The sequence below is a fragment of the Sphingorhabdus sp. EL138 genome (assembly GCF_900258045.1).
GTDB lineage: Bacteria > Pseudomonadota > Alphaproteobacteria > Sphingomonadales > Sphingomonadaceae > Parasphingorhabdus.
Window position 1 is genome coordinate 1,543,753 of sequence record NZ_OGVD01000004.1, and the last position, 57,671, is coordinate 1,601,423.

55 protein-coding genes and 1 riboswitch (2 of these 56 only partly in view) are annotated in these 57,671 nt (G+C 54.9%); of the genes, 9 read left to right on the plus strand and 46 right to left on the minus strand.

The genetic code is table 11. From position 1 onward, the window contains the following. Positions 1–132, plus strand: the 3' portion of a protein-coding gene (locus DK507_RS17370; protein WP_108810671.1) for an ATP synthase F1 subunit epsilon. 126 nt of this gene lie to the left of the window's left edge; the window shows 132 of its 258 coding nt (coding positions 127–258); the start codon falls outside the window, past its left edge; it ends in the stop codon at positions 130–132. Here DK507_RS17370 and DK507_RS17375 read toward each other — a convergent pair. Continuing rightward, positions 129–1,049 carry a DMT family transporter gene (locus tag DK507_RS17375; RefSeq protein ID WP_162559117.1) on the minus strand — a complete coding sequence of 307 codons (921 nt, stop codon included), beginning with the start codon at positions 1,047–1,049 and terminating at the stop codon, positions 129–131. The genes DK507_RS17370 and DK507_RS17375 overlap by 4 nt on opposite strands. A 189-nt stretch (positions 1,050–1,238) precedes the next feature. Between DK507_RS17375 and DK507_RS17380 the strand changes: the two genes are divergently transcribed. Further along, entirely contained in the window at positions 1,239–2,774 is a 1,536-nt protein-coding gene (locus tag DK507_RS17380) for a CpaF family protein (protein ID WP_109357539.1), read from the plus strand. Here the strand turns inward: DK507_RS17380 and DK507_RS17385 are convergent. Further along, positions 2,771–3,310 (minus strand): helix-turn-helix domain-containing protein, encoded by a 540-nt coding sequence (locus DK507_RS17385; protein WP_109357540.1) that lies wholly within the window; start codon positions 3,308–3,310, stop codon positions 2,771–2,773. The genes DK507_RS17380 and DK507_RS17385 overlap by 4 nt on opposite strands. Positions 3,311–3,374: 64 nt before the next feature. Here DK507_RS17385 and DK507_RS17390 point away from each other — a divergent pair, with 64 nt between their 5' ends. Then, positions 3,375–3,746 carry a VOC family protein gene (locus tag DK507_RS17390; protein ID WP_109357541.1) on the plus strand — a complete coding sequence of 124 codons (372 nt, stop codon included), beginning with the start codon at positions 3,375–3,377 and terminating at the stop codon, positions 3,744–3,746. Further along, a complete protein-coding gene (locus DK507_RS17395) occupies positions 3,743–4,258 on the plus strand; it encodes a hypothetical protein (protein ID WP_109357542.1) in 516 nt (171 codons plus the stop codon). Before DK507_RS17390 ends, DK507_RS17395 begins: the two co-directional genes overlap by 4 nt. On the opposite strand, the gene DK507_RS17400 is transcribed toward DK507_RS17395, so the two are convergent. The 6 genes from DK507_RS17400 to DK507_RS17425 all read right to left on the minus strand — a co-directional run bounded on the left by DK507_RS17400 (position 4,252) and on the right by DK507_RS17425 (position 9,829). Continuing rightward, positions 4,252–4,443 carry a hypothetical protein gene (locus DK507_RS17400; protein ID WP_109357543.1) on the minus strand — a complete coding sequence of 64 codons (192 nt, stop codon included), beginning with the start codon at positions 4,441–4,443 and terminating at the stop codon, positions 4,252–4,254. The two genes, DK507_RS17395 and DK507_RS17400, sit on opposite strands and share 7 nt — an antisense overlap. An 18-nt stretch (positions 4,444–4,461) precedes the next feature. After that, a complete protein-coding gene (gene mmsB, locus DK507_RS17405; RefSeq protein ID WP_109357544.1) occupies positions 4,462–5,340 on the minus strand; it encodes a 3-hydroxyisobutyrate dehydrogenase in 879 nt (292 codons plus the stop codon). Positions 5,341–5,342: 2 nt separating this feature from the next. Beyond that, a complete protein-coding gene (locus DK507_RS17410) occupies positions 5,343–6,125 on the minus strand; it encodes an enoyl-CoA hydratase-related protein (RefSeq protein WP_109357545.1) in 783 nt (260 codons plus the stop codon). After that, entirely contained in the window at positions 6,122–7,165 is a 1,044-nt protein-coding gene (locus DK507_RS17415) for an enoyl-CoA hydratase/isomerase family protein (protein WP_109357546.1), read from the minus strand. The genes DK507_RS17410 and DK507_RS17415 overlap by 4 nt, the downstream gene beginning before the upstream one ends. Positions 7,166–7,201: 36 nt before the next feature. Next, on the minus strand, positions 7,202–8,347 hold the full coding sequence (locus DK507_RS17420) for an acyl-CoA dehydrogenase family protein (RefSeq protein WP_109357547.1): 1,146 nt from the start codon (positions 8,345–8,347) through the stop codon (positions 7,202–7,204). A gap of 63 nt (positions 8,348–8,410) precedes the next feature. Further along, a complete protein-coding gene (locus tag DK507_RS17425; RefSeq protein ID WP_109357548.1) occupies positions 8,411–9,829 on the minus strand; it encodes an aldehyde dehydrogenase family protein in 1,419 nt (472 codons plus the stop codon). Positions 9,830–10,055: 226 nt separating this feature from the next. On the opposite strand from DK507_RS17425, the gene DK507_RS17430 reads away from it, so the two are divergent. Together DK507_RS17430 and DK507_RS17435 are read left to right on the plus strand one after the other, a co-directional pair. Then, on the plus strand, positions 10,056–11,009 hold the full coding sequence (locus tag DK507_RS17430) for a DMT family transporter (protein WP_109357549.1): 954 nt from the start codon (positions 10,056–10,058) through the stop codon (positions 11,007–11,009). Positions 11,010–11,063: 54 nt separating this feature from the next. Next, entirely contained in the window at positions 11,064–12,806 is a 1,743-nt protein-coding gene (locus DK507_RS17435; protein ID WP_109357550.1) for an amidohydrolase, read from the plus strand. A 20-nt stretch (positions 12,807–12,826) separates the two neighbouring features. On the opposite strand, the gene DK507_RS17440 is transcribed toward DK507_RS17435, so the two are convergent. Genes DK507_RS17440 through DK507_RS17450 form a run of 3 tightly spaced genes read right to left on the minus strand, consistent with a single transcriptional unit; the run spans position 12,827 to position 14,115 of the window. Further along, a complete protein-coding gene (locus tag DK507_RS17440; RefSeq protein WP_109357551.1) occupies positions 12,827–13,384 on the minus strand; it encodes a dihydrofolate reductase family protein in 558 nt (185 codons plus the stop codon). Next, positions 13,381–13,788 (minus strand): hypothetical protein, encoded by a 408-nt coding sequence (locus DK507_RS17445; protein ID WP_109357552.1) that lies wholly within the window; start codon positions 13,786–13,788, stop codon positions 13,381–13,383. The genes DK507_RS17440 and DK507_RS17445 overlap by 4 nt, the downstream gene beginning before the upstream one ends. Positions 13,789–13,797: 9 nt before the next feature. Then, on the minus strand, positions 13,798–14,115 hold the full coding sequence (locus DK507_RS17450; RefSeq protein ID WP_109357553.1) for a YciI family protein: 318 nt from the start codon (positions 14,113–14,115) through the stop codon (positions 13,798–13,800). 117 nt (positions 14,116–14,232) lie between these two features. Between DK507_RS17450 and DK507_RS17455 the strand changes: the two genes are divergently transcribed. Next, complete coding sequence (locus tag DK507_RS17455; RefSeq protein ID WP_109357554.1) at positions 14,233–14,820, plus strand: TetR/AcrR family transcriptional regulator; 588 nt, start codon at positions 14,233–14,235, stop codon at positions 14,818–14,820. 20 nt (positions 14,821–14,840) lie between these two features. Here DK507_RS17455 and DK507_RS17460 read toward each other — a convergent pair whose 3' ends face one another. The 29 genes from DK507_RS17460 to DK507_RS17600 all read right to left on the minus strand — a co-directional run bounded on the left by DK507_RS17460 (position 14,841) and on the right by DK507_RS17600 (position 47,794). Continuing rightward, positions 14,841–16,427: a long-chain-fatty-acid--CoA ligase gene (locus DK507_RS17460; RefSeq protein WP_109357555.1), complete on the minus strand. Its 1,587-nt coding sequence runs from the start codon at positions 16,425–16,427 to the stop codon at positions 14,841–14,843. A gap of 80 nt (positions 16,428–16,507) precedes the next feature. Next, positions 16,508–17,155, minus strand: a complete 648-nt coding sequence (locus DK507_RS17465; RefSeq protein WP_109357556.1) for a DUF938 domain-containing protein — start codon at positions 17,153–17,155, stop codon at positions 16,508–16,510. After that, a complete protein-coding gene (locus tag DK507_RS17470) occupies positions 17,145–18,071 on the minus strand; it encodes a bile acid:sodium symporter family protein (protein WP_254054459.1) in 927 nt (308 codons plus the stop codon). Before DK507_RS17470 ends, DK507_RS17465 begins: the two co-directional genes overlap by 11 nt. A gap of 91 nt (positions 18,072–18,162) precedes the next feature. Next, positions 18,163–19,746 (minus strand): aminomethyl-transferring glycine dehydrogenase subunit GcvPB, encoded by a 1,584-nt coding sequence (gene gcvPB / locus DK507_RS17475; RefSeq protein WP_109357557.1) that lies wholly within the window; start codon positions 19,744–19,746, stop codon positions 18,163–18,165. Beyond that, positions 19,743–21,101, minus strand: coding sequence for an aminomethyl-transferring glycine dehydrogenase subunit GcvPA (gcvPA, locus tag DK507_RS17480; RefSeq protein ID WP_109357558.1), 1,359 nt, complete (start codon positions 21,099–21,101; stop codon positions 19,743–19,745). Before gcvPA ends, gcvPB begins: the two co-directional genes overlap by 4 nt. 17 nt (positions 21,102–21,118) lie before the next feature. Next, positions 21,119–21,490 (minus strand): glycine cleavage system protein GcvH, encoded by a 372-nt coding sequence (gcvH, locus tag DK507_RS17485; RefSeq protein ID WP_109357559.1) that lies wholly within the window; start codon positions 21,488–21,490, stop codon positions 21,119–21,121. Positions 21,491–21,519: 29 nt separating this feature from the next. Next, positions 21,520–22,665: a glycine cleavage system aminomethyltransferase GcvT gene (gene gcvT / locus DK507_RS17490; RefSeq protein WP_109357560.1), complete on the minus strand. Its 1,146-nt coding sequence runs from the start codon at positions 22,663–22,665 to the stop codon at positions 21,520–21,522. Positions 22,666–22,830: 165 nt separating this feature from the next. After that, a riboswitch (glycine riboswitch) is annotated at positions 22,831–22,928 on the minus strand. A 99-nt stretch (positions 22,929–23,027) separates the two neighbouring features. Then, positions 23,028–23,705 (minus strand): NAD(P)H-binding protein, encoded by a 678-nt coding sequence (locus DK507_RS17495; RefSeq protein WP_254054435.1) that lies wholly within the window; start codon positions 23,703–23,705, stop codon positions 23,028–23,030. Continuing rightward, entirely contained in the window at positions 23,702–24,862 is a 1,161-nt protein-coding gene (locus DK507_RS17500) for a deoxyguanosinetriphosphate triphosphohydrolase (RefSeq protein ID WP_109357562.1), read from the minus strand. The genes DK507_RS17495 and DK507_RS17500 overlap by 4 nt, the downstream gene beginning before the upstream one ends. Continuing rightward, positions 24,862–26,649, minus strand: a complete 1,788-nt coding sequence (locus tag DK507_RS17505; RefSeq protein ID WP_109357563.1) for an SPOR domain-containing protein — start codon at positions 26,647–26,649, stop codon at positions 24,862–24,864. Before DK507_RS17505 ends, DK507_RS17500 begins: the two co-directional genes overlap by 1 nt. A gap of 120 nt (positions 26,650–26,769) precedes the next feature. After that, the gene (gene ftsZ / locus DK507_RS17510) at positions 26,770–28,314 is read right to left on the minus strand and encodes a cell division protein FtsZ (RefSeq protein ID WP_109357564.1); all 1,545 of its coding nucleotides are present in this window, start codon (positions 28,312–28,314) and stop codon (positions 26,770–26,772) included. 104 nt (positions 28,315–28,418) lie between these two features. Next, positions 28,419–29,678, minus strand: coding sequence for a cell division protein FtsA (gene ftsA, locus DK507_RS17515; RefSeq protein WP_109357565.1), 1,260 nt, complete (start codon positions 29,676–29,678; stop codon positions 28,419–28,421). 72 nt (positions 29,679–29,750) lie between these two features. Then, complete coding sequence (locus tag DK507_RS17520; protein WP_109357566.1) at positions 29,751–30,638, minus strand: cell division protein FtsQ/DivIB; 888 nt, start codon at positions 30,636–30,638, stop codon at positions 29,751–29,753. Then, positions 30,635–31,555, minus strand: a complete 921-nt coding sequence (locus DK507_RS17525; protein ID WP_109357567.1) for a D-alanine--D-alanine ligase — start codon at positions 31,553–31,555, stop codon at positions 30,635–30,637. Before DK507_RS17525 ends, DK507_RS17520 begins: the two co-directional genes overlap by 4 nt. Further along, positions 31,552–32,469: a UDP-N-acetylmuramate dehydrogenase gene (gene murB, locus DK507_RS17530; RefSeq protein ID WP_109357765.1), complete on the minus strand. Its 918-nt coding sequence runs from the start codon at positions 32,467–32,469 to the stop codon at positions 31,552–31,554. Before murB ends, DK507_RS17525 begins: the two co-directional genes overlap by 4 nt. Beyond that, on the minus strand, positions 32,466–33,872 hold the full coding sequence (gene murC, locus DK507_RS17535; RefSeq protein ID WP_109357568.1) for a UDP-N-acetylmuramate--L-alanine ligase: 1,407 nt from the start codon (positions 33,870–33,872) through the stop codon (positions 32,466–32,468). Before murC ends, murB begins: the two co-directional genes overlap by 4 nt. Next, entirely contained in the window at positions 33,869–35,068 is a 1,200-nt protein-coding gene (murG, locus tag DK507_RS17540; protein ID WP_109357569.1) for an undecaprenyldiphospho-muramoylpentapeptide beta-N-acetylglucosaminyltransferase, read from the minus strand. The genes murC and murG overlap by 4 nt, the downstream gene beginning before the upstream one ends. Next, positions 35,065–36,303 (minus strand): FtsW/RodA/SpoVE family cell cycle protein, encoded by a 1,239-nt coding sequence (locus tag DK507_RS17545; protein ID WP_109357570.1) that lies wholly within the window; start codon positions 36,301–36,303, stop codon positions 35,065–35,067. Before DK507_RS17545 ends, murG begins: the two co-directional genes overlap by 4 nt. Next, positions 36,300–37,634, minus strand: coding sequence for a UDP-N-acetylmuramoyl-L-alanine--D-glutamate ligase (gene murD / locus DK507_RS17550; RefSeq protein ID WP_109357571.1), 1,335 nt, complete (start codon positions 37,632–37,634; stop codon positions 36,300–36,302). The genes DK507_RS17545 and murD overlap by 4 nt, the downstream gene beginning before the upstream one ends. After that, positions 37,631–38,701: a phospho-N-acetylmuramoyl-pentapeptide-transferase gene (mraY, locus tag DK507_RS17555; RefSeq protein WP_109357572.1), complete on the minus strand. Its 1,071-nt coding sequence runs from the start codon at positions 38,699–38,701 to the stop codon at positions 37,631–37,633. Before mraY ends, murD begins: the two co-directional genes overlap by 4 nt. Next, entirely contained in the window at positions 38,701–40,122 is a 1,422-nt protein-coding gene (gene murF, locus DK507_RS17560; protein ID WP_109357573.1) for a UDP-N-acetylmuramoyl-tripeptide--D-alanyl-D-alanine ligase, read from the minus strand. The genes mraY and murF overlap by 1 nt, the downstream gene beginning before the upstream one ends. Beyond that, the gene (locus tag DK507_RS17565) at positions 40,119–41,597 is read right to left on the minus strand and encodes a UDP-N-acetylmuramoyl-L-alanyl-D-glutamate--2,6-diaminopimelate ligase (protein WP_109357574.1); all 1,479 of its coding nucleotides are present in this window, start codon (positions 41,595–41,597) and stop codon (positions 40,119–40,121) included. Before DK507_RS17565 ends, murF begins: the two co-directional genes overlap by 4 nt. Positions 41,598–41,600: 3 nt before the next feature. After that, positions 41,601–43,289 carry a penicillin-binding protein 2 gene (locus DK507_RS17570; RefSeq protein WP_109357575.1) on the minus strand — a complete coding sequence of 563 codons (1,689 nt, stop codon included), beginning with the start codon at positions 43,287–43,289 and terminating at the stop codon, positions 41,601–41,603. Beyond that, positions 43,286–43,888 (minus strand): hypothetical protein, encoded by a 603-nt coding sequence (locus DK507_RS17575; RefSeq protein ID WP_109357576.1) that lies wholly within the window; start codon positions 43,886–43,888, stop codon positions 43,286–43,288. The genes DK507_RS17570 and DK507_RS17575 overlap by 4 nt, the downstream gene beginning before the upstream one ends. Next, positions 43,885–44,850 carry a 16S rRNA (cytosine(1402)-N(4))-methyltransferase RsmH gene (gene rsmH / locus DK507_RS17580; protein ID WP_109357577.1) on the minus strand — a complete coding sequence of 322 codons (966 nt, stop codon included), beginning with the start codon at positions 44,848–44,850 and terminating at the stop codon, positions 43,885–43,887. The genes DK507_RS17575 and rsmH overlap by 4 nt, the downstream gene beginning before the upstream one ends. Beyond that, positions 44,847–45,335, minus strand: a complete 489-nt coding sequence (locus tag DK507_RS17585) for a division/cell wall cluster transcriptional repressor MraZ (protein ID WP_109357578.1) — start codon at positions 45,333–45,335, stop codon at positions 44,847–44,849. Before DK507_RS17585 ends, rsmH begins: the two co-directional genes overlap by 4 nt. Before the next feature lie 316 nt (positions 45,336–45,651). Further along, complete coding sequence (locus tag DK507_RS17590) at positions 45,652–46,302, minus strand: hypothetical protein (RefSeq protein ID WP_162559118.1); 651 nt, start codon at positions 46,300–46,302, stop codon at positions 45,652–45,654. Between the two features lie 123 nt (positions 46,303–46,425). After that, a complete protein-coding gene (locus DK507_RS17595; RefSeq protein ID WP_162559119.1) occupies positions 46,426–46,809 on the minus strand; it encodes a hypothetical protein in 384 nt (127 codons plus the stop codon). After that, positions 46,799–47,794 (minus strand): cysteine synthase A, encoded by a 996-nt coding sequence (locus tag DK507_RS17600; protein ID WP_109357581.1) that lies wholly within the window; start codon positions 47,792–47,794, stop codon positions 46,799–46,801. Before DK507_RS17600 ends, DK507_RS17595 begins: the two co-directional genes overlap by 11 nt. Positions 47,795–47,951: 157 nt before the next feature. Between DK507_RS17600 and DK507_RS17605 the strand changes: the two genes are divergently transcribed. After that, the gene (locus DK507_RS17605) at positions 47,952–48,350 is read left to right on the plus strand and encodes an NUDIX domain-containing protein (RefSeq protein WP_109357582.1); all 399 of its coding nucleotides are present in this window, start codon (positions 47,952–47,954) and stop codon (positions 48,348–48,350) included. 83 nt (positions 48,351–48,433) lie between these two features. Here the strand turns inward: DK507_RS17605 and DK507_RS17610 are convergent, their stop codons facing one another. Genes DK507_RS17610 through DK507_RS17625 form a run of 4 tightly spaced genes read right to left on the minus strand, consistent with a single transcriptional unit; the run spans position 48,434 to position 54,528 of the window. After that, entirely contained in the window at positions 48,434–49,282 is an 849-nt protein-coding gene (locus DK507_RS17610) for a phosphodiesterase (RefSeq protein WP_109357583.1), read from the minus strand. Positions 49,283–49,309: 27 nt separating this feature from the next. After that, positions 49,310–51,181 carry a cytochrome c3 family protein gene (locus DK507_RS17615; RefSeq protein WP_109357584.1) on the minus strand — a complete coding sequence of 624 codons (1,872 nt, stop codon included), beginning with the start codon at positions 51,179–51,181 and terminating at the stop codon, positions 49,310–49,312. 15 nt (positions 51,182–51,196) lie between these two features. Beyond that, the gene (locus DK507_RS17620) at positions 51,197–52,078 is read right to left on the minus strand and encodes a hypothetical protein (RefSeq protein ID WP_109357585.1); all 882 of its coding nucleotides are present in this window, start codon (positions 52,076–52,078) and stop codon (positions 51,197–51,199) included. After that, positions 52,078–54,528, minus strand: coding sequence for an NAD(P)-binding domain-containing protein (locus DK507_RS17625; protein ID WP_301950673.1), 2,451 nt, complete (start codon positions 54,526–54,528; stop codon positions 52,078–52,080). The genes DK507_RS17620 and DK507_RS17625 overlap by 1 nt, the downstream gene beginning before the upstream one ends. A gap of 274 nt (positions 54,529–54,802) precedes the next feature. On the opposite strand from DK507_RS17625, the gene DK507_RS17630 reads away from it, so the two are divergent. After that, complete coding sequence (locus tag DK507_RS17630) at positions 54,803–55,798, plus strand: tetratricopeptide repeat protein (RefSeq protein WP_109357587.1); 996 nt, start codon at positions 54,803–54,805, stop codon at positions 55,796–55,798. A gap of 135 nt (positions 55,799–55,933) precedes the next feature. Here DK507_RS17630 and DK507_RS17635 read toward each other — a convergent pair whose 3' ends face one another. Next, positions 55,934–56,602 (minus strand): OmpW family protein, encoded by a 669-nt coding sequence (locus DK507_RS17635; protein ID WP_109357588.1) that lies wholly within the window; start codon positions 56,600–56,602, stop codon positions 55,934–55,936. A 433-nt stretch (positions 56,603–57,035) separates the two neighbouring features. Further along, positions 57,036–57,671: the end of an AMP nucleosidase gene (locus tag DK507_RS17640; protein ID WP_109357589.1), read on the minus strand. Its footprint extends 822 nt past the window's final position; 636 of the gene's 1,458 nt are visible here — the last part of the coding sequence; its start codon lies beyond the right edge, outside the window; the stop codon is at positions 57,036–57,038.

Genomic DNA, 57,671 nt, shown 5'->3' on the forward strand with positions numbered 1-57,671 from the left:
TCCACCATCCGGGATGCAGAGCTTTCCATCTACGCCAGCGAAGGCGCAGAAGCTGAAGTGATCACCGTTCAGGGCGGTTTTGCCGAAGTGAACGAAAAAGGCTTGACCGTATTGGCTGAGGCGGTTTCCTAAGCCTCGACAACCGGTGCCGTCCGGCGTTCACTGCGCCAGAGGAATAATCCACTTAGCAAGATCAGGCTGCCTCCCAGCAACGCGAGTTCGTCAATCGCGTCTCCAAAGATGAATACGCTGATCAAAGATGCGACGATCAACTGGATATAGACAATCGGCGCGATTGCTGCCGCTGTCGTGCGCATAGTAGCCATATAGAGCAGGAAATGGCAGCTCGTGGCCGTGACAGCCACAACTGCACAGCGCAGGATGACATCCCAATCCGGTGCGCCGGGAACATGCATCACCGGCACCCAGAAATGGCCGATTACAGAGGCAACCGACAAAAATATGGCGGCCCAGAAGGCAATGTAAAACTGCGCTGCAAATATGGATCGCTGGCTGGACACCATACGATTTAGAATCAACATAGCCGCCATCGCAACCGCCGAGAATAGAGGCAGGACAGCTACCCAGCCAAAGGCTGCCACATTGGGACGGAGCATAATCAAAACACCGCCAAAAGCTACAATTGTCGCTATCCAGGTCGTAGGCCGCATTCTCTCCTTCAAGAACCAGCCTGAAAACAGGGCTGTAAGGATCGGATTGACGAAAGATATCGCCACGGCATCCGCCAATGGCATGATATAAATAGCTGAAAAGAAAGTAATTGTTCCAATCGCCAGCGTCATACCGCGTGCAGCGTGCAGCCAAGGCCGGTTGATCTGAAAACCGGCCCTGCCCTCTCGCCATGCAAGAATGGCAGCCAAAGCTGTAGCTCCGATGGTAAAACGCAGCGCCGCAACCGCTGGCGCCGGCCAATCGCCAGCCATGGATTTGATAAACGCATCACCAATGGGGAAACCGGAAAAAGCAATCAGGGCCAACAAGATACCACTGCCCGCTACTGTTTTTCCGATATTTTTATCCGCCTGCAAAATCCGTCCAATCCAAAAAGGTCTGCAGCCTCCGATTGCAGGCTATTCGGCAACACACAACCATCTTTTGCCCACTGGAACAAATCGCATAAAACCAAAACTGTCCCATTACCATTATCCAAACATTAACCATTTTCCCCGAAAGAGATGTCTGATGACTTGGGAACAAACTATTTCCGGCGGAGAGACATGAGCGCATTTGGTAAGAAAAATGGATTAGGTGGCGGCAGACCGTCATTTGGCGTCGCAAAACCTATGTCTGGTGGTGGGGGAAAGAAACCTACCGATCCGGAAGATCTGGAAAAACCAGCAGGTGGCAGCCAGTTTCCACCCATAGATGCTGTCCCGCTTCCTGGCGAACAGCAATCCTCTGAAGCGCCTGCTCCAGATAAAGACGATGCAATGTCGCGCCTTGCCGAGCGGTCCAATCCACTACCGGAAGAAGGCGACAAGGATGAGGGCTTTGGCGCATCCGTCCACAAGATTAAAGAGCAGGTGCTTCCGCGTTTGCTGGAACGGGTTGACCCAGAAGCTGCGGCAACCCTCAACAAGGAAGAGCTGACCGAGGAATTCCGCCCGATCATCATGGAAGTGCTGACCGAGCTAAAACTGACATTGAACCGGCGCGAGCAATTTGCGCTGGAGAAAGTGCTAGTTGATGAACTGCTTGGCTTTGGACCTCTTGAAGAGCTGCTCCAGGATCCGGACATTTCCGATATCATGGTGAACGGTCCTGAACAGACCTACATCGAGAAAAAGGGTAAGCTGGAAATCGCGCCGATTCAGTTCCGCGATGAAGAACATCTCTTCCAGATCGCACAGCGTATCGTGAACCAGGTTGGCCGCCGCGTCGACCAGACCACGCCGCTTGCCGATGCGCGCTTGGCCGATGGTTCTCGTGTGAACGTCATTGTGCCGCCGCTTAGCCTTAAAGGCACGGCCATCTCCATTCGTAAATTCTCCGACAAACCGATTACCCTCGATATGATGCAAGGCTTTGGTTCTATGTCCACGGCCATGTGTACCGCACTGAAAATTGCCGGTGCCTGCCGATTCAATGTCGTTATCTCTGGCGGTACGGGTTCTGGTAAAACGACCATGCTCAACGCCATGTCGAAAATGATCGATCCCGGCGAGCGCGTACTTACCATCGAGGATGCTGCCGAGCTTCGCCTGCAACAACCGCACTGGTTGCCGCTAGAAACCCGCCCGCCAAATCTTGAAGGCGAAGGCGCTATTACCATTGGTGACCTTGTGAAAAACGCCCTGCGTATGCGTCCCGACCGGATCATCCTGGGTGAGATTCGTGGCGCGGAATGTTTTGACCTTCTCGCCGCCATGAACACCGGCCATGATGGCTCCATGTGTACGCTTCACGCCAACTCTCCGCGCGAGTGTCTTGGCCGTATGGAAAACATGATTTTGATGGGTGATATCAAGATCCCCAAAGAGGCGATTTCACGCCAGATTGCAGAATCCGTTGACCTGATTGTACAGGTGAAGCGTCTGCGCGACGGTTCACGCCGTACCACCAACATTACCGAAGTTATCGGGATGGAAGGGGACGTGATCGTGACACAGGAATTGTTCAAATATCAATATCTGGACGAGGATGCCGACGGCAAGATCATTGGTGAATATCAGTCATCAGGCCTGCGCCCCTATACGCTTGAAAAAGCGCGGCAATATGGCTTTGAACAGCCCCTGCTTGAGGCTTGTCTCTAAGACATCTCTAACGCTTCGGCGAGATATTTGCCGTTTTTCGCGAGAAGATATTCCGTTGTCGGCGGGAAACCATCCAATACATTCCTTTGCACAAGCTGCTGCGCCGTTGTCGTCTTCAGACTGAGCGAAACTGCGCGTGGTGATGCCTCGGGCAAAGCCCGTTCTATCGCACTGAAACGGTTCCGCCCTGCGGCCAGGACGTGAACCAGCGGTAAGGTCCAGCGAGTCATATCCTGCACAGGAATTTCCAGGCGGTCCTGCGTCTTGATGACAGAACTGGCAACCTTCGCCAGTGCCTCGCCGCTTTCGGTCAGTAGATATTCGGGACGTAGCGGATGACCATGACCCGGATTGCGTATCACCCAACCGGCCTCGATCAGCTGTTCAAGAGCACGGGACAGGCTGTCACGCGACAGACCAACGCGATTCAATATCTCCACGAACCGAGCGCCCTTACCAGAAAGCACTGCCAATATCGCAATCGTCCAGCGATAGCGACTGAGCGCAAGAACCGTGGATAAAGGCAAAATTGACATAATATTTAATCTACTATACTTTTCTGACTATAAATCAAGCACGAGTCGAAAGGAAATTTTCCACATGGCAATGAATTATGACGGCGATTTAACCGTTTCAGTGGGCGTTAGCGACATTGATACGGCCATCGAATGGTATTCAAAAATCCTCGATTTCGAGCTGTTATATAAAAATGCTGAAATTGCTTGGGGAGAAATGTCCACGGGATTGGCAAACGTCAATCTCGGCCTCAGCCAGGTCGAAACAGTCCAACATGGCGGCGGTGCCACTCCTGTCTGGGGTGTGAAGGACATAGTTGAGGCAAAAGCCAGTTTGGACGCGGCGAAAGTGAAACAAGACGGCGAAATTCAGCATATTCCCGGTTTAGTGAAACTTCTCACTTTCTACGATCCCGACGGCAATGCGATGATGCTGTTCGAGAATGACAGCCAATGACATCAGCGTTGTTGTGGCTACCGGTGATGTTGGCGATACAGACGTCAACGCCTGCGACTGGCAGAGACTTGTCCGATTGGCTACTTGGAAACTGGACTGGCAAGGGCGCATTGTTCGAGCAGCCAGCCAGCATGTCTCTTTCCGTTTGCCCCTTGGCCGGAGACCGTGGACTGATGCTCGACTATCAGGTCACGGGAGAAGGCAGTCCCCCAATCCGTTTTGCGGGTCATGCAGATTATATTCCGGATGGCCAAAATCGATGGCGCGGCCGCTGGACGGGCACTAATGGTGTGGACCACGATTTGACTGCTCTCGCATCCTATGACTCATTCGTTGCCACTTGGAAAAATGCTGCGGTTGAGACAGGTAGAACGCACTATGAACGCATTGCGCCCAGACAGCTCAGAGTGACGGATTATGTCTTGCGAGACGGTGGACGGTTTGAGCAATTTGCCAGTGCTGACTATGTTCGCAATTCAGCTTGTCCAGTATTGACCAAAAAGGGTCAGTGACCCTTAAACGCCAAACCGATGCTGATGGCGGCAAAGAGCAAAGACATGAGCATGACAAAGGGCCAAGGCATAAAGCCGACTTTTTCAATATTCTTGCGATTGTTTCGGCGGCGTTCGGCGACTGCAGCAATTGCAGCAATCACAACGGCAACGCTGCCAGCAATCGCCCATCCACTTAAATCCATCAACAAGGCCAAGATCGGTCAGTCATCCAGCATGTTGATAATGCCGGAAAAATCCATGCCGCCTTGCCCATTTGCTTCAGCATATTGCTCATAAAGCGTGCGTGCTTTTTCGCCCATCGGAACCTTTGCACCAGCACTTTCCGCCGCTTCCATCGCAAGACGCAGATCTTTTAACATCAATGCAGCAGCAAAACCGCCCTCATAGTCGTTATCCGCCGGGCTTTGCGGTCCAACACCTGGCACTGGGCAATAGCTTGTCATCGACCAGTTCTGGCCTGATGCCTTCGATGAAATATCATAGAAATTCTGAAGGTCGAGGCCCAGCTTTTCGGCCATCTTGAATGTCTCGCAGGTCGCAATCATCGAAGCACCGAGAAGCATGTTGTTGCAGATCTTAGCTGCCTGCCCTGCGCCATTGTCACCGGCGTGTATGACGGCCTTGCCCATATCCGACAAAATAGGTTCGGCCCGTTTAAAGGCCTCTTCGCTGCCACCGACCATGAAGGTCAGGGTACCGCCATTGGCCGCTGCAATGCCGCCGGATACAGGAGCATCGACTGGTACGATATTCTTGGCCTTGGCCATGTCAGCTACATCCCGTGCGCTATCGACGTCGATGGTCGAGCAATCCAGTACCAACGTGCCGGGTCCGGCATTGATGATCACATCATTGGCATAAACAGACCGGACATGTTTGCCCGCCGGCAGCATTGTTACCACGGCTTCCATGTGGCGGACAGCATCGGCGGCATCACTGACAGGATGACAACCCGCTTCCCCAGCCTTGGCGAGCGCTTCGCCAGACAAGTCAAAGGCATGCACTTCATGCCCCGCCTTCGCCAGATTGGCGGCCATCCCGCCGCCCATATTGCCGAGACCGATAAATCCGATTTTCATGTTTAGCGCCCCTTCCATTTGCCTTCACGCTTCTCGATAAACGCAGCCATGCCTTCAGCCTTGTCTTCGGTAGCGGTCAGTATCTGGAACAGGCGGCGCTCGTGCAGCAGGCCCTGATCAAGCATGGTTTCAAATGCGGCATTGACCATTTCCTTGTTCACCTGGATGGCCATCGGCGGCATCGAGGCAATTGTTCCAGCGGCTTTGATAGCTTCGTCAACAAGTTGATCGTGAGGCACGACCCGCGCCACGAGACCTGATCGTTCCGCTTCTTCTGCGTCCATCATCCGGCCCGTCAAACACAAGTCCATCGATTTGGACTTGCCCACCGCGCGGGTCAGGCGCTGTGACCCTCCCATGCCCGGTGCAACACCCAGTTTGATTTCCGGCTGACCAAATTTGGCGTTTTCACTGGCAATGATGAAATCCGCCATCATCGCCAATTCACAGCCACCCCCCAGTGCGAAGCCGTTCACCGCCGCTATCCACGGTTTGCGTGTTGTCTTGACAATCTGACTGGTCCACTTGGAGAAAAAATCCTCCAGATAGAAATCAGCCGCAGACTTCTCGAACATTTCCTTGATGTCGGCGCCTGCTGCAAAGGCCTTGTCACCCGACCCCGTCAGAACCGCGCAAAGCTGCGTTTCGTCCGCTTCAAAGGCTGCAAAGGCACTGATCAATTCATCCAGAACCTCACTATTCAACGCATTGAGTGACTTGGGCCGATTCAGCGTAATCAGCGTTACTTGCCCTTTTTGTTCGGTCAGAATTGTTTCGTAAGTCATAGCGGTTTCCATTCCTCATCTGCGGGTAACGGCGCAAAAATACTGTCGATCAATGCGTCACTTGTATCTTCCGGTGTTGCGGGATCCCATTTGGGATTGTTATCCTTGTCGACAATCAACGCGCGAACGCCCTCGATAAAGTCGTGCCGAACCAACACGCGTGCCCCAATGCGATATTCATTGCGCATTTCGTCGGCAAATGTTTCCATCGCCGCCCCTTCTTTCAGTTGACGCAGCGCTACTTTGCAGGTTTGCGGGCTTTTCGTGCCTAGCGTATCCCGTTCTTTCGCGGCCCAATCACTGTCGTCTGCGTCCAAGGCCGCGAGTATCTCTTCATACACATCCGAAGCAAAGAGTTTGTCGATCTTGCCTAGATTGTCAGTAATGCGTGCCGCTGGCACAACGTCAGACAATTGACCCAATATCCCGTCTATCCGATCTGGGTTTTCGCTGATCCGTTCTTTCGCTTCTGCAAGTTTCTCGGATTGCAAATAATGCGTCGCCAAACCCACTTCCCTACATTCCGCACCATCAAGCCGCGCACCGGTAAGCGCGAGAAACTGGCCTAAACGCCCTGCGAGCCGCGACAGGAACCAACCGCCACCAACATCTGGAAACAGACCAATACCGGTTTCCGGCATGGCAAAGCGGGTATTTTCTGTCGCAATCCGGTATTTGGCTGGCTGTGAAATACCAACACCACCGCCCATGGTAATACCGTCCATGAAGGCGATCACGGGTTTTGGATATTCGAACAACAGATGGTTGAGCTGATACTCGGTATAGAAAAATTCCCTGCCCTCTTTTCCGTCTTTTTTACCGGACGCTTGCAACATAGCGATGTCACCGCCTGCACAAAATCCGCGACCCTCGCTATGATCAATCAACACGGCTTCAACGCTATCGTCATCGCGCCATTCAATCAGCGTATCACGCATAGCTTCACACATGGCGAGATTCAGCGAATGTATAACTTTAGGGCGGTTCAGGCTGATATGCCCGACACGGCCGGTTTTCCTGATGATGAGATCTTCGGTCATTTTATCTTTCTAGTTTTGGCCAATCTTGCGATGCGCTTATTGCCTGAGCATTTCACGTGATACAATCATCCGCATGACTTGGTTGGTGCCTTCAAGGATCGAGTGGACACGCAGATCGCGCCAGAAGCGCTCGATCGGATAGTCCTGCAAATAGCCATATCCGCCAAAAAGCTGCAACGCATCGTTGACGATCTTTGATCCGTTGTCAGTCGCCAGGCGTTTTGCCATCGCGGCAAATTTGGTTTTGTCGGGGGCACCCTGCGTCACTTTTACCGCCGCCATGTAAAGCAGAGCACGTGAGGATTCCAGATCAGTAGCCATGTCGGCCAGCATGAACTGGGTGTTCTGGAAGTCGCTGATGCTCTTCCCAAATTGCTTGCGCTCCTTGGTATAGGCAACAGCCTCATCGAGACAACGCTGAGCTCCGCCTAGTGAACAGGCACCAATATTCAGCCGACCACCGTCAAGGCCTGCCATGGCGATGCGAAAGCCCTCACCTTCGCCGCCGACACGGTTTTCAATCGGCACGCGCACATTGTCGAAATTGACCTGAGCGGTTGGTTGCGAATGCCAACCGAGCTTCTTTTCATTCGCGCCGAAGCTGACGCCTTCCATATCCTTTTCGATGACCAGACAAGTTACGCCACTGGCGCCATCATCCGAGGTCCGCGTCATCGTGACGTAAAGCTCATTCTCTCCGCCACCGGAAATAAACGCCTTTGATCCGCTTACGACATAGTGATCGCCATCTCTGACCGCTTTGGTCTTCAGCGATGCTGCATCCGAACCGGCACCCGGTTCGGTCAGGCAATAGCTGGAGATTTTCTCCATGCTGATCAGGTCGGGCAGATATTTGTCCTTCACCGCCTGCGCGCCGAATGTATCGATCATCCAGGCCGCCATATTGTGGATGGAGATAAACGCACTGGTTGAAGGACAGCCATAGGCCATGGCTTCCATAATGATCGCGCTTTCCAGCCGGCCGAGGCCAATGCCGCCGGACTCCTCGGACACATAAATTCCGCCGAAACCCAGTTCTGCGCTTTGTTTGATGACATCGCGCGGAAAGATATGCTCTTCGTCCCATTTCCCGGCATGCGGAGTAATCGCATCTGCGGTAAATTTCTGGGCCATGTCCTGAATGGCCAACTGGTCTTCGGTTAGGGAAAATTGATCCGTCATTGTGACTCCATTGAAAAGGGCGGCGGATTATGTTCCGCCGCCCGCCATCTCATATCGTATGTGTTACGCCAATTTCCGCATCACATCGCCAAACAGGTCTTCATCCGAGGGCAACTCCTTGAACACTGCGAGTGGTTTGGAGACCCACGTTTCGTTGATCAAGTCACGCCACGTGATATTGTTGTTGGTGCCATTGCCGCCCCAGCTACCACAGCCGAGCGAGAAAGTCTGGCGCATGCCGTTCCACAAATTGCCGCTGTTCGAGGCCGATTGTGGCTGATTGACCATCACACGGGATGTACGGGTTGCATTGGCGAGCTTCATGATATTCTCGTCTGACTGCGAGTAGAGACCACAGCTATGCCCCTGCCCCTGATAGGCCTGAATATTATTGGTCAGCTCAATCGCTTCTTCAATATCGGTTGCACGATATAGCGCCATGATTACTGTCAGTTTTTCTCCGGAGAATGGAAAGTCCGGGCCGAAACCGGTTTCCGGTACCATGAAGAATGTCCGCCCTTCCGGTAAATTGAAACCAGCCATACCGGCGATCTTCTCTGCTGGTTGTGCAACAATTGATGTGTTGAATTTACCATCAGGCCACAGCGCATCCTGCAGCTTCTGCTTTTCTTCTTCATTCACCAGATAACCGCCCTGATGTTTCAGCTTTTCAACCATCTCGTCGTAAATGGCATCGACCAGAATCACGCTATTATCTGAGGAACAGCTTGCGGCCAGATCCAAAGTTTTGGAGATGCGGATTTTTTCAGCTGCGTCTTCCAGATCGGCGCTTTCATCCACTGTGATAACCGCATTGCCGACACCAACGCCCAAAGCAGGTGTCCCGCTGGAATAAGCTGCGGTAACCATTGCGCCGCCGCCAGTGGCGAGCACGCGATCACATTGCCGCATCAGTTCATTGGTTTTCTCGACCGATGGCACATCAATGCTGATCACCAGATCTGCCGGTGCGCCCATCTTTACGATGGCATCACGCATCAAGTCGCAAATCATTTTGTTGGTCAGTTTCGCCCGGGGGTGCGGTGCAACGATGATCGAGTTGCGGCCTTTGACTGCCGAGATCGCCTTGATCACCGGTGTGGCTTCCGGATTGGTCGATGGCGACAAGGCACCGATCACGCCGACCGGTTTGGCAATTTTCACGATATTGCGCTCGTGATCTTCCTCGATGATACCAACCGACTTGTCGTCGATAATATCGAACAAGGTCGCCCGCGTCTTGCGGAAAATCTTCAGATATTTGCCGTCATAATTACCCAACTGCGTTTCATCGACTGTATGTTGCGCAATTTTCTCGGCCACGGACTCCTCCGCGACTGCCCACACCATCGCACGGATGAGCTCATCAACCTGTTCCTGTGTGTAATTTTCAATCTGCTGCTGTGCTGCACGCGACCGCGCAACCAGTTCAGCGACTTCTTCCGCAATCGGATCCTGCGGGTTGGTGGTTGTGTCCAGCATTTTAAGCTCCTGAAATTATTTGTGCTCGAATATCAACGGAAAAGGACTCGTCAACACGGCTTTTTCTTTACCGTTACATATAATTCACCACCGATAAGCATGCAACGCCGCGCGCAATTAAATTACAAAAGCAACAGAGCGCTGCTGCGATACGCAATTGCATTAACAATCCGATTGCGCCTATCGTCAGCGAAATGAACCGTTTCACCACCACTCTATCGGCCCTATGACAACTGATGTTTTAGATAAAGCGCCGGTGGAGCCAGCACCCGTTCAACCATCCGTAGCCGGCCAAAACCGGCCGATGGCGGGTATAATCACCCGTCTGGCCGCCATGCTTTCGCTTGCGATTATGTTCGCGTTTGTGAAACTGGCCGGGCAACAGGGCGTCCACGTCACCGAAAGCCTGTTCTATCGGCAGCTAACCGCCATGCCTTTAATTTGTTTCCTGATCTGGCGCAGCGAAGCCGGTTGGCCGGCTATAAAATCTGACAAACACGGATTGCATATCCTGCGTTCGACGCTCGGTATCTTTGCCATGGGACTAAATTTCTGGGCCATGACCCTGCTACCGCTGGCCGATGCCACTACAATCAGTTTTACCGTACCGATTTTTGCGACGCTGTTCGCAGCGCTCATCCTCCGTGAAAAGGTCGGTATCCGGCGCTGGTCCGCCATCCTGATCGGTTTCATCGGCGTTTTGGTGGTTATCCAGCCAGGCGGCAACCTGATCCCCGCCTTTGGTGCAACCGTAGCGTTGATCGGCGCATTGGTTACGGCGTCGGTTACGCTTGTCATCCGGATGCTGGGTCGCACGGAAACCAGCATCGTCACCATATTCTGGTTTTCGGTTTACACTCTCCCCGCACTCGCTATTTGCGCTTATATCTATGGCGGTGGGCATGATGCCAAGACCTGGGCCTATTTGTTCGGCGTAGGTATTTTTGGTGCGATTGGCCAACTTACCATCACCCAGTCGTTGCGCTTTGCACCAGTGTCTACAATCATGCCGATGGATTATAGCGCGTTACTCTGGGCGACGATTATTGGCATCATTGTCTTCGGCCAGTGGCCCGGATTCTCCATTTTAATGGGTGCACCAATCATCATCGGGTCCGGCCTGTTTATCGCCTGGCGGGAGCATGTTCGGGCATCACGAGAAGCAAACAGCGAAAACTGATAGCTTGGCAAGTATGTCCAAAGCGCATAGCCTCCTGATTAAAGGGAGAGGGACATGTATAAATTTTGGCATCATTTGGCTGCGCTATTCGCAATATTCACATTTTCAAATATCGCGGCGGCCAATGAACCGCCCCCCGCCGTTCCCTACCCCAAAGTTACCGTGTACGAAGCGGCCAAAATCATCACCATGGAACCAGGTTTCCCCGATGCCCGCTATGTCGCAACGGCTGACGGTATTGTCCTGGGCTTGGGGAAAACCCTTGATGACCTGAACGCCTGGACAGAGGGCCGCGATGTCACGGTGGACCGGCAATTTGCCAAAAATATCCTGATGCCCGGATTTGTCGAACCGCATATCCATCCGATGCAGACGATCATGATGCTGCCTATCCCCTTCATCAGCCCGGAAAGCTGGGACTTGCCCGGTAAATCCTATCCCGCAGTGCGCGGCAAGGGGGATTACGAACGCCGTCTGCGCGCGGTTCTTGCGAAAAGCACGGATGAGCTTTTCATCACTTGGGGCCATCACAAGCTGTTCCACGGTGATATGGATCGCGCGTTGCTCGATCGCATTGCACCTGACCGGGCGGTGGTGATCTGGCAGCGCAGTTTCCACGAAATTATCGTCAACACACCAGCGATGGAATTGCTGGGCATCGGTACGAAAGATGCCTTTGCCGCCGCCTTCACCAAACCCGGTATCGACCCCAGCCATGCCGATTATGACAGCGGCATCATTCATGAAACAGCCCTTTTCAACGGGATTGAAAAGCTACGTCCCTATCTTTTCTCCCCCGAAAAAGTGCAGCAGGGACTAGCTGATATGCGTCAGATGATGCTCGAAAACGGAGTCACCACAAGCGCCGACTTGGCCTTTGGCGGCTTTGGTGGGCCGGAGATGGAATCAAAACTGTTCAAGAGCCTTTATGATCAACCGACAATGCCATCGCGTATCCTTGCTATTCCGGTCGCTCCGCTGATCACCGGCGATCCCAATGTCTGGCTGAAGGATATGAAGGCTAAATATGACAGCGATAAATTCTTCTTTTCCAACCGGGTAAAGCTGTTCGCCGATGGCGCGTTTTTCGCGCAATATATGCAGATGAACCCTCCAGGCTATAGCGACGGCCATGAAGGAAAATGGCTGACCGAACCAGACGAATTGCTGAAACAGACCGAGCGGTTCTGGGATGCCGGCTGGAACCTCCACACCCATGTCAATGGCGACAAAGGCCTGGATGTGGTGCTTGATATCACAGAGAGGCTATCGGTCAAAAATGGTCAGGATATTGTAATGGAGCATCTCGGCTATTCAACAGAGGCGCAGAACCGGCGAATTGGCGAAATGGGTCTCTATGTCTCTGCCCAGCCCAATTATATCCGCATCCTCGGCGATACTTATGCCAAGACCGGGATGGGCCCCGACCGCGCAGCGCAGATGAGCCGGCTCGGCTCTCTCGAACGCAAAGGCGTCCCGCTCGGTCTGCACAGCGACTTTAACATGGCGCCAATTAATCCGCTCTACCTCGCCTGGGTAGCAAGCAACCGGATCACGCTGGACGGCAACACCAAGGCTCCTGCCGAACGTCTATCGCTTGACAAGGCTTTGCGTGCCATCACGATTGAGGCAGCTCAAGTCATCGGGCTTGATGCGATGGTCGGCAGCATTACCACCGGCAAGAAAGCCGATTTCACAGTGCTTGATCGTGACCCTTATGAAGGCGGCGCGACGAAATTACAGGAGGTACAGGTCGAAGGCGTGGTGTTTGAGGGCCGCTGGTTCCCGGCGCGATAGGTTTTTTTGTTGACCGCAATCTAGTCCGGTTTTCGGTAAACGCTCATGATGGCGCCATTTCCTGTCGGCCCTGTCTTGACCAGTTTAAGCGTCCCTGTTTCGACATTGCAGTCAAATAGCCGTTTGCCTGCCCCGACAATCACGGGAAATGTCCACAGACGAAATTCATCGATCAGGTCCGCCAGCAGCAGGGTTTGGATCAATTGCCAGCTGCCATGAATTTGCAATAAGGGGCCATCCCGGTTTTTGAGCTTGGTAATCTCCGAAACAGCATCATCCGACAGGAACGTCGTTTTCGGCCATACAGGCTCCGGATTTCCAGATGACATAACATAGACATGTCCACCATTCGTGCTCGCATCCTGATGGCTAGAAAACATCTCATAGGTTTTACGGCCCAGCAGCATATCATAAGGTTCGGCCATCGCCTCCTTTTGCACCTGCTCCATAACCGGATCCCAATATTCTGCGGCCCAGCCGCCCGATGTAAAACCGCCAGAGCGATCTTCATCGGGCAGCCGCACAGCTTGCATAACGCCGTCAAGAGTAACGAACGTCAGTGCTGCGATATTTCTCATGCGGGTACTTTCGTAAAACGTCGATGAATCAAGCCTAACACATAGCCAAACAGGGTAAATTGGATTGTGCTCGCCAATCCCTCTGTGAATATCCATCCAGGGACAGATGGGGCTGCATATTTGGCCGGTTCCGTTACTGCAATATAGAAACCAAGAAACAAACCGAAGCTGAGCGACACGATCATAGCATCCTTTATCCTTGCCCCCATCGGAGCAATGTAACCCAGCGCCAAGGTCAAAATACTGCCCTGTACGATCATAGTCAGAAAACCGAGAGCCATTACAGGTTCCGGTCGCGCAAACTCAACATTCGCGTAATGCTCTGCATTGATCACAAAGTGGTTCAATCCCTGAACAGCGAAGGTGATCAATATAAAAGCAACGATCGACAATGAGTGCTTCATGGTCGCCCCCTACATCGGCATGTCCATGGCCGGAGCCAGTTCAATAGTGCCGCCAATGTCGAGGTGGGGCGATTTTTGCGTCATAGCAATGGCGTCATCCTGGTTTTCGGCCTGAATGATTGTGATGCCGGACAACGGGTTTGCGCCACCATCTTCCGTCACGCCGTCAGAGCTGACGGTAATCGATTGACCAACAGGGAGGCCGCGATCTACGACCGCATCACCCAAGCCATCCATCCACGCCATCCATTTCTGCATGTGTTGTTGTCCTTCTTCCGGTGTCATTGAAGTTTTGCCGCCATGATAAGCCAGGATGAATTTCTGCATTTTTGTTCTCCTCTGAAGGTTTGCTGTTTTTCAAACCATCTTTATTGCGCCAATCTAAATATGTTAAAGAACATTTTTAGAAGTCTTCTATGGTCTTGTGAAACGGAGAGAAATTCAATGCCTTACAGCGCAGAACATAAGCGGCAGACACGGGCCAAGATCGTTGAGTCCGCGCGGATCCTGTTCAACCGACACGGCTTTCAGGACGTTACGATCGACATGGTGATGGAAAATGCAGGGCTTACGCGTGGTGGTTTCTACAATCATTTCAAGACGAAAGAACAGCTCCATCACGCTGCGGTATCCAGCTTTCTTCATGGCCGCGGCGCTGAATGGAGAAAAGACGCGGGCGTTGATCCAGGTTCACCAGGAGAAGGCATGGTCCGCCAGATGATATCCGGATATCTGTCGTCGGAACATTTGGGCGATATCGATGGACAATGCCCGATGATCGCCTTGCCGTCGGATATCGCACGCTCCAATCCGCAAGTTCAGACGTCCTATCTGCAACTTCTGGAGGCGATGGTTGGACTGTTTGAAAAGGGTCTTGGTGACAAAGGTGATCAAGGACGGCAACGGGCGTTATCGCTCGCCGCGTTGTGTGTAGGCGGCATGGTTATTGCCAAATCGCTGCCCGATTCAGAACTGGCGGAAGAGGTTCGTGCGGCGGCGCAGGACTTTGCGTTAGGTCAGTTGACCAACTAGGATATCAGGATCGCACATGCCTAATTCACGCCCCGGTCTTTTCCCTCCCAATAGGGTACACGCAACTCTCTTCTCAAAATCTTGCCGCTAGCGTTGCGCGGTAACTCCGGAATCACATCAACCGATTTCGGTACCTTGAAACCGGCAATCCGCTCGCGTGCCCAGCTTATTACGCTATCCGCGTCAATCTCGCCTGCATCGGGCTTGGGCGAGACAACCGCCTTGACCGCTTCTCCCCATTTTTCGTCGGGGATACCGATGACCGCGACTTCGTTCACCTGCGGGTGACCGAAAATCGCGTTTTCGACTTCTGCCGGATAAACATTTTCGCCGCCGGAGATGATCATATCCTTCACCCGGTCTTTTATGTAAAAATAGCCGTCTTCGTCCATGATCGCAGCATCGCCGGTATAGAGCCAGCTATCACTGTCCACTGTCTCGGCAGTCTTTTCAGGATTATTGAAATAATGCAGCATGTTAAGACCAGATCGTGTCGCGATTTCTCCGATTGTACCGGGCGGCACTTCCTGACGCTGCTCATCGACAATTTTCATTTCCACTCCGGGCAGCGGCACGCCGATACCGCGCATCCGCTCGTTGCCATCCGGATCATGATCCTCGGGCGGCAGGATGCATACTGTGCCGGTGGTTTCGGTCATGCCATATTGCTGACAGAATAAAGCCTGTGGCATCGTCTGGATACACTGGCGCAGCAGCTCCAACGGAATCGGCGCCGCACCATAGGTGACCGAACGAACTGTAGAAAAATCCGTTGCCTTTGCCCGCGGCCAGTTGACCAGCATTTGCAACGCCGTCGGTACAAGGAAAAACTGGTTGAGCCCCTTGTCCACGCAATCCAGCACGCTGTCAGGGTGGAATTCGGGAATGACCATCATGGTGGCGCCATTGTAAAAGGCAATCGGTCCAATGCCCGACCCGGCAATATGCGCGCAAGGCATCACTGCAAGCGTGCTGTCGTCAGGGCCAATGTCAATCCAGGCATGTTCCGGCTTGTTCTCGACCAGCGGACGCATCTTGAACAGATTGTCGTTGGTCAGCACCGCACCCTTGGGATTGCCGGTGGTGCCAGAGGTGTAGAGTTGCAGTACGCCCTTTGCCGGATCGGTCTCGGGGAGCTCGCCGGGCTGGGTTTTGACCAGCCACTCATCCAATGCTTGCAGACCATCTGCCTCTCCCGCAACAAGAATGGTTTTCACCGTGCCCGCCTGTGCAGCCGCCTGTTTGGCGACCTCGGCAAATTCCGGCTCACAGATCAGCAGCGGTGCCTGCGTGTCTTTAAGCACATAAGCGACTTCGGGCGCAGCAAGGCGCCAGCCGATCGGGGCGATCACGGCGCCTGCGCGGCTCGCAGCTGCAAAGAGGGTGAAATAAAGCGCGCTGTTCTTGCCCAGCCAGCAGACCCGGTCACCTTCTTTCAAACCGGAGCCTGTAAAGGCCCGCGCATAGTCAGTGACGATCCGGTCGAGTTCCGCATAGGTCACCACCCCCGCGGCATCATCCAGCGCGATATTATCTGGCAGGCGCTCTGCCCAATAGGCGATGGATGATCCCATGCACCGGCGAATTTCTGGCGTTTCGTTTGACATGCCCACTCCTCAATCTATTTTTCACGACGTTAAGCGGTCGCTTAAATCAAGGCAAGAGCATTGACGCTACGGCAACAGGGTCAGTCGCGCCGATAAATTAGCGACAGGTTATTGGCTGGCATTTCAACAAGGTCGGTACGCGTAAACCCGTTTTTCGTGGCCAGCGCATTCATGTCAGCGACTTCGCGGATACCCCAGCGCAAATTGCGGCTTTTGAGACTGCGGTCAAAGTCGAGATTGCCTTGCGCCGTTGGCGCATCACCGCGAAAATAAGGCCCATAGAGATAGAAACTGCTGCCTGACTCCAGCAGGAGGGCTGCCTTCTCAAACAGCCCGATAGACGCCTCCCACGGAGCGATATGAACCATGTTGATGCACAAGATCGCAGAAGGTTTTTCAATATCCCAACGGAGAGCCAGCGCGTCGAGTTGCAGTGGTGGCAGGACATTGCCCACCCCTGCCCGCTTCGTCCAGGCGGCAATGGAACGGCAACCATCCGGATCGGGATCGCTAGGCTGCCATGTCAGGTCCGGGAATTTCTCACCGAAATAGACCGCATGCTCGCCCGTACCGCTGGCAATTTCCAGCACGGTGCCACTATCCGGCAAGACTTCCTGCAGCACTGCAATGATCGCATCGCGGTTGCGCAGAGTGGCGGGGGCGTGCTTTTCATCCTCCGGGCCAGCCTGATCGCGGAACCATGGGGTGGAATCGCCCTCATTTGTCATCAAGGCGCTCCTCGACAGGTTGCCGCCGCCAGATCGCGGCAAGAAAACTGCCAATAACCACATGATAGACCGCTGAGATCGCGCTGGGAACCGGCGCGAGAGCCGCTTGCATAGGATTTGCAAATTGCGCGGCGAAGGCGGGCGTCGATGCAAGACTGGAACCCAGACCGCTATTTTGCATACCGACCTCAATACTGATTGTCCGTCGTTCTCCCACACCAAAGCCCAAAGCCCGGGTCAGCATATAACCCAGACCGAACCCGAAAACATGAAGCAGCAGCACCGCCAGCATCAATATACCAAAATGTTCCTGTATCAAGGCTTTAGAATTGGCGATAATGGCACCGACGATCAACACAATCACGATCACTGATGCGAGCGGAGAAACTGTTGCGATTTTTGCCGTCGCTTTGGAAAAATAACGGTTGAGCAGCACGCCGGCGATCACCGGCAACAGCACGATCGAGACCATGTTGATGAACAGGTTCCACTGATCAATCTCGACAAATTTTCCAGCCAACCAGCCGGTAAGCAATGGCGTAGCGACAACAGCGATCAGGGTAGAAGCCATAGTCATCGTTACGGAGAGCGCGAGATTAGCGTTGGCGAGATAGGCAACGACATTGGACGCGGTGCCGCCCGGACAACAGGACACTAGGATCAACCCAACCGCCAAACCCGTCTCCAGACCCGCCAGTATCGCTATGGCAATCCCGGCGAGCGGCATCACGGTGAATTGCAAGACAACGCCTACCCCCACGCATTTCGGAATACGGGCAATGCGTTTGAAGTCTTCAAAGGACAGCGTCAGGCCCATACCCAGCATGATAAACCCCAACATGACGCTGATCAGCGGTTGGCCCAGTGGCCGGAAACGCCCGTCAACCACCCAGAGAAAATGCTCCGGTAGGACCACGCCCAAGCGGTGCCTATGACAGTCCACAGCGCAAACAGGTTAGTTAAGCGCTGTATCATATTGCCCCCAAAAACCGGCTGTCAGTCAGCCTTTACTCGGCTGCTTCAGCATATTCCTCCGGTTCTTTCCAGACCAAAATCGGTTTGCGGGCAGCTTGCGTCTCGTCCAGCCGTCGGCGCGGAGCAAAATGCGGCGCGGATTTCAGCAGCTCATCACCAGCCTTGGCCCGCTCTGCCACCGACCGCAGAGCGCCGATAAACTGGTCAATCGCCGCCTTGCTTTCCGTTTCCGTCGGCTCGACCAGCATCGCGCCATGAACCACCAACGGGAAATACATGGTCATCGGATGATAGCCCTCGTCAATCAGGCCCTTGGCGAGATCTAGCGTGGTCAGGCCGTTGGCGAAACCATTGTCCGAGAACAAGGCCTCATGCATGCATGGCCCTGAATTGGCGAATGGGGCTTCGAGCACGGCCTCCAGGCTGCGCAGAACATAGTTTGCATTGAGCACCGCATCCTCGGCAACCTGTTTCAGGCCATCGGCACCATGGCTCAGCATGTAAGTGAGGGCACGCGTGAACATACCCATCTGGCCATGAAAGGCGACCATCCGACCAAAGCTGCTCTCATGATGGTCTTCTGCAGTTTCCTCTTCGACGAGATGGAAATGGCCCTTTTCGGTTTTTTCAACGAATGGCAGAGGCGCGAAAGGTTCCAGCGCTTCGGAGAATACCACCGGACCGGAACCTGGTCCACCACCGCCATGCGGGGTGGAGAAGGTCTTGTGCAAGTTGATATGCATCGCATCAATGCCAAGATCACCGGGCCGTACCCGACCCACAATCGCATTGAAATTGGCGCCGTCACAATAAACCAGACCGCCGGCCGCATGCACCGCATCGGAAATGGCCTTCATATCCGGTTCGAACAGACCGCAAGTATTGGGATTGGTGATCATCACACCGGCCACATCAGGACCGAGGCGTGCCTTTAGGGCGTCAAGATCGACACGGCCATCGGCATTGGCGGGAATATCCTCCACCTTATAACCTGCAAATGCGGCCGTGGCGGGATTGGTGCCATGGGCGCTTTCTGGAACTAATATGACTTCCCGAGCATCACCGCGTGCTTCAAGAGCCGAACGGATGGCCAGGATGCCGCACAGCTCACCATGCGCACCGGCTTTCGGGCTCATCGCCACTGCTGGCATGCCGGTTAGTTTCTTGAGCCACTCGGCGAGCTGGTAAATGGTTTCGAGCGCACCCTGCACACTGTCTACCGGCTGTAGCGGGTGGATATCCGAAAAGCCCTTGAGCCGTGCCATTTTCTCATTGAGGCGCGGATTATGCTTCATCGTGCAGCTACCCAGCGGGAACAGACCGACATCAATGGCATAGTTCTGACGACTAAGTCGCGTATAATGGCGCACAGCCTCCGCTTCGGACAGCCCGGGAATGCTGATGGGTTCGTCCCGGTCGAGACCGCCCAGACGACTCTCAGCCGCTGGCGCTGCTGGCAAGTCAACGCCACTGCGGTCGGGCGATCCGGTCTCGAAAATCAATGGCTCATCAACCATTAGCGCACGATTGCCGGTATGGGTCTTCAGCGCACCTGAATCTGGCGCGATGATATTCTCTTCCTGTTTCGTCGGACGACCTTCGGTGAGCATGCTCATGCCAATTCTCCTTCCAGCGCAGTCGCCAGCGTTTCGACATCCTCGTCGCTGGTCGTCTCTGTCACAGCGACAACAAGCCCGTGGGCCAATCCACTTTCATCCGGATAGAGACGGCCGAGAGACACACCGGCCAGAATTTTTTGATCCGCCAGCTTGCGGACAATTGGCCGTGTATCTTTATCAAGAACCAATGTGAACTCATTGAAAAAGCTATCATTCAAAAGCGACACACCCTTGATCTGCGTCAGGCGATCGGCGGCGACAACCGCTTTTTTGTGATTGAGCATCGCGAGGTCACGTAAACCTTTTTCGCCAAGCAATGTCATGTGTGCCGTAAAGGCCAGCGCACAAAGCCCGCTATTGGTGCAGATGTTAGATGTCGCTTTCTCACGGCGAATATGCTGCTCGCGCGTGGACAAGGTCAGCACAAAACCGCGCTTGCCTTCTGCATCGACCGTTTCGCCGCACAGACGTCCCGGCATCTGCCGCACATATTTCTGTTTGCAGCCAAACAGACCCACATAAGGTCCTCCAAATTGCAGGCCGACGCCAAGCGACTGACCTTCGCCAACGACGATATCCGCGTCCATCTGACCTGGCGCCTTGATCGCGCCTAGTGCGACAGGTTCTGTCACAACAGCAATCAGCAACGCCTTGTGACTATGGACTTTTTCCGCAAGGGCAGACATGTCAGATATGCGTCCCAAAATATCAGGATATTGGACAACAACACAGCTGGTATCGTCATCAATCTGGTCGAGCAGATCGACGCCATCGGTCGCCGCGTCTAACGTTGGCGCTTCGCTAACCAGTTGGTCTTTCGTAAAGCGCGCCATGGTCTTAGCCACCGACACATAATGTGGATGCAGGCCGGAAGAGAGAACCGCCTTGCCGCGTTTTGTGATCCGTCGCGCCATGACAATCGCTTCCCAGCAAGCAGTGGAACCATCATACATAGACGCATTGGCGACATCGACGCCGAATAACCGCGCAACCTGTGTCTGGAACTCGAAAAGGGTCTGCAACGTCCCCTGCGCAATTTCAGGCTGATAGGGCGTATAAGCCGTCAGAAACTCGCCACGCTGGATGATGTGATCAACGCTAGCGGGCACATGGTGGCGATAGGCCCCTGCCCCCAGGAAGAACGGCATATCACCGGCGGCCGAGTTATTTTTGGCCAGCTTCTTCATATGCGCTTCGACCGCCATTTCCCCGGCATGCATCGGCAGATCACGAATCGGACCATCCAGCCGCGCATCCTCTGGCACATCGACAAAAAGCTCGTCGATGCTGCTGGCACCAATTGTCGCCAGCATATCCTGACGGTCATTTGGAGTTAGCGGTAAATAACGCATTTTCTATTCCTCAGTTTCTAGAGTCCGTCGACAAAGGCCTTGTAGGCTTTCTCATCCATCAGATCGTCGAGTTCGGATTTGTCAGACAGCGTCACCCGGAAAAACCAGCCATCTTCTTCGGCGGAGCTGTTGACCAGCGCGGGTTCGTCTTCCAGTGCATCATTCACTTCGACCACCGTTCCGGAAACCGCGGCATAGACATCGGATGCGGCTTTCACGGACTCGACCACTGCGGCATCATCGCCCTGTGCCAGTTCTGCTCCGGTTTCAGGCGTTTCGACAAACACAATGTCGCCCAATTGCTCTTGCGCATAATCGGTAATGCCGACGGTCGCGGTCTCACCTTCGACGTCCACCCACTCATGCTCATCCGTATAATATCGGCTCATAGTCTCGTCCTTTTCCCTCTTCTAATCGTCTATAATTTCGGTTTGCGGTGATAGTTATGCGGCACAAAGGGCATGTCAGCGACGGTGCAGGGTATCGCTTTGCCGCGTTGTTCCACGGTGATTTCGGTTCCCGTTTCGGCTAGCGCCGTCGGCACATAAGCCATGGCGATAGGTTTCTGCAGCGTCGGAGAGAAACCGCCGCTGGTGACTGCGCCAATGGCATTGCCATCGGTATCAACCACGCTGGCGCCTTCGCGGACGGGCTGACGACCGTCGACGAACAATCCCACACGTTTTTTCTCTGCCCTGTCGGGATATTGCGCCAATACCCGCTCGGCGCCGGCAAAATTACCTTCTTCCCGCCGCGCTTTCGACAGAGCGAAGTTCAAATTGGCTTCCACCGGCAGGACGTGTGCATCCATATCATGGCCATATAGCGGCAATCCCGCTTCTAGCCGTAGGCTATCGCGTGCCCCCAAACCAATAGGCTTAATCTCTTCCAAGGCACATAAGGCCGCTGCCAGTTTCTCCGCATGTTCCGCGGGAACGCTGATCTCGAATCCATCTTCACCGGTATAACCGGAACGGCTAATGCCCAATGGGATATCACCCCACATAAAGGGCCCGGCTTCCATGAAATAAAGATCGGTTGGCACCGGCCAGTCGGGCTGCATCGGGCTTATGTTTAGCTTTGCCAGTGCTTCGGCAGCTTTCGGTCCTTGCAATGCTAGCAATGCGCTATCTTCCATATGACTCAGCGTAACATCGGATGGCAGTTGCGCCTCAAAATAGGCGATATCATCATGCTTGGTTGCACCATTGACCACCAGATAGAGATTACGGCCAGTATTGGTCACCATCAGGTCGTCCAATATGCCGCCATCCTGCGCCAGCAGTAGCGTATAGCGGATTTTGCCTGCACCCAGGGCAGAGATGTTACCAGGAACAATTGCTTCCAGCGCGTCTGCCGCACCTTCACCATCCAATTGCACCTGCCCCATATGACTGACATCAAACAAACCGGCATTGTCACGGGTCCACAGATGCTCGGCCATCACGCCTTCAAACTGCACCGGCATTTCATAGCCCGCAAAAGGTACCATGCGCGCGCCAAGTCTGCGGTGCCAGCTATCGAGCGGCAATTTATTCAATGTCTCGGTTTTATCATCACTCATTAAAAATTCCGCCCATGCATAAGGTACAGCTCACAGCAAAAGCCTGCAAAACTGCCCCCTCTGTCACGGAACCTGAGAGTTTCATGGCACTGAATTAGCGGCCACTTACCCCTTCGGTGGCCCGCCATAGCTTTAGCGACGGTGGGCTCTTTCCAGAGTGCTTGTGAAGCTGATGCGGTCCATCGGCCTGAGAGTTTCCGGGGCGGTTGCTCCTTCGGCGGCCAAGCTTTTTATGGAGTTTGGCGCTCTCCCGCATCGCTTCGTGATCTGTGCCTGCAAGGCGGCAATCAAAAGCAGCCGAAAGCGTGACCGAGCAGGCCTCGGGAGTCAATGATTCGATAGGTCGAAGGGCTGTAAAAAGTTTACGCTGTTTCGCGATCCGCCCATTTCCATATCTCATCATTTTCGTAGATATTGTCGCCAGCCGCATCTTCGGTGAGGAGAGCCGCAATCGCCGCCGAGACATCCCGCCCATCAATCGACCGATAACGCCGCAAGGAACCGTGTAGCAACCGGTCCATCACCGGACTGGCAATGATTGCGAGACTTTCACCCAATCTTGCATCATTAGTCCGCTCCCCGCGCAACAAACCCGGTCTGATAATATCCAGCCGGTCAAATTGCAGTGCGCGCATCAACTCTTCGGCCTGCCCTTTGACTTTCAGGTAAAATTGCGAGGCCTGAGCATTTGCCATTGTCGAGGATACGGCAATAAACTGCCTTACCCCCGCAGCCTTGGCGGCTTTCGCAACCGCTCCAACAAGATCGCGGTCAACCGCTGCAAAAGCCTCTTTCGAGCCGGCCTTTTTCATGGTGGAGCCAAGGCAGGAAACCGCTCGTACAGCTTTGATATCATCAATAATATCAGGCCATTGCTCGGTAGACGCGACATGGATAGTGGCCGCACCATAGTCGCCGTCAAGCGGCTTACGAACCAGCAAGTGAAGCCCTTCATCACGTCCATCCGCAATGAGCTTTCGGACAAGCAAGTTGCCGATCAGACCAGTTGCTCCAACAATCAAAACGGGCTCGGCCATCATGTGTCCCCAAAAATCTCACTATGGCTGTTGCTAGCATAGCGATCCGTCATACCGGCCATGAAATCGGCAATATGCCGGATACGGTCCGGTTCCGCCGACGGCAACGCCGCCGCCCAGCTTTCAGGCATCAGATCCGGCTTGTCCCGATAAGCACCGACCAGATCAGCGACAACAACCCGTGCATTGTCCGCCGCCGCCATCTGCTCGGGATGGTTATACAAATTGGCATACATGAATTTTTTGAGCGTCCGCTCTTTTGCAGCCATGTCATCCGAAAAACCGCCAATCATCAAGCCGGCACTGCGCACATCATCGGCTGTTTCTATGCCATGCTCCTTGATCCGTGAGACGGTTGTTTCGATCACATTATTTACCATCAGACCAATTTGATCACGGATAAGTTCCGGAACCAGACGATTCCGCTTAACATCCGGAAAGCGCGCGCAGATATCACTCCAGCGTTCCGCGATGAACGGTAGTGTTAGCAACTGGTCTATGCTCAGCAAGCCTGCCCTGATGCCATCGTCAATATCGTGATTGTCATAAGCGATATCATCAGCAACTGCCGCGATTTGCGCTTCTAACGATGGCCAGCTGTTCAAATCAAGCGCCATTCCGGCATTGGCTTCGGCCATGGCCCAAGTGGGCTGCGCAATCGGACCATTGTGCTTGGCCAGACCTTCGAGCATTTCCCATGTCAGGTTCAAGCCATTCCAGCGCGGATAGGGGCGCTCCAACTTGGTCAATGTCCTTATTGTCTGCGCATTATGATCGAAGCCGCCATGATCGGCCAGTGCTTCTTCCAGCGCGTCCTCTCCGGCGTGACCAAAGGGGGGATGACCGATATCATGTGCCAGACACAATGCTTCGGTCAGATCTTCGTTCAGCCCCAAAGAGCGCGCAATAGTTCGGCCAATCTGCGCCACTTCCAGACTGTGGGTCAGACGGACGCGAAAATGGTCACCATCAGGAGCGACAAAAACCTGCGTTTTATGACGCAATCGGCGAAAGGATATCGAGTGGATAATGCGGTCGCGATCCCGCTGAAAATCATCGCGTGGTCCCCGGATGCTGCCGTCATTGTCAGAACGCCCCTCATCATGGCGCCTGCCGCGGCTTTGACGCGGGTCGCTGGCATAGCTCGCGTTTTTTACCATTAGTTCAGCTTGTTCACTTTCGTGCCATCAGCACTGACCCAGGCAAAACCATCTCCGCCGCCTTTGCGGAAACCCGCTTCAAACTTTTTTGCCGCACTCAAATCGTCAAACGGACCGACCACCAGCCGTTTTGTTTTCCCCCATGGCGACGTCCATCCGCTGGTGGCCGCGAACAGATCAGCGTTTTTCTTCGACATCCGACGATAGTCATATTTCAGCGCCTTGAGATCAGATCCGGTCGCTATCTGGACCCAATAGCGTTTGGGGTGTTCCGGTGGTTTGGGTTCAGCTTCCACCTTAGTCACGGCCGGCTTTGGCTTAGCGGGTGTTATTGCGGCTAAATCCACCGGCACCACCCCGGCTTTTTTCTCAGAATCCGGAATCGCTATAGAACCGATAATGTCAGACAAAGGCCGGCGTGGTGTGGCCCCGGACGCACTATCGCCGGGTGTTCCCGACACAATCGGCGATGGTCCTGATGATCCTGCCTTTGCAAGGTCAAAGTTCACCAGTTGGACCGGCTTTTTAGACTTTTCTTCACTCGATTTAGCAGGCGCTTTTGTCCCACCGACATCCACTTTTCTGGCGACGGTTTCGGATACCAAAGGTGCTTTTTTTACAGAACCTCCAACAGCCGTCTCAAATCCAGGAGATGGTGATGACTTGTCTTCCTTCGCCGCATTTTTGGTCACGGGATCATTGGGCCGCGCTACTGCGGGCTTCACTAGCGGCCTCGCGCTCTTTGGTGTTGGCAGGCTATTTTGCGCCAGCACGGTTTTGTCGCCTGCGCCTTTGCGATTGGCATTTAACGTCGTTTTCTTGTCGCTACTCTTGGAACCGGGTCGGCGCCGCGGGGAGGTATCGGGCATTGCCAGTACTTTTGGTTTTTCGACATCCCGCCCCAACGGTTCACCGATGGGAATCAATCCCGCATCAGCACCATCACCGCCCCGCACCGCGTTGCGCGACGCGAAGCGCACCGAGGCAACATCGACACCGATATTTTCACTGGCCGGGAAATGGCCGAAATGCACCGCGGCCGCCTTTTGCGCTGCAGTCAGCTTTGGCATCCGATCGAAAAACGGTTTGATCGCTTTCGCCATTTGTTTCTGCATGGTCTGGCGCGCAATTTTGTTGGCCTCTTTTTCCTGACCGTTCATCGCCAGAATGAAAGCCCGGTTACGCCAAGCATCACGATCACTTTTTTGTAGCAGAGGGTTTAACTGAGCCTCAGCGCCTTCGACATCGCCGCTGATCCCCAGCGAAATCGCATAACGTTTCAACAGCTTGTCACTTCGGCCATGACTCAAAGCCAGCTGATAGTCTTTTTGCGCATCGGCATTTCGCCCGATCAGATCATAAGCAAGACCGCGATCAATCGCGATGTCTTTTGCTGCGATACCATTGGCCGTCGCTTCATCAAAATAGCGGATCGCGCCGAAGGGATTTTGCTCAAGCAACAGAGACCGCGCGAGACCAGCTTTTACGCGGCCACTGCGGGGATAAATTTCGTTTGCTCTGGCCAGAAAGCCGATGGCGGCACGCGTATCACCAAGCTCCAGCGCCGCCAATCCTGCATCTGCCAACGCTGAAGAATCGTTGGAATTACGAGCGATACGGCGAAGCGCGTCCTGCAGATCAGTGTTGCTGGATTGCGCACTTTTCTGGGCCTGGGCCTGGGGTACAGGCAAGGCGAAACCGGCCAGTGGCAAGGCCGCCAGAATCAAATATTTCGAGATCGTTTTCACCGGCATATTAAACGATTTGACCGCGCTGAAATCAAGCACAGAAAATAGATTGCAAGGCCAGTCGCCCCCACCAAAAGACAAACCAAAAGGGCGGTCAAAAAACCGGAAGCCCCAGACGGTTTAAAGGTTGTTACAAGCGACACATTGATGTCGACGCCCCTACTGGTTGTTCTGGCGGTTCAGGAAGCGCGGAATATCGAGCGGATCGCGTGATTCCTCGTCGCCTTCTTCACCTTCTTCATCGGCTTTATTATTTCCGCGTGTCAGGTTGGACATCCGTTCAAACAATGTACCACCGCCGCTGGCGACCCGTGGTGCTGGCTCGGCTGATGCCGGTGCTTCTTCTTCCACCGGCTGCATGGCATCACCGCCGAGAACCAGCTCTTCCTCTTCCGGTTCGTCATCACTGACCATACCGGGTGTCAGCGACGCGAAAGATGGAGCAGCAGCGGTTTCATCTTCCAGCTCATCATCATCCGAATAAGTAGCCGTCGGAGCGGGAGCAATCTCTGGTTCTGGCTCCGGTTCTGGAGCGGGCTCTGGTTCAACGACCATTTCCGCCTCAGAAGTTTCAAGGCTTTCTGCCATGTCAAGAACGGGTTCTTCCTGGGCTTCTGCAACCTCTTCAACTTCAGGCTCTTCCTCTTCTGCAGGAATACTGGATGCGAAGGAAGATGCGGCCGGCGCCGGGCTGCTCATTGCAAAGGACGAAGCCGTCGATGGCGCTGCGACAGAACCGTCGCTGTCAATGCCCGTCGCCACGACGGACACGCGGATGCGACCATCAAGATTTTCGTTAAATGCACTACCCCAGATAATATTGGCATCGGGATCGACCAGCTCGCGAATATGATTGGCGGCTTCATCGACTTCCATCAGGCGCATATCTTCACCGCCAGTAATCGAAACGATAACGCCCTTCGCGCCCTGCATCGAAACACCATCGAGCAGTGGATTGGCAATAGCTTTTTCTGCGGCTTCCAAAGCACGGCCGTCGCCTTCGGCTTCGCCAGTACCCATCATCGCCTTACCCATTTCGTGCATCACGGAGCGGACGTCAGCAAAATCAAGATTGATCAGCCCGGGCATGACCATCAGGTCGGTAATGCCGCGAACGCCTTGTTGCAGCACTTCATCGGCTAGCAGGAACGCTTCCTTGAACGTCGTGTTCGGATTGGCGACGAGGAACAGGTTCTGATTGGGGATAATGATCAGAGTATCCACGTTTTTCTGCAGCTCTTCGATACCGGCATTGGCCGATTTCATGCGCCGTGTGCCTTCAAACGTGAACGGCTTGGTAACAACGCCCACTGTCAAAATGCCCTTGTCACGCGCCGCCTTGGCAATAACCGGAGCAGCCCCCGTGCCGGTGCCGCCGCCCATGCCGGCAGCGATGAAGCACATATGCGCTCCGTCCAGAGCCTTCTCAACCAGCTCGAGCGTTTCTTCCGCTGCTGCGCGTCCGACTTCCGGACGAGAACCAGCACCAAGACCTTGGGTAATCTCAGGTCCAAGCTGAATGCGCTGTTCTGCAGGAGAGCTGTTGAGCGATTGTGCGTCGGTGTTACTGACGATGAAATCAACGCCTTCCACTTTGGCTGCGATCATATTTGCAATGGCATTGCCGCCCGCACCGCCAACGCCAATAACGGCGATCCGTGGTTTCAACTCTTCCACTTCAGGTGGGCCAATATTGATGCTCATTTTACTGTCTCCCCAGACATAAACTCGATGTGTAACATTTGGGTAACGCTTTGCACAAATTTGATGTTGGAATCACCCCAAAAGTTAATTTTTTTCGTAAATTCTTAAAAATTCCCCCGGATTGCCGACATCAGCCGTCCAATTACCGCAGAACCGGCATATTTGTGGACGTTTTGATGGCTGCTGGAAAGCGATCTGAGGTCGACGGGTTCCTGCGCCGCATAAAGCGCCAGCCCAGCCAAACCGGCGAAGCCCGGACCGCTATGGGCATCGGGCAAAGCTGTTAGTCCGGTAGGGCGACCGATCCGCACGGTTTGACCCAGCGCTGATTGCGCATAATCCGCAATGCCTTTCAGTTCCGCACCGCCGCCGGTGAGCACAACCTGCCGTCCGACCGGTCCGGTAAACCCGAGTTCCTTTAGCGTCTTGCCGATCTCACCGATAAGATGGTCCAGCCGCTGACGGATCACACCGATCAGCTGCGCCTTGGTGATACGGCCATCTTCATCGGCTTCCGGCCCGGTCTGATCCAGTTGCAGATCGATGACATCGTGGTTGTCACGCGGGCTGGTCGTGGCCGACCCGTGGAAACACTTGATCCGCTCCGCCTGTGCCCGCCGCAAACCAAAGGATGATGCAATATCATCAGTAATATCTGCTGCGCCATAGGGCAGCGTGGCAAGACCAACCAGCATCCCGCCGGCAAATAGCGAGACATTGGTAACCTCAGCCCCCAATTCGACCATCGCGACGCCAAGCTCGCGCTCTTCTTTAGACAGACAGGCTGTGCCCGCAGCAATGGGAGACGCGATTATCGATTTCACGTTGAGATGCGCGCCGCGCACGCTCATGTCGATATTGCGTACCGGTGATGCGTCGGCGAGAATCACGTGGATATCCACGCCCAGACGGTCAGCATGCAGACCCTTGGGCTTCTTTACCCCGGCAAGCCCGTCAATCGTATAGAGCGCAGGCTGTGCGTGCAGAACCATCTTGCCCTGCGGATCGATGCTGTTGCGTCCGGCTTTCAGCAGATGGTCAATATCCTCCTGCTCAATCCGGTGACCACCCAGTTCTGTTTCGACCGAGGTCAACATGCTGGTCAGGCCGCCAGCAGAAAAACTCACCCACACATCATCAATATTGGTACCAGCAATACGCTCGGCCTGCTCCACCGCATCGCGGACATCCAGTTCGGTTCGTTCGGTATCAGCAATATAGCCCCGTTTCACGCCTTTGCTGGCGCGCTGCCCGGTTCCCAGCACGGTGATATCACCATTGTCCATCCGACCAGCGATCATCGCTGTAATTTTGGACGATCCGATATCCAAAGCGGTAAAAATCTTTTCTACCCGTGCTGCCATTAGTCTGTTCCCTTATATCCTTTTTGCTGCCTCATGGTGCCCCCAATCGCCCCCATTTTGATAGCGTGTTGTTTAACCCTCTGGTTCCGGCGATGTTTCCACCTTCGGCGGCATCCGCAGATAAGCCCGCTCTGAATCGCGCAGATCGAAATGCACAACCCCGCGTCCCAGCAAGCGATTAACCCCGTCCATCCGGGCAAAGTTTAACAGCGCCGCCGCTGCTGTCTCTTCGCCTTCCGGCAAGGCCAATGTTTCCCCGCTCTCAAATTCCAGGTTCCAGCGCCGATTACCGATCCAGGTCGCGCCCGTCACCATCGGACTGAGTGCCGGTGCAACGTCCAGTAGCTTGGTGAGTTCCGGCACGCGTTTATTGGCTTTTTTGCCCACGATCACGGGCAGGTCCGGCATTTCTTCCGGCTGTATCTGCTGCAATGGATATCCGGTCTGGTCGATCAGGGACAATTTGCCATCGCGCTGCCACACGGCTGCTGGCTCCCGCTCGACAATCTCTACCACCAACGTATCGGGCAAGCGGCGCGAAATCCGGGCATCCTTGATCCAGCCGTTACCCATCAGATCATCCCGCACCTGATCAATGTCGACCAGCATCATGGAACGGTCTTTCTGTGCCAGGGTGATTTCATAGACTTTCAGTTCGTCGATCCGGTTGACGCCTGTGACTTCAACCCGCTTCACCTCAAATCCTGCGGCACCGACGGAGGTTGCAATCTGGCTACTGATCCGCTCGTTGATACCGGTATAGTGAGCGACGCTATAGGCGCCCAACACGAACACGCCGACCAATCCCCAGGTCAGACCTTTCTGTACCTGTGCCTCCGTCACCGGCATGGCGCGGAGGATCCTGTCAAAGATCGACACTTGGCGGACTTTTTTCTTGTTCACCTTGCGGGGTTTACCCTTGGACTTTTTATTTGTCCGCCTGACTGATGCTGCTGTCATAGCGCTTCCCTCACAATCATTTCGACCAGTTCTTCATAGCTTATGCCCATTTGCTTGGCCTGTTCCGGCACAAGACTGAGCGGTGTCATCCCGGGCTGGGTATTGGTCTCCAGTACAAACAAGCCGTCCGCACCCAATTCGTCGTCCCAGCGATAGTCCGTCCGCGACGTTCCCTTGCAACCCAGAACCTGATGCGCGCGCAACGCATAATCGAGACAAAGTTTTTCAATCTCCGCCGGAATCTCCGCCGGACAGATATGCTCAGTCAGGCCTTCGGTATATTTGGCGTCGTAATCGTAAAAACCGGCCTTCGGTTTCAACTCAGTTACGCATAGCGCCTTGCCGCCAACAACCGCGGTTGTCAGCTCGCGTCCCTTGATAAAAGGTTCGGCGAGCAGTTCGTCAAATTCCTGCCACGGGCCGGATACGTCGCGGCCTATCGGATTGCCATAGTTGCCCTGATCGGTAATGATTGCCACACCCACCGATGAGCCTTCGTTCACCGGTTTCAGGACATAGGGTCGCGGCAATGGATCGGCTTCAAAAACATCCTTGCTCTTTACCATTTTGCCTTCAGGCATGGGAATACCGGCCGGAACCAATTGCTGTTTGGTCAGTTCCTTGTCGATAGCAATGACGGAGGTCACGCGGCCGCTATGCGTATAGGGAATCTGCATCAGATCAAACATGCCCTGGACCGTCCCGTCTTCGCCGGGACAGCCATGCAGCGCATTGAACACGACATCGGGCTTGATGCTATCAATGACCATAGCAACGTTACGATCCATATCGATGCGCGACACCCTATGGCCGTTTTTCTCAAGCGCATCGGCGACACCGTTGCCGCTCATCAGCGAAACCTCGCGCTCGGCAGACCAGCCGCCCATCAATACCGCAACATGGAGTCTATCGGTCATACTTCATCCCCCACGCGCTGAATCTCCCATTGCAGGTCCACGCCGCTATGCTCCTTCACGCGCCGACGCACTTCTTCGCCCAACGCTTCGATATCTGACGACGTAGCACCACCGAGGTTGAGCAGGAAATTACAATGCTTTTCCGATACCTGTGCCTGACCGATTTGAAGACCGCGGCAACCGGCTTCATCGACCAGCTGCCATGCCTTGTGCCCGTCGGGATTCTTGAAGGTCGAACCGCCGGTTTTGGAACGCAGCGGTTGGGACGCTTCACGCTCATCGGCAATGCGTTTCATTTCTGCGCCAATGATTTCCGGATCTCCGTCGGTTCCTCGTAGCGTAGCGCTGACCACGATAGCCCCTTCCGGCAACTCAGAATGGCGATAGGTATATCCCATGTCCGCCAGCGCAATGGTTTTCAGCTCGCCGGTTCGCAGGACAACGTCCGCGCTTTCCAATATGTCACAGACTTCCCGGCCATAGGCACCGGCGTTCATCCGGACGGCACCGCCAATTGTGCCCGGAATACCGCGCAAGAATTCCATGCCCGCAATGCCATGATCGCGTGCCATACTGGCAGCGGAAATTCCCGGCGCGCCGGCACCACAAATCAGTGCATTGTCAATTCCGAACCGTCCCTTGCCGACGGTTTCAATCCCGGCAAAGGCCTTGCCCAGACGGATAGTCACACCACGTTTTCCGCCATCGCGAATGATGAGATTGGACCCTAGACCCAGGGGCCAGACGGGAATGGTGGGATCGAGATCGCGGAGAAATTGCTGGAGATCGTCCACATCCTTCGGCGCGAAAAGCCATTCTGCCGGACCACCGCTTTTGAACCAGACTAGCGGTGCCAGCGGCGCTTCGGCCGTCAGCTTGCCACGGGTTTCGGGAAGAGCTGTCGCGACCGTCATGATCGTGCTGCTTTCATGCCATCGGCCAATCCCGCAGCCCATTTGGTAATGTCTCCGGCGCCCAGACAGACAATCATGTCCTTGTCTTCCGCCACCTCGGCAAGTCGTGCCGTCAAATCCGCTTCATCTGCAACGGTTTCGGCAACTCTGTGTCCACGTTTGCGAAGCCCGGCAGCCAGTGCTTCGCTGTCCACACCCTCAATCGGTTCTTCGCCAGCGACGAAAACCGGCGTGACATAAACCATATCCGCGTCATTAAACGCTTGCTGAAAATCCTCCATATGATCGCGCAACCGGGTGAAGCGATGCGGCTGCACCACTGCGATGACACGTCCCTCCGCGCCTTCGCGAGCTGCGGAAAGCACGGCGCGGATTTCGACCGGGTGATGGCCGTAATCGTCGATGATCGAAACACCGTCCACTTCATCCACTTTGGTAAAGCGCCGTTTGACGCCGCCAAAATGATCAAAGCCGCTGGCTATCTGTTCGTCCGTCATGCCCATTTCGAGGCCCACAGCTACCGCAGCAATCGCATTCTCGACATTGTGCCGCCCCGGCATGGGCAGTGTAATGCCTTCAATTGTCCGCGTCTCGCCATCACGATCGCGAACGACCACATCAAAGCGATTGCCGCCGGGAATGGGCGTGACATTGACACCCTTCACATCAGCCTGCGCGGAAAAACCATAGGTGATCAGCCGCCGGTCGCGAATGCGCGGCAGGATCGCCTGTACTTCGGGATGATCAAGACAAAGGATCGCGGCACCATAAAAGGGCACATTCTCGATAAACTCGACAAAGCTGTCCTTGATCTTGTCGAAACTGCCATAATGATCGAGATGTTCGGGGTCGATATTGGTAACAACCGCAATCGTCCCATCGAGACGCAGGAAGCTGCCGTCGCTCTCATCAGCCTCAACGACCATCCACTCGCTGTCACCCAGACGCGCGTTGGAACCATAGCTGTTGATGATGCCGCCATTGATCACGGTCGGATCAATTCCGCCAGCATCCAGCATCGCCGCAACCATCGAGGTGGTCGTGGTCTTTCCATGTGTGCCAGCAATCGCGATGGTCCGCTTCAGCCGCATCAGCTCCGCGAGCATTTCCGCACGCCGGACCAAGGGGATACGGTCTTCTAGAGCTTTCTCCACTTCGGGATTGCCGCGTTTCACGGCGGTAGATGTGACCACCACGGCCGTCCCGACGACGTTCTCGCCATTCTGGCCGATCATCACTTTGATACCCTTGGCGCGCAGGCCTTCGACGATATAGCTATCAGCTATGTCGGAGCCCTGCACCTGATAGCCAAGATTATGCATGACCTCGGCAATGCCGGACATGCCGATACCGCCGATGCCAACAAAATGGATTGTGCCAATATCTGTACCGACACCTTTCATCGCATGCTTTCTTTCGCGAGATTGTCCTTTGCGAGTGCTGGGCCCGGATTGGGAGCCAGCTGGAGTTTTTCCTTCTTCACCTTCAGCGTCTTGGAAAGCGGCGATGTTCCAATGCTCTCCACCAGATCGGCCAGATCACTCACCGCATCGGGCCGACCACATTTACGGGCAAAGCGCGCCGCATTTTGTAGTGCATCCGGACCAAGGGCCATTTTCTGCATCTGTTTGGCCAGTTCCTTGGCCGTAAACTGTGGCTGCGCAATCGCACGCGCACCGCCGGCGGCGACCATCTCGCGGACATTCTGGGTTTGATGGTCATCTGTCGCAATCGGCAGCGGGATAAGGATCGCAGGACGTCCTGCGGTTGTCAGCTCGGCGATGGTTGACGCCCCTGCCCGCCCGATCACAAGATGCGACCAACCAAGGCGCTGCGGCAGGTCTGGCAGATAAGTAGCCAGTTCGGCCGGAATGTCATGCTCGGCATATTTTTCGCGGACCCGCTCGATGTCCTGCTCGCGGCATTGCTGAGTAACCTGCAGCCGGCGGCGTAGATGCATCGGCAACAGAGCCAGTCCATCCGGCACGACATCCGAAAGAATGGTCGCCCCCTGACTGCCACCGGTGACCAGCACGCGGAATATACCTTCCCCCGTAAGTGGTGGATAGGGCTCCTCGCGCAACGCGATAACCTCTTCACGCACCGGGTTTCCGACCAGATGGACCTTTTCCTCATATTTCGGTTTCAGCTTCAGGATATCGGGATAGGACGTGGCAATCGCATTAACCGAGCGCGCCGCCAAGCGATTGACCCGGCCTAGCACGGCATTTTGTTCATGGATGATTGTCGGGATATTCTTGCGGTTCGCGGCGAGCAGCGCCGGAAAGGCGGGATAGCCGCCAAAGCCGACAACAGCGGAAGGCTCGAACGTATCATAAAGCTGCATCGCCATCTTGCGACCCTTCATGATCGCGCGCGCACCCGATAGCCACCCGCGCGGGTCCTTGGTGATCCGACCGGCCGGCAGTACATGGACCTGACCGTCATCGACCATGCCGGGAATTTTCTCGCCGCGCTCATCAGTGATCAGCGCCACACGATGGCCACGCTGGACCAGTTCCTTGCCCAGTGCATAGGCGGGAATCATGTGGCCGCCCGTACCGCCGGCGGCGAGAACATAATGTTTCGTAAAGCTCATTTGGTCACCATCCCATTTGTGACATAAAGTGAGCGATCTAAATAGGGATTTCTGCGTGTAAAGGCCAGCAGCAGTCCAACGCCGAGCGACAGGGCCAGAAAAGAGGAGCCGCCATAGCTGATCAGCGGCAATGTCATGCCCTTGGAAGGAAAGAGCTGCAGATTCACCGCCATATTGATCAGTGCTTGCCCACCAAATTGCGCCGTCAGACCGGCGACGGCGAGGATGATGAAATTATCCTCCTCATCGAGCAGGCGCAGGAATACCCGTACCACAATGGCAAGATAGACCAGCGCGATCGCAACGCACGCGAGCAACCCGAATTCTTCGCCAATGACCGAGAAAATATAATCGGTATGCGCTTCCGGCAGTTTGAACTTCGCGGTACCAAGACCGGGACCTGTACCCAGCAGGCCGCCACCGGTCAGTGCCTTGTGCGCCAGCATCACCTGATCAAATTCATCGCCGCCGAAGAGCCAGGTATTGATCCGTTGTGTCGCCACCGGATAGAGAAAATAGGCCCCGACCAGTCCACCGATCCCGCCCATACTGATCGCCGCAATCAGACGCGCCGAGAGGCCGGAAATCATCATCAACACAAACCAGATACCGCAAAAAATCAGTGTTTGACCAAGATTTGGCTGCATCATCAAGAGCAGGGCAATCACCCCGGTTAGCACGAAAGACAGTGATATCACCGGAAGTGAAGGGTCCTTGACCCGCAAGGAAAGCAGCCAGGCCAGCGAAACGGCATAAAAGGGTTTGAGAAACTCTCCCGGCTGGACCGTGGCGAAACCATAGCCGATCCAGCGCTGTGCACCGTTAACCGTCTTACCGAAAATCGGCACCAGAAACAGCAGAGCAAAGGCGGCCACCCCTGCGATAATCGCAAAGCGCCGCGCCTGTTCCTTGGGTAGCATTGACACCACCAGCATAATGGGAACACCCACTATTACCCAACCGAGCTGACGATAAAAATAGTAAAGCGGATCAAGCGAAACCGCCGCAGTGCTGTGCTTCAACGCAGATACCGGCGATGCGGCCGCGACCGCGATCAGGCCAATAGCAATCAGCGTCAACATCAAGGCCAGCAACACCCGGTCCAGTTCCCAGAACCAGATTGCCAATGGCGAACGGTCGCTGCGCCCCAGACGCGATTCCAGTTGGAAGCGCTTCTTTTTCAGGCCTGCCGCAATTTCCGGCAACGGACCTTTAGAGGTTGTTCCATCGGTCATTCTATACTGCCCCCAGCCGCTGTTCCGATTAGATTATTTTCGATGACACTTTCTACCGCGTTGCGGAAACATTCGCCGCGCGCTTCAAAATCCTTGAACTGGTCGAACGAGGCACAGGCCGGTGACAGCAAAACCACTTCGCCCGGTTTGGCATTGGCTGCCGCATGCTGCACGGCGGTCAGGATCATCTCGCAAGGATCAACCGGCATGTGCGGCGCAAGCAATTCACCAAACATCGGCCCGGCATCACCAATTGTGTAAGCCTGGACCACGTTACCAAAATAGGGTTCGCACTCTTCAAGACTGTCACTCTTGGGCAATCCGCCAACAATCCAGTGAATTTTGGGATAGGCGCCAAGCGCGGGGCCGGTAGAAGCCGGGTTGGTTGCCTTGCTGTCATTCACAAACAGCACGCCTTCGGCCTCGGCCATCCGCTCCATCCGGTGCGGCAGGCCCTTGAAACTCGCCAGCGCGGGACGCCATTGGTGTTCCTTTATGCCCAGCACTTCTGCGGCGACCACTGCTGCAACCGCGTTTTCCAGATTATGCGGCCCCTGCAAGGATGGCCAGTTCTCCTGCCCTTCCAGAAAGAAGGCACTGCTGTCCATAATGTTTTTTACCCGGCCTTCCGCGCGTATGAGTTCCAAGGCAAGCTGTGTTTTTTCATCTGTGCTGCCGAAAATCGCAACATGGTCCGGGTCCATCATGTCGAACAGGCGTACCTTAGCCGCAGCATAGGCATCATAACTGTCATAGCGGTCAAGATGGTCCGGACTGATGTTGAGCAACATCGCCACATCGCAATCCAGGCTGTGTGTCAGATCAATCTGATAGCTGGACAGTTCCAGCACATAGACGCCGCCTGCCGCCAAGGGTTCCTGTGAAAGGATCGGTACACCAATATTCCCGCCCATATGCGTCGGCAGGGCTGCGCTCTGTATGATATGATGCAAAAGCGCGGTCGTCGTGGACTTCCCATTAGTGCCTGTAATCCCGACGACACGATGTGGCGGCAGGGACCGCCGTGCCTGAGCGAATAGCTCGATATCACCGATAATCTGCACACCGTCATCGGCGGCCTTGTCACGGATCGGGTGGGTGTTCAGCGGCACGCCGGGTGACACGACTATCGCATCATAGTCGCTAAGGTCCGCTTCCATTGGATCGGCAATAATGGCCTTGTCATTCGCCGCTTCGCGCAATTCTTCACGCGCGTCCCATGCCAATATTCTCGCACCGCTGGCGTGCAGTGCATCAAGCGTCGCCATGCCGGATCGCGCCAGGCCCAAAATGGCATAGCTCTTGTTGGCAAAGGCGGACGAACGCATCATCTGAGTTTGAGTGTTGCAAGGCCGGCCAGCGCCAGAACCAAGCTGATGATCCAGAAACGGATCACGACAGTGGATTCAGACCAGCCAAGCTGTTCAAAATGGTGATGAATCGGCGCCATGCGGAAAACCCGCTTGCCCGTCCGTTTGAAGAAGAAGACCTGAACGATGACCGAGACCGCCTCGAGCACAAAAAGCCCGCCAACAATGGCGAGGACAATTTCATGATGGATCGAAACAGCAATAGCGCCCAGTGCGCCGCCAAGGGCTAGGCTGCCGGTATCGCCCATGAATACGGCCGCAGGCGGTGCATTAAACCAGAGAAAGGCCAGACAGGCTCCGATGATACAGGCGCAGAAAATGGCGAGCTCACCCGCACCCGCTACAAAAGGAATGCCGAGATATTCGGAGAATACCGCGTTGCCCGACATATATACGAGAATCAAAAAGGTCGCACTTGCGATCGCCACCGGCATCGTCGCCAACCCATCAAGCCCATCAGTCAGATTCACCGCGTTGCCCGAGCCGACGATGACAAACATGGCAAAGGGGAAATAGAACCACCCGAGATTGACCTGCACATCGTTGAAAAACGGAACATAGAGATTGGTGCCAACCTGTTGGACAATGATCCAGGTTGCAAAACCGGCAACGACAAATTCCATCAACAACCGGACACGCCCGGGAACACCTTTGTGACTGGCTTTGCTGACTTTGTCGTAGTCATCCATGAAGCCTATCGCTCCGAAACCCAGCGTCACGAAGATACAGACCCAGACAAAAATATTACTCAGATCCATCCAAAGCAAAGTGGAGATAACTACCGAAAGCAAAATCATGAGGCCGCCCATGGTCGGCGTGCCTGCTTTTTTCAGGTGAGTAATCGGCCCGTCCTCACGGATAGGCTGACCCTTGCCCTGTTTCATCCGCAGCATGTTGATGAATCTTGGTCCAATCAACATGCCAATGAACAGTGCGGTTGCAACCGCTGCGCCTGAACGGAAACTCAAATAGCGAAAGACATTGAACAGGCCTTCAAATTCAAGCCATTGTGCCAATAGATAAAACATTAAAACTCCCCACTCACCAAAGCCGATACGACCTTGGAAAGCCCCAGATAATTTGACCCCTTGATAAGAAGGATGTCTTCGTCACTGATTTCCCCTGCGACTGCAGCCAGCGCTTCCGAAGAACCCGCGACATGAGATATTTTGAGAGAGTGATCAAGTTTTTCCGACGATAATTGTTCCAGCCGAGCTTGCGTATGGGCCATCTCGTCGCCAACCAATATGACGGCCTGTGCACCAGAGGTGATGATGTCTTCGACCAGTGCCTCGTGATACGCTTGCGCTTTGTCTCCCAGCTCGCCCATTGCGCCCAGAATGACGATCTTTTTGCCACCACAATTTTCGCGCGCCAACTGCGCCAAAGTAGCTTTCATCGACACGGGATTCGCGTTGTAACTCTCGTCAATCAAAAGCGTTCGCCCGCCATTTTTAAGTTCAATTTGATGGCGTCTGCCGCGACCATCAAGGCCCTGCAGCTCTGCCAGTGCCAGACCAGCCGCCGCCAGATCGCCGCCGACTGCACGAACCGCTGCCAATATGGCGAGCGCATTGGACACCCAGTGCTTGCCCGGTTCTGCAACCGTGAAACACAAGCTGCGATCCCCTTCGCCATCGTCGCTAAAACGGGCCGTTACCAGCGAACCGCCGCCTTGCGCGGGAACCACATCTATGGCGCGCACATCGGCCTGAGCATCGAAGCCAAAAGTCACGATCTTCTTGGTGCAACGCAGAGCAGCTTTACGAAGCCGCTGAAAATAATCGCTGTCGCGGGGAATGACAGCAGTCCCCTGGTGGGTCAAACCCTGGAAAATTTCGGCCTTGGCATCGGCTATCGCTTCCACGCCGGAAAAATGACCGATATGGGCTGGCGCAATCGCGGTGATGATCGCAACATCAGGCCGCACCAGCCGAGTGAGCTGCGACAGTTCACCCGCATGGTTCATACCCATTTCAAAAATTCCATATTGGCATTCCGCCGGCATACGCGACAGGCTCAGCGGAACGCCAACATGGTTATTGTAGCTTTTCACCGACCGATGGGACTTTCCCATGGACGCACGGTTCAAGGCTGCAAAAAGGGCTTCTTTGGTGCCGGTCTTGCCTACCGACCCTGTAACTCCAATAATCTTCGCATCGGTGCGGGCCCGGGATGCGATGGCCAGATCGTTTAACGCCTTCGTGGTGTCCGACACCAATATGTGGGGGCCATCAACCGGCTGGCTGACGACTGCGCCTGCACCGCCCGCGGCATAGATATCGTCAACATAAAGATGCCCGTCGCTCTGCTCGCCTTTCAGCGCGAAGAACAGATCGCCGGGACCAATTTCGCGTGAGTCAAAGGCGACGCCGTGGACTTCAAAATCAACACTGGCGTGTCCGCCGATCGCTTCGGCAATAGCAGAAGATTTCCACAGGGTGGTCATGCCGTCGCCTCCGATTGCGGCACGCCATTGCTTTCGCGAGCACATTCCCGGGCAACTTCGACATCATCAAACGGAATGACGCGATCGCCAATGATCTGACCCTGTTCGTGTCCCTTGCCGGCCAATAATATGATATCATCTGCTCCCGTTAGCCCAATGGCATGGGCGATGGCTGCACGCCGATCACCTACTTCCTGGGCACCCGGTGCACCCGCCATGATATCGGCCCGGATGGCGGCAGGATCCTCACCACGCGGATTATCATCAGTCACGATGGCAATGTCGGATAGTTCCGCCGCTACCTTGCCCATTTCAGGCCGCTTTCCTGTATCCCGATCACCGCCAGCCCCGAAAACCGTAATCAACTTCCCTTTGACATGGGGCCGCAGTGCATCAATTGCCGCATGCAGGCCATCGGGGGTATGAGCATAATCAACGTAAACAGGCGCACCGATTTTCGTAATGACAGCGCGTTCCAGCCGGCCTCGCACGGGCTGGACCCGCTGGAGATGGTCAACCACATCGTCCAGTGCTCCGCCGGTGGACAGAATAACACCTGCAGCGCACAGCACGTTGGCCGCTTGATAGGCACCGATCAGCGGCAGCGATATACGGTGGGTATTTCCCTGCGCCTTTACCATCAACACCTGGCCCAATTGGGTTGGCGTGCGTGACAGGAGGCGAAGCGATGTGCCTTGTTCGCCAACGGTGAAGAGGTTCAGCCCGCGATCCATAGCGCGTTTGATAACGGGAGCTGACCACTCATCATCCGCCCAGATAACTGCCGTACCAGCGTCCTGCACGACCTCGTCAAACAGCCGCATCTTGGCTTCGAAATAACTATCCATATCGCCATGATAGTCGAGATGATCCCGGCTAAGATTGGTGAACACACCGACATGCACAGGTAAACCTTCGGTGCGATATTGTGACAGGCCGTGACTGGAAGCCTCGAATATGGCGTGACTGACACCTTCGCGGGCCAGGCCGGACATGTTGGACAGAAAAGTTACGATGTCGGGCGTCGTCAGCCCGGTCTTGACCTGTTCATCAGCTGTCGTGACCCCCAGCGTGCCGATCGACGCACTGTTCAAACCGGCCATACGCCATAGCTGACGGGTCATTTCCGCAGTAGATGTCTTGCCGTTCGTCCCGGTGACCGCTGCAACATGTTGCGGTGTCGGGGTAAAGTAACGGGCCGCAATCAATGCAAAAACACGTCGCGGTTCTTCGGCAGCAATATGGACAGCGCCTTCAACCTCAGCATCAGGATGCGCCACAATCGCTAGCGCGCCGGCAGAGACTGCGTCTTCGATAAAATCCTCGCCGTTGACTTTGGTACCTTGAAAGGCGCCAAATATATTTCCCGGCGCGATCTTGCGATGGTCAATCGCAAAACCGGTGACATGAGCCTCACCTTCTTCGCTTTCCAATGCCGCGTCATTCAGCCCGGCGATAAGAGCAGATAATTTCATCGCCTATCCTTTCGGCGACCAGAGAAGCGGTGTTAGCTCCGATACATCAACATCGCGGTGTTCATCCGGGACGACGCCCAGCATTGGCCCAATCCGTGGAACGACCTTGCGTACAACGGGCGCTGCGGTCCAGCCAGCCGTCCGTTGGAACCCGGTTTCCGCATTACCCTTGGGCTCATCCAGCATGGCAATCACAACATAGCGTGGATTGTCCATCGGGAAGGCGGCTGCAAATGTCGAAACAAGTGACGTCTTGTTGTAACCGCCATTGGATGGTTTTTCCGCAGACCCCGTCTTGCCGCCAATCCGGTAACCTGGCGCATCGGCTTTACGGCCCGTCCCGTTTGACACGATCATCCGCAGCAATTGCCGCATCCGCGCACTGGTCGCCGCCTTGAACACGCGGCGCCCTTCAGCTTCCTCGCCTGGTTCCACCTTAAGCAATGTCGCTGGCCGCCAGATACCGCCATTGACCAGGGCAGCATAAGAGCTGGCCAGATGCAGAGGCGTCACTGCGATTCCGTGACCATAGGCCACCGTCATATTGGTTACCCGTCCCCAACGTTGCGGCCAAAGCGGCTTTCCACGCTCCGCCAGCTCGATATGAGGCCGTTCATCAAAACCGAGCCGCCGGATCATGTGCTCCATGCGCTCCTTGCCCAGATTGTCCGCCAGTCGCGCGGTGACGATGTTGGAACTGTGCACCAGCGTTTCCGGCACGTTGAGATAACGGTTCTGACCATGATCATCCTTGATCTTAAAGCCTGCAACCTTAATCGGCTCTGTAGCATTGTAGCGCACGGCCAAGTCCGTGACTGTTCCGGCATCAAGCGCAGCAGCGACGGTCAAAGGTTTGAAAGTCGATCCCAGCTCAAACACGCTCTGTGTCACTTCATTAATCTGATATTTCATCGTCGCTTTGCGGATCTTGTTCGGGTCAAATACTGGCAAAGAGGCAAGCGCCATTACTTCGCCGGTATGGACATCCAGGACGATACCAGCAGCACCGCGCGCTTCGTGAGCCGTCATCGCGACCATTAGTTCACTTTCGAGCGCCGCCTGAACCCGGCTATCAATTGACAGGGCAGCCGGCTTGCCGCGAAGGCTTTCATCCTTCAAGCGGTCATTAAGTGCACGCTCCATACCCATAACGCCTTCGCTATCGGCATTGACATAACCCAAAACATGGGCCGCCAAATCACGCTGAGGATAAAGCCGTTCATTCTCTCGTGGAAATTCTATGCCGATCTCGCCAAGCGCATGGACCTGTCGCACTTCATTGGGCAACGCCCGACGGCGAAGGTAAGTCGGCCGAGAGCCCTTTAGCTTGGAAAGAAATTCTGCCTCCGTTGTATCAGGAAACAGATCAGCCAGTTGGCGCGCCAGCAATTCCTTGTCGCCGAGCACCCGTTCTGGCACCACGCGGATAGCGTAGCCTTTCATCGTTCGGGCCAACGGAACACCGTTGCGATCTACAATATCACCGCGCGCCGGAACAAAAGCCGAGCTCGACATGCTTGTTGGCTTGGCGTCCTCCAATATACTAAAGCTGATCAGGCGTCCGACAATAATCGTGAAAATCGCCAGAAACACGAGCAGCAACACCATCAAACGAAAGTGGGCGCTGGCTGCTACCTCCTTACTCTTCCCGGAAAACTGCATCTTTCTGCTGCTTGCCAGAAGAGTGGTCATTGAGCGCGGCTCCCCGCTTGTTCGGTATCTGCCCTGGCCGCGAGCTGTTTGATCAACCCGTCATCGAGCAGCTTGTCCTCCATATCAGCGACGCGCGCGGTTTTCGTTTCGCGCAATTCAGCCGCCGTGGGCTCTTCTCCGATATTGTCATCTTCCCCGTTTATCGCGACGGGTGACGCATCATTGCTGTCGCTATCGCGCACCTTGGCTGATGCCGTTGGAAAGACCGAACCGATTATGCCCGCTGGCGGAACCTTGTCCATGGTGCTGATGACAGCCACTTTAACCGGCTTGCGCAAATCCTTGCCACCCAGATTGGCGAGCGCCCGCTCTCCATCCAGATATTGCGAGGCGTTGGGAGATACATAGCCATATTCCAGTTTGTTCCAGTGCTCCAGCTGCCGCAAATTGGCGCGCGCACTAAACTCTGTTTCGAGATAGCGGATCTCTTTTTTGACCGACACAATCTTGCTGTCGGTCCGCGCAAGATCACTGCGTAGAGTGGCCACGCTGAGAGACAAGGGATAGAGCAGGATCGCGACGAGAAAAACTAGCGCCAGCCACCCGATACCTTCAAGACGTTTCACTGCCAGTTTCATTGCACGCCTCCTATCTTCGCATGGCTTGGTGCATCGGAACGCACCGCTGATCTGAGGGTGGCGGAGCGGGCTCGGGGATTAGAGACCTGCTCCGCCCCGGCCGGACGCACCAGTTTGGCTGGTTTATGAAAGGTGGGTGCCGGCCGTGTTTCGGAAACTTGAGGTAGATGGCGTGAACCAGCGGATTTTTGGCCGCTGCGATCACGCAGGAAATTTTTGACGATACGATCTTCAAGGCTGTGAAAGGTGACGATGGCAAGACGGCCACCTGGTTTCAGCAGTCGCTCCGCGGCGACCAAACCATCTTCCAGTTCACCAAGCTCGCGATTGATATGGATGCGAATGGCCTGAAAGGTCCGGGTTGCTGGGTCTTTCTTGTCGCCAGGCTTTTGACCCAAAGCTTTGCGAACGACGCTAGCCAGTTCGGAAGTGCGGGTTAGCGGGCGCGCATTGACTATCGCCTTGGCAATTTTCCGCGAACGCCGTTCTTCGCCATAGCGATAGATGACATCGGCAATCTCTTCTTCGTCCGCTTCGTTCAAAAAGTCTGCAGCGCTGGGGCCATCTTGCGACATACGCATGTCGAGTGGGCCGTCTTTCTGGAAAGAAAATCCGCGCTCCGCCTGATCCAGCTGCATAGAGGACACGCCAATATCCAGCGTGACACCATCAATATCCTCGCCATCCAGCACGTCGGCCATTTGCGAATAATAGCCATGGTGCAAGATCAGCTTGCCATCTGAAGCCGCAACCAATGACTGGCCGCTAGCAATAGCATCAGGGTCCTGATCGAAGCCATACACTTTGGCGCCAGCAGCAATCATCGCCATGCTGTATCCGCCAGCACCGAACGTACCATCGACATGCGTTTCGCCCGGGGTAATGGCGAGCGCATCGATGACTTCGTCAAGCAGGACGGGAATATGAGGCTTGGCTTGGGGTGCGACTTCATTTGGGGTCATTTCTTTTTCCCCAATTCGCTGAGATGAAATTCCACCAGACGCTTGTCCACGGGAACGTCGCTGGTTGTGTCGAGCAGCGCCTGTGGCGCCCATAGGCAAAATGTCTTGCCAATACCGTGGAAGAGGACGTTGTCTTTCAGGCCGCCAATGGCTTGCAGCATGGGCGGCAGGACAAAGCGGCCACTCGCATCAAAGCTGAGTTCTTGCAGGGTTGAGAATTTGCGGGCACCAGCGGCATCGCGGTCATAGGGTTCCGACCGCGCGATTGCGATTTCCTCTTCCTTGTCGATTTCCGCGAGCATGTCGATTTTGCGGCTGAGTCCAAAGCCGACCAGGCAGTCCCATTTTTCATGTTTGCCAAGACACAGAACGCGGCCGTCACTGCTGGCGATCAGGTCTTTACGCAGGAACGCAGGAACGGACAGGCGACCTTTGTCGTCTATCGCGGAAATTCCCGATCCTGAATAAGCGTAATTGCCTGACACAGCCTCAATCCCTCAACACTATCGAAAGGCAAATCTTTCCCGTGTGGAGAAGCGCGCAACGAACCACTCCCGAAAAACCAGAATTCCGGACAGGAAATTTACCCCGATAACGAAACAGGGTTAACAGGGGAGAGCTAGGGATGGAAGGGGATTTTACGGGATTTTGCGGGAATTTACGGAGTATTTTCTCTATCTATTTGATTTAATTGATTTTTATTTTACCCCCCTTTCGGTAGACGTCGCAAAAACTCGGATTAGTTGTTGGAAACACGGCAAATAAGTGGACTTCAGAGCAGGTGTGGCGCCAGAATCGAGTCTATTTTTGCAAATCAGCGATCAAACTGTCCGTCAATTCCCGTGCATCGCCCGTGTCTTCCCCAATCTGATTTGACCATAGAGCATCATTCAGAAAATCAGCGTCAGCGACGATAATCACTGCCCCCTTGCCGACGAAACAGCGTGCCATCACATTGCCAGCACTGAACGCACAGTCGGCATGACTGTCTTCACGCTCTGCCGCGGCCTTGAAAGTTCCGATACCGACAGTTGATATCCTGGCATTGGGAAATTCGAGTTCCACGCCGCCCGCTCCATCGCCATCAGGTGCCAGCAATTCGAGGCCCCAGTGCCCCAGCAAAGGGGATAGCAAACCGGACGTCAGTGGTCTGCGATTATCACCAATGGGAAATTCCGTGTGCCATACCAGCATCGGATCGGTCAGGATAATTGCCTTGCCGCCTGCCCGCACCCAGGCGTCAACCGCCGCGATGTCGGCCGGGTCCATTGCGGGTGGCTGGGCCAGCAAGATCAGATCGGTATCGGAATTTTCCAGCCCGGCAAAACTGTCCACTGCGGTCAAATCATGTTGCTGCTGCCAATGCGCATAAATCGGGGCTGGAGACGCTTCTCCCGAAACGATGCTCTTCATTGATGCGCCCTCGCCCCAGACAATCGGCAGACTGGTCATCAGCTGGATCTTGGCGGGGGCAGAATTCTCGTTCTGCAAATTGGTAGCTGCCGGACTACACTGCGAAAACAGTCCCAAGATTGCTGCGAGGGCCAAACACAAAGCAGTAACCCGCACCAATGACTATCGCTCCTGGTCCATAGGCGCTTCCAGCTTGGGATCGGGTTCCAGGTCAGGAACGACCTGCGCCCGGGAACCCGGTACGGTCGGTACAGGCTGAACCACCTCGTCTTCCGGCACCGGTGCGGGTGTAATACCCAGTTCCGCCAGTGGTTCGGCCGGAGCAGGCGCCGGTACAGGTGCAACTTCCTGAACCAGTTCCCTTGACCTGTCAGCCGCTTCAGCTTGGATTTCCTCAATTGCGGATTGTTCGTCACTGGCGCGCTGCAAGACAAAATTGGCGACGCTGACGAGCAAGAGGACTGCCACCAAGCCTACAACACCCACCTGAATACGCTGAACCGTATCTTGCCGGTTTGCAGTTTCTTTCTGTTCCTCACTCATCATCTTCAAGCCACGGGAAAACCGGCAATCCTTTCTCTCTTAGCCAATTGGCATTGTAGAGCGAGGACAGATAGCGAAAACCGGTGTCGCACAATATCGTGGCGACCTTGCTACCGGGACCAAGCTCTTTGCCAAGTGCAATAGCACCAGCTACATTAATCCCGGATGAGAGGCCAAGGCAAAGTCCTTCTTCCTGCAACAGGCGTTCGACCCATTTCATCCCTTCTTCATCGCTGATCCGATATTGCGTATCAATTGGTGCATCTTCCAGATTGCCTGTAATCCGTCCCTGCCCGATCCCCTCTGCAACGCTGCTGCCTTCGGATTTCAATTCACCATGCGCATAATAGTTGTACAGGGCTGCACCATGTGGATCAGCTAGTCCAATCTTCACTTTCTCATTCTTGGCTTTCAGGCCCATGCCCACGCCAGCGATCGTTCCGCCGGTCCCCGCTGCGCAAACGAAGCCATCGACCTTGCCATCGAGCTGTTTCCAGATTTCTTCCGCAGTCGTTTCAATATGCGCACGGCGGTTAGCGACATTGTCAAACTGGTTTGCCCAAACCGCGCCTTCTGTTTCTTCGGCAAGGCGGCGGCTGGTATGAACAAAATGCCCAGGATTGGCATAAGGTGCCGCAGGCACCAGAACCAACCTGGCTCCCAAGGCGCGAAGCGTGTCCATCTTTTCCCGGCTTTGAGTCTCCGGCATGACGATTGTTGTCTTGTAACCTTTGGCATTGGCAACGAGCGCGATTCCAATCCCGGTATTGCCAGCGGTACCTTCCACGATCATGCCACCGGGCTTTAACAGCCCGCGTTCCTCGGCATCCTGCACAATGAACAAAGCAGCACGGTCTTTCACCGAAGCGCCGGGATTGGCGAATTCACATTTGCCATAAATGTCGCATCCTGCCTCCGCGCTGGGGCCAGCAAGATGAACGAGCGGGGTGTTACCGATCAGGTCGAGCGTTTCATTCACTATATTCATGCGACCTTCCATAGTCCGCGTTGTCAATGGCGACAAGCGCGGACAATTTGCAGGGACCAAAGACCAGCTTTAGTGGCAGTGATTTGCTGTTGGACCGAAACACTCCTGAACGCTATTTGGAATCGATGGCAACGATTAATCTGAAGGTCCATTCTGCATGACTTACATCGATAAACTGGCATGGATCCATATTGTAGACAGAAATATTCTGAGTACCCGAACAAGAGGCAGGGACACCTATTATATCCCCGGCGGAAAGCGAGCAAACGATGAATCAGATGAAGACGCACTATACAGGGAGATAAAAGAAGAACTGTCTGTGGAGCTGCAAAAAGATGGTCTAAAATACATAGGTAAATTTGAAGCTCAGGCTCATGGAGCAGAGGAAGGCGTTACCGTACGTATGACCTGTTACGAAGGGCCCTACATGGGCACTCTCTCGCCAGACTCTGAGATTGCAGAAATGGTTTGGTTTGCACATTCAGATAGAGACAAAAGCTCTCGTGTCGACCAGATTATATTTGACTGGCTAAAGGATAAAGACCTGATCGACTGATTATTGCTGGCGATATCCAAGCACCGATAAACACTCGCCGACTTTGATGCCTTGGCATTAAGGACTCCCGTAAAACATTGCTACTAGTCAGGTCGCTCGGCCAGCAAAGCACGCACCAGAGGTTGCAAATTCTCGTCATAGCGGGCGAGCATCACGTGCTCTTCGGCCGTCTCAAAATGACTGACGAGCTGTTTGCCATTCCACCAGTGCAGTGCAATGGCCGGCGGGTCCGCGACAATCATATTGCGGCCATCGGGATTTTCAGGATCAATCGGTTCCAGGTCAAATGCAACCTGCGGTGCGGTGGACGCACAAATCGAGAGGTTTGTGCCTTCAAAAGACGTTGAAATATTCCGGTGCAGGTGGCCAGTAATCATACCCTTGATCTGGTCATGCCCTGCGATCGTTTCCGCCAGAACCGACACCCATGGCTCACGCGGATCGGTATTCATCCATGCAATACCCGATTCCACAGGAGGATGGTGCATGATGAGCAATGTCGGCTTGTCCGGTTTCTCGGCCAGTCTTTCAGCCAGCCATCGTGCGCGAATGTCGCAAAACGCGCCCCCGTGACGCCCCTCTTCCAGCGTATCCAGAAACAGCAAACGCAGCGGGCCATCATCAATCTCATATTGGACAAAGCCATCTGCTGAGGGCACGTCGGGAAACTGCTTTTGGAACGGGCCGCGCAGGTCATGATTGCCCAGACACATATAGACAGGAAACGGTAAGTCGGAAAAAGCCTGCTCCAGCCGCATGTAACTATCCTGATCACCGCGATCGACCAAGTCGCCCGTAGCGAGCAGAGCGTCGGGTCGCGGTGTCATCTCGCACAGGACCTTGAGCGCCTGATCGAGGCGCTTGCGGTTAAATTCCGACGGATTATCTGGGTCGAAACCGAGATGGATATCCGTTACCTGCGCCAAGATCATGGGCGCTTCCTCTCTGTTATGTCGCCTCTAACGACTGGCAATCTTCTTCTGCTTTCTTATCTTAACTGTCAGCTTGTCGGAAGGCTTAAGCACCTCATTGTCGTTCGCCATCTTGTCAGGCTTTTTCCGTTTGTCCTTCTGCTGCTCCTTGATCAGCCAGGGCGCGCCGTCATCGGCATGGTAATCATGACACATGGCGCAGCTCGATGGAACATCGGAGCTTTTCTGGAACTCGCCGCCATGACATTCACGGCAGGTTTTGATGCCGGGCAACAGCAGGTCACGCGCGTTGTCCGATGTCGTCGCTGCGTGGCAGGAGGTGCAATCCTCGTCATTATGCGCTTCATGGCTGAACCAGCCCTTGTGCATATAACGATCAGTCTGCGTTACCGGCTTGATACCATAGTCAACCCGTCCGCGCGCCGTCGGCGGCGTGACGCCATGGCAATCGAAACAGGCGCCGCCGCGTGAAAATACCTGCTGAATAGCCAGATTTGCCCGGCTTGGCCGGAACTGGACAGCACGCGCATAATCGCTTGCCACCCTGCTGTCATTTTCTGCGCCCGGACGCCGCCGCTTCATACCGCCAAGATTAATGGGCCGCGAAGGACCGGTGGAACGATAATAAGCGCGCAGGTCCGCACGCACCATATCGGGCTCGCCATGCCGCAATGTACGCACCGTGCTGCCAATTTCTTCAAAGGCAAGACTGTGGCACATCGCGCAGTCTTCCTCCATGTCCACGGGCTCAAACCGAACACCGTTCGAATCCGGCGTATGGCAGTCTGCACAGACCAGCGAATCGCCAAAACCAAATTTCGCCGACAGCCGCCGCCCCATTTGCGCGACCCCGCCGGTTTTTGACATATGCACATCATGCGGGAATTTCAGACCATTATATTCAGTGGGCTTCTCATCGAGTGAAACCCGCTTGCGAGGTGGATTTTTGCCGCCAGGCTGGACCAGCAAAGCAGGACGAAACTGCGGGTGTGAAATCCCGAAATCTGACGCATTTTCAAGCTCTGTATCGGTCAAACGCCCGTCCATTCCCTCGTGACAATCCGCGCAGAATTTTTGCGCAGTAGGTTCCATAGCACCTGCCCCCTCATGCTCGGTGTGACATTCGACACACCTGCCGGGTGGCTTATTAAAGGCTGACGCAAAAGCCGCACCTACCTTGGCAAAGCCCTCCGGCTCGCCCATGGCTGTCAGCAGGCGGTCTTTTTTGGCATGATCATGTGCGTCATCTTCATGACAGTTCATGCAGGTTTTGTCTGTGACAGTCACAAAGGCATCGACATGGCAGGCCTGACAATCACCTTCCAGGCTGTGATGTGCATCGCTCAAAGCACCCGATGACCACATGGTATCGGCATGGAATCCTTCCGGCCGCTCTTCGACGCCGCGATAGGTGGCCCATGTGTAGATCGGCCAGATCAGAAACGCGGCAAGCATAAGTCCGACAAAACCCCAAGCGCTGACCCGTTTACCGGGCAGCAGGCCTTTCAATGTGTAGAGCGCGCCCTCGTCCCGCTCTTGTGCGGAATCCGAAAGCGCCTCGACCCGTTTGACGGTCAGGATCACGTCTTCTTCGTCTTGACTGACCGCTATGACATGGCCGCCAAAACCAATTTCAGCACCGGCGCCGGGATCAATGGTTGCGGACATCTGGTCGCGGCCATCAACCGAGAATTTCTGGCCCGAGATACTTTCAATCTCAATCTGGCCGTCTTCAAGCTGGCGAATGACCGCATGGTCGGGATTGACGGCCAGGTCTGGCAGATGGATCGCATTTGCCGTATTACGGCCGATCCCGATTTCAGCATCCGTGAACGGATTGGAGCGGATAATCTCGCGCCCATCAGCGGTGACGGCAATCTGGCGAACGATAAAGGTCATGCTGCTATCTCCCGCCTACCAGTAAAAGAAAACGCTGATGATATGCGCCGACAGCGACGCGATCAGGGCGAAGGTCATCGGTACATGAATGAACAACCAGACCTGCAGCAGCGCTTTCAGCCGAAGATGGCGGCGGACGCGCGCGAGCGTCGCTTCCTTTTTCTCAAGCAGCGCATCAACCTTGTCGAGCGGATCATCCCCGCCCATGCGAGGCTGATAAGCGCGTTCTCGCCGCAAATCAGCCTGCGCAGCGCGGGTAGCGCAATTGGGATATTTGCCGGATACCCGTTTCAGAAAACCGCCGCCGAAGGGATCCTGTTCCAGTGATTGCAGCACTAAGGCCGCGTGTTCGGCTGACAATGGCTGTGCCGCTTCATGCAATTGCCGGTCGAGCGAGCGCAGGCTTTCCAGCATCTGCGTCTCGGTCATCTCGTCGCGATTGTTGGACAGCGCCTGCGGAATGGTTGCGTAGAAATAGATGCCGACAATGCCAGAGATGATCACGATCATCATGAAGGCATAGGTGGCCGTATGGATGTTCCAGCCAAACTGGAAACCGGTGTGCAATGTGCCGATGACAATCAGGCTGAGGCCGAGATAGATATGCGCCGAGGTCCAAGCCTTGAGCGACCATTTGCCCGAGGTCATTGCCCGCTTGCGGACACCAAGCATGGTGAGCCACAGGATGAGCCCGGCCCCGATCGTGCCGAGCGTATAGCCATACCAGCTGCCGCCATTATGGCGCGGCGAGACGTCGATGAAGAGATAGCTGACAATGGATAGCAGCATGATGAAAGAGGCAATTTTCAGCCATTTATAGCCAGCATGTTTTAGAAAACCGTCATGCATGGCGACTTTCTTTTTCGCGACATCACCGGGAACAGGAACAGAGGCCATTATGCGTCCTCCTGCTCTAGCTTGGCGACGGTGAGGAATTCTTCTGGCGCGACACGGATCGCGGCACCGGTGGGACAGGCGCGGACACAGGCCGGGCCGCCGTTGATACCGGCGCACATATCACACTTGATCGCTTTCTTGGGTTTCTCGACATCGGGATCGCTATTTGCTGCGGCCCATTGCTTGTCGGGCTCACCGGGACCCGGCCCACTACCGAAGAACAGCCAGCTCAGCAGGCCGGGTTTCTTCGGCGGCACCTTGTCCATGCGGATCACGCCATAGGGGCAATAACGCTGGCAATTGCCGCAACCGATGCAAGTGTCATCAATAAACACTTCGCCGTCCGCACCGCGGTGGATCGCATCGGGCGGGCAATCGGACATGCAATGCGGATGCTCGCAGTGCCGGCAGCTTGTCGGGACGTGCAGATGTGCATAGGTCCGGCCTGCTTCCCGGTCGAGACGGGACAGACCTTCATGGCTGTCGGCACAAGCTTTCTCGCAATTATCGCAGCCGACGCATAGATTCTCGTCGATAAGCAAAACATCGGTCGCTTCACCGATACCATTGTCGACGAGGAAATTGGCAACACCAGAATACATGTCGACAACGCCGGAGAAGCTGTCTTTTTTTGCCTCGACAAAGGCATTCACATCCTGACGAGAGGCCATTTCCTGCTTGGCCTTGCGCATCAGGTCGGGATGCTTGTCGAGGACCTTCTTAAAGGCATCGCCGTTGATCTTGATGACTTCCGACTTGATCGCCGCCTTTACAGTCGCGGTCCGCATGCCGCCCGCGATCAGGGTCATTTCCCCGACGTAAGAACCTGCTGGCAGATAGGACAGGAACACCGGCTTGCCACCAATTTCCTTTTCCACGACCATCGATCCCACGCGAATGACGTAGATATCATTGCCCGCGCTGCCTTCCTCAATAATCGCTTCGCCTGCCCTGACATTCATAATCTCGCTGCTCTCGACAACCTCAGAGATATCGTCTTTGGTCAGGCCGGAACCAAACATCTGCAGCAACTGGCGTTCCGTGGAGATGCGCGTGATAGCGCGCTTGGCAGCTGGCACCGAGGCCTGCAGTTTCAACGCCGCCGTGCGGGAAATCTCTACAACGATCAGGTCTTCAGCCGCGTTAATGGTCGCACCGCGGCGGCGACCGGAAATCAGGCCTACTTCGCCGAAAATCGATCCCTCCTCAATGGGCACCGTGATCGACGGGTCATTGGGATCAATTTCCACCGCCACCGAACCTTCCGCAATGGCGAACAGCGATGAGCCCGGTTCATTCTTCTCGAAAGCCACCTCGCCGCGACGATAACGGCGCGGTTCGCTGTCGAGCATGAACTCCCGCATCTGCAGTGATGATAGCTCGTTAAGAATAGTGACCCGCTCCCGGAAAAATTCCAGCCACTCATCGACCGACTTGCCACCGGGCAGGTCTGCAAATTTCTTCTCGAGTATTGGCTCATCCGCTGGCTTCAGGTCTTTGTTACCGTTGATAAATTCAATGACGTCATAGCCCTGGTTCATACAGTGCTTGATCAGTGGATAGCCAGCCAGCGCACCGATGACATAAATGCCCTTCTTCGTGCTTTCGAAAGCCGGGGTCAGCTTGGGATAAGCCTCCCGATCTTCGCTGGTAAATTCAATTCCGCATTCTTCGACAAATTTGCGCGGCGGTGCTGATCCCATGCGTGCAATGATCCGGTCGCACTTGATTGTTTCTTGCCCATCGCGGGTTTCGAGCACCAGCTCACCATCCTTGACTTCCGCAGGGGTTGTCTCGGTACGGACATCTACCTTGCCCTGCTCGCCGGCTTCCATCAACAGCTTCACGTTGGCCTTTTTTGCACGCGCAAATTCCGGCGAGCGATTGAGGATCGTGACAATATTATTCTGAGCCGCATCGGCCGCCAGACCCAGCGCATTCTCAATCCCGGCATCGCCGGAGCCGATCACGGTAATATGCTCGTCATAATATTCGCCGGGGTCATCCAACTGATATTGCACCAGCTTGTTATCACCGCCGGGACAGCGCATCAGGTTCGGATTGCCCTGCGTCCCAATCGCCATGACGATCGTTTCCGCCATCACTTTATCACCGTTTTTCAACGTGATAGTGAAGTTTCCTTCGTCTCCTTCGATCTTCACCGGTTCGGCATTAAACTGGACATTGACCTCGCAAGCCGCGGTCTGCTTGTCCCAGATCTCCAGTATGGCTTCGCGCTTGCCCGCGTCAAAATCCATGTCCGAACGCAGCACCAGTTGGCTCGGCGTCGCCATGACATGCTTGCCTTTTTGATATTTGTAGATGGTGTCGGAAAGATGGTCAGTCTTTTCCAGCAGCACATGTTTCAGCTTCAACTGTGCGGCACGGCCAGCAGCACTCATGCCCGCTGGTCCCGATCCCACGATCACCACTCGAAACTTGTCCGCCACGCGCTTCTTCCCCCTTTTGCCCTTCTTGGCCCAACGCTCCCTCATGCGTTAACGGACCAATGCGGCAAGTTTTCCGGCTCTAGCGCGACCCCAAAAGACTTAACTTACCAGCATCTTACCAAAAAGCTTTTGATATGCCAGTGGAAAATATCACAGTTTGAACCGCTTTGGTCACTATCGAAAATCTGAAACAAAATGCTTGTCAAAGCGGTACAGTTTACGACAATGCGAGGCGATCAACTGGGTCGCACCAGTTAAGGAACGGGTTTTAGAGATGAGCGAGCCACAAGAAACAGCACCATCCGGCAAAAAGGCGACCGGCAATATCAGTCGTATTGCCCTGATATCTGCCGCCGTCCTGGCAATCGGAGCGGTTGGTGTGCAGGTCTATCGCGGCATGGACGCCGCTGGATCAGGCAGCAGCGCGGATACCCAAGCGGCGTCTGGTGAAACCGAAACGGCGCCCAGTGTCGATGAAGTCATCGCCGGCCTTGAAAAAAAGCTTCAGGATGACCCCGAAGATGCTGAAAGCTGGCGCATGCTGGGTTGGAGCTATTTCGAAACCGAAAAATATGCCGAATCCGCCACGGCGATGAAACGCGCGACAACGCTTGATCCTGATAATGCCGAATATTGGTCAATGCTGGGCGAAGCGCTGGTCATGTCAAGCGACGGGCAGCAGGTGCCCGGCGATGCCGCGGATGCGTTCAGAAAGGCGCTGGCCATTGACAAGAGTGATCCGCGCGCGCGCTATTTCCTTGCAGTTCAGAAAGATATTTCCGGCGATCACAAGGGCGCCATCAATGACTGGTTCGCGTTGCTCGAAGACACGCCGGCAGATGCGCCTTATGCCGCAGATATTCGCCGCGTGATCGGACAGGTTGCCGAAAAGGAAAATATCGACGTGGCCGCGCGGCTCGCCAAGGTGACGCCAGCAGCGCCCACGGGCGGCATTTCAACCGACGGTCCGCAAGTTGCTACCGCAGCTATCCCCGGCCCCAGCCGCCAGCAAATGCAAGAGGCCGCCGCCTTGCCCGCCGGTCAGCAGGAAGCAATGATCGCCAATATGGTCGATGGCCTTGATCAACGGCTGCAATCCAACCCCAATGACGCCAATGGCTGGATCATGCTGATGCGCAGCCGCATGCAACTGGGTCAAACTGCCAAAGCCAAAAAGGCGCTGGCCGACGGATTGGCGGCGTTCAAGAATGATGGTGCAGAGGCCAAACGGATTCGCGAGGCGGGAATGGCCTTGGGCGTTGGGGGCTAAACGCCCGCATCAAGTCTGCAAGCAAGCCAATATCAAAAAGATCACGCAAAGATACCAAGCTGCCAAGTTGTCCCTCCTCGGCGACTGTGTATCTTCACGTGACCTCTCTCCCGAAACTATAACGCTAGTTCGCCGCTATAGCTTGATACCCAAACCAACACCGACCACGATCGGGTCAAGATTGATCTTTACCCGCTGCGTTCCGGCAGCCGTCGTCCGCAGCGTCGCTGTGGTGTCAACGTCAAGATATTTAACGTCAACATTGAACGTAAATCGGTCATTGATGGGAATATCGAAACCGGCCTGCAATGCGTAACCGAAGCTGCTTTTCAGGCTGACATCCGTCTCACCCACCGCCGCTTCCAGCGCATCCGAAGCATTTTCGTTATAGAACATCGTGTAGTTGATACCGGCTCCGATATAGGGGCGGATCGCTGCATCAGGCGCAAAATGATATTGTGCCGTCAGGGTTGGCGGCAGCACCCAGGTCGATGCCAGACGCCCGATCCCGCCGGTCGTTCCCGACACACCGCTTGCACTGTGCTTGGTCGTCGCGGCGATCAACTCGAACCCGATATTGTCGGTCGCCATATAGGTAATATCAACTTCCGGAGCGGGACTGTTATCCACGCTGACCTGCTCACCGGGAAAGGCCGGCAAAATAGAGCCGCTTTCCTCACTTGGCATTACGTTAATGGCCCGAACGCGGACTATTATGTCACCCTGTTCAGCAAAGGCCGGTACAGAGCTGATCGCCATGCCTGATACCGCTGCCAGCGCCAAAAATTTCACTGTCTTACGCATTGGAAAAATCCTTCTTACTTAGTCCCCAATGGTGGTTAGGGAGAGCCAGAAGGAGCTGCATTGATCCAACGCAACGAATGTTTTGACCTAGGTCAATGGAACGGTGGACCAGTTTTTCGCTGTCCTACAGGGTGCTGGTTGCGGTATGATGGACGTCGGTTTTTTTTGACAACTGAATAGATCGGATATCCCCGCGCACGGGATGAGAATTGTGTGAACTTTGGTATATTGTGGCCGAAAAGAAAGACCCCATAGGGATCCGTAAACATTGTAAACTTCACGGAATTGGGCCTGAGATGCAGCGGGTGTGATTTGTGTGAACTTTGGAATAGTGTTTCACACCAAAAACGCTCAAAAGGACTGTGCACACAATGTAAACTTCGCAGGTTTTCCGGTGTTCTTCCTCTCCCCTTGAGGGAGAGGGGGATAGCGCCTATCGAAACAGGGGCTCGCCGAAACTCCGCAATTTACGGCTATGCAAGGTACCGGCATCGGCCTCTTGGGCCAGCAGATCGATTGTCCGTAAACCAATGGCCAGATGCTGCCCGACCCGTTCCTGATAGAAAGCATCGGCCATACCGGGCAGTTTGATTTCCCCGTGCAGGGGCTTGTCCGACGCACAAAGCAAGGTTCCGTAAGGTACACGATAACGATAGCCATTGGCCGCGACGGTTGCGGATTCCATGTCGATGGCGATGGCGCGCGACTGGTTCAGGCGTTTCGCAATCTGCTCAAAACGCAGCTCCCAGTTGCGGTCGCCAGTGGTAACGACTGTCCCGGTGCGCAAATGCTGTTTGAGTTGCGACTGGTCAATGCCAGTTTCTTCCTGCACCGCCTTGGTCAGCGCCAGTTGCACCTCGGCGATGGTCGGCAGCGGGATGCTCGGCGGCAAAACGTCATCGAGAACATTGTCATCACGCAAATAAGCGTGCGCCAGGACATAGTCGCCCAGTCGCTGCGTCCGGCGCAGCGCTCCACAGTGACCGATCATCAGCCAGACATGCGGGCGCAAGACGGCCAGATGATCAGTAATCGTCTTCGCATTGGAAGGACCGACACCCATATTGAC

Coding starts and splice junctions, on each gene's coding strand:
- DK507_RS17380 (WP_109357539.1), top strand. CDS start 1,239: ATGAGCGCATTTGGTAAGAAAAATGGATTAGGTGGCGGCAGACCGTCA.
- DK507_RS17385 (WP_109357540.1), bottom strand. CDS start 3,310: ATGTCAATTTTGCCTTTATCCACGGTTCTTGCGCTCAGTCGCTATCGC.
- DK507_RS17390 (WP_109357541.1), top strand. CDS start 3,375: ATGGCAATGAATTATGACGGCGATTTAACCGTTTCAGTGGGCGTTAGC.
- DK507_RS17395 (WP_109357542.1), top strand. CDS start 3,743: ATGACATCAGCGTTGTTGTGGCTACCGGTGATGTTGGCGATACAGACG.
- DK507_RS17400 (WP_109357543.1), bottom strand. CDS start 4,443: ATGGATTTAAGTGGATGGGCGATTGCTGGCAGCGTTGCCGTTGTGATT.
- mmsB (WP_109357544.1), bottom strand. CDS start 5,340: ATGAAAATCGGATTTATCGGTCTCGGCAATATGGGCGGCGGGATGGCC.
- DK507_RS17410 (WP_109357545.1), bottom strand. CDS start 6,125: ATGACTTACGAAACAATTCTGACCGAACAAAAAGGGCAAGTAACGCTG.
- DK507_RS17415 (WP_109357546.1), bottom strand. CDS start 7,165: ATGACCGAAGATCTCATCATCAGGAAAACCGGCCGTGTCGGGCATATC.
- DK507_RS17420 (WP_109357547.1), bottom strand. CDS start 8,347: ATGACGGATCAATTTTCCCTAACCGAAGACCAGTTGGCCATTCAGGAC.
- DK507_RS17425 (WP_109357548.1), bottom strand. CDS start 9,829: ATGCTGGACACAACCACCAACCCGCAGGATCCGATTGCGGAAGAAGTC.
- DK507_RS17430 (WP_109357549.1), top strand. CDS start 10,056: ATGACAACTGATGTTTTAGATAAAGCGCCGGTGGAGCCAGCACCCGTT.
- DK507_RS17435 (WP_109357550.1), top strand. CDS start 11,064: ATGTATAAATTTTGGCATCATTTGGCTGCGCTATTCGCAATATTCACA.
- DK507_RS17440 (WP_109357551.1), bottom strand. CDS start 13,384: ATGAGAAATATCGCAGCACTGACGTTCGTTACTCTTGACGGCGTTATG.
- DK507_RS17445 (WP_109357552.1), bottom strand. CDS start 13,788: ATGAAGCACTCATTGTCGATCGTTGCTTTTATATTGATCACCTTCGCT.
- DK507_RS17450 (WP_109357553.1), bottom strand. CDS start 14,115: ATGCAGAAATTCATCCTGGCTTATCATGGCGGCAAAACTTCAATGACA.
- DK507_RS17455 (WP_109357554.1), top strand. CDS start 14,233: ATGCCTTACAGCGCAGAACATAAGCGGCAGACACGGGCCAAGATCGTT.
- DK507_RS17460 (WP_109357555.1), bottom strand. CDS start 16,427: ATGTCAAACGAAACGCCAGAAATTCGCCGGTGCATGGGATCATCCATC.
- DK507_RS17465 (WP_109357556.1), bottom strand. CDS start 17,155: ATGACAAATGAGGGCGATTCCACCCCATGGTTCCGCGATCAGGCTGGC.
- gcvPB (WP_109357557.1), bottom strand. CDS start 19,746: ATGAGCATGCTCACCGAAGGTCGTCCGACGAAACAGGAAGAGAATATC.
- gcvPA (WP_109357558.1), bottom strand. CDS start 21,101: ATGCGTTATTTACCGCTAACTCCAAATGACCGTCAGGATATGCTGGCG.
- gcvH (WP_109357559.1), bottom strand. CDS start 21,490: ATGAGCCGATATTATACGGATGAGCATGAGTGGGTGGACGTCGAAGGT.
- gcvT (WP_109357560.1), bottom strand. CDS start 22,665: ATGAGTGATGATAAAACCGAGACATTGAATAAATTGCCGCTCGATAGC.
- DK507_RS17495 (WP_254054435.1), bottom strand. CDS start 23,705: ATGATGGCCGAGCCCGTTTTGATTGTTGGAGCAACTGGTCTGATCGGC.
- DK507_RS17500 (WP_109357562.1), bottom strand. CDS start 24,862: ATGGTAAAAAACGCGAGCTATGCCAGCGACCCGCGTCAAAGCCGCGGC.
- ftsZ (WP_109357564.1), bottom strand. CDS start 28,314: ATGAGCATCAATATTGGCCCACCTGAAGTGGAAGAGTTGAAACCACGG.
- ftsA (WP_109357565.1), bottom strand. CDS start 29,678: ATGGCAGCACGGGTAGAAAAGATTTTTACCGCTTTGGATATCGGATCG.
- DK507_RS17520 (WP_109357566.1), bottom strand. CDS start 30,638: ATGACAGCAGCATCAGTCAGGCGGACAAATAAAAAGTCCAAGGGTAAA.
- DK507_RS17525 (WP_109357567.1), bottom strand. CDS start 31,555: ATGACCGATAGACTCCATGTTGCGGTATTGATGGGCGGCTGGTCTGCC.
- murB (WP_109357765.1), bottom strand. CDS start 32,469: ATGACGGTCGCGACAGCTCTTCCCGAAACCCGTGGCAAGCTGACGGCC.
- murC (WP_109357568.1), bottom strand. CDS start 33,872: ATGAAAGGTGTCGGTACAGATATTGGCACAATCCATTTTGTTGGCATC.
- murG (WP_109357569.1), bottom strand. CDS start 35,068: ATGAGCTTTACGAAACATTATGTTCTCGCCGCCGGCGGTACGGGCGGC.
- DK507_RS17545 (WP_109357570.1), bottom strand. CDS start 36,303: ATGACCGATGGAACAACCTCTAAAGGTCCGTTGCCGGAAATTGCGGCA.
- murD (WP_109357571.1), bottom strand. CDS start 37,634: ATGATGCGTTCGTCCGCCTTTGCCAACAAGAGCTATGCCATTTTGGGC.
- mraY (WP_109357572.1), bottom strand. CDS start 38,701: ATGTTTTATCTATTGGCACAATGGCTTGAATTTGAAGGCCTGTTCAAT.
- murF (WP_109357573.1), bottom strand. CDS start 40,122: ATGACCACCCTGTGGAAATCTTCTGCTATTGCCGAAGCGATCGGCGGA.
- DK507_RS17565 (WP_109357574.1), bottom strand. CDS start 41,597: ATGAAATTATCTGCTCTTATCGCCGGGCTGAATGACGCGGCATTGGAA.
- DK507_RS17570 (WP_109357575.1), bottom strand. CDS start 43,289: ATGACCACTCTTCTGGCAAGCAGCAGAAAGATGCAGTTTTCCGGGAAG.
- DK507_RS17575 (WP_109357576.1), bottom strand. CDS start 43,888: ATGAAACTGGCAGTGAAACGTCTTGAAGGTATCGGGTGGCTGGCGCTA.
- rsmH (WP_109357577.1), bottom strand. CDS start 44,850: ATGACCCCAAATGAAGTCGCACCCCAAGCCAAGCCTCATATTCCCGTC.
- DK507_RS17590 (WP_162559118.1), bottom strand. CDS start 46,302: ATGACCAGTCTGCCGATTGTCTGGGGCGAGGGCGCATCAATGAAGAGC.
- DK507_RS17595 (WP_162559119.1), bottom strand. CDS start 46,809: ATGATGAGTGAGGAACAGAAAGAAACTGCAAACCGGCAAGATACGGTT.
- DK507_RS17600 (WP_109357581.1), bottom strand. CDS start 47,794: ATGAATATAGTGAATGAAACGCTCGACCTGATCGGTAACACCCCGCTC.
- DK507_RS17605 (WP_109357582.1), top strand. CDS start 47,952: ATGACTTACATCGATAAACTGGCATGGATCCATATTGTAGACAGAAAT.
- DK507_RS17610 (WP_109357583.1), bottom strand. CDS start 49,282: ATGATCTTGGCGCAGGTAACGGATATCCATCTCGGTTTCGACCCAGAT.
- DK507_RS17615 (WP_109357584.1), bottom strand. CDS start 51,181: ATGACCTTTATCGTTCGCCAGATTGCCGTCACCGCTGATGGGCGCGAG.
- DK507_RS17620 (WP_109357585.1), bottom strand. CDS start 52,078: ATGGCCTCTGTTCCTGTTCCCGGTGATGTCGCGAAAAAGAAAGTCGCC.
- DK507_RS17630 (WP_109357587.1), top strand. CDS start 54,803: ATGAGCGAGCCACAAGAAACAGCACCATCCGGCAAAAAGGCGACCGGC.
- DK507_RS17635 (WP_109357588.1), bottom strand. CDS start 56,602: ATGCGTAAGACAGTGAAATTTTTGGCGCTGGCAGCGGTATCAGGCATG.